The 57671-nt window shown below is 39.5% G+C and carries 51 protein-coding genes and 1 tRNA gene (2 of these 52 running past the window's edge); 29 read left to right on the top strand and 23 right to left on the bottom strand.

Going from position 1 to position 57671, the window contains the following annotated elements; all coding sequences use genetic code 11:
• On the bottom strand, positions 1 to 148 hold the start of the coding sequence (panC, locus tag LI162_RS02395; RefSeq protein WP_155203458.1) for a pantoate--beta-alanine ligase. Its footprint begins 692 nt before the window's first position; 148 of the gene's 840 nt are visible here — the first part of the coding sequence; the start codon lies at positions 146 to 148; its stop codon lies off the left edge, out of view.
• Between the two features lie 94 nt (positions 149 to 242).
• Positions 243 to 635, bottom strand: coding sequence for an aspartate 1-decarboxylase (gene panD / locus LI162_RS02390; RefSeq protein WP_020437124.1), 393 nt, complete (start codon positions 633 to 635; stop codon positions 243 to 245).
• Positions 636 to 1061: 426 nt separating this feature from the next.
• Here panD and LI162_RS02385 point away from each other — a divergent pair, with 426 nt between their 5' ends.
• The 3 genes from LI162_RS02385 to LI162_RS02375 are packed head-to-tail and all read left to right on the top strand — an operon-like array spanning position 1062 to position 5572.
• On the top strand, positions 1062 to 1901 hold the full coding sequence (locus tag LI162_RS02385) for an ABC transporter substrate-binding protein (RefSeq protein ID WP_331470782.1): 840 nt from the start codon (positions 1062 to 1064) through the stop codon (positions 1899 to 1901).
• Positions 1888 to 4080, top strand: a complete 2193-nt coding sequence (locus tag LI162_RS02380) for an ATP-binding protein (protein ID WP_227155659.1) — start codon at positions 1888 to 1890, stop codon at positions 4078 to 4080. The genes LI162_RS02385 and LI162_RS02380 overlap by 14 nt, the downstream gene beginning before the upstream one ends.
• Complete coding sequence (locus LI162_RS02375; protein ID WP_227155653.1) at positions 4073 to 5572, top strand: HD-GYP domain-containing protein; 1500 nt, start codon at positions 4073 to 4075, stop codon at positions 5570 to 5572. The genes LI162_RS02380 and LI162_RS02375 overlap by 8 nt, the downstream gene beginning before the upstream one ends.
• Before the next feature lie 124 nt (positions 5573 to 5696).
• Here the strand turns inward: LI162_RS02375 and LI162_RS02370 are convergent, their stop codons facing one another.
• Positions 5697 to 6569 (bottom strand): YitT family protein, encoded by an 873-nt coding sequence (locus LI162_RS02370; RefSeq protein ID WP_055171305.1) that lies wholly within the window; start codon positions 6567 to 6569, stop codon positions 5697 to 5699.
• Between the two features lie 282 nt (positions 6570 to 6851).
• On the opposite strand from LI162_RS02370, the gene LI162_RS02365 reads away from it, so the two are divergent.
• The 5 genes from LI162_RS02365 to LI162_RS02345 all read left to right on the top strand — a co-directional run bounded on the left by LI162_RS02365 (position 6852) and on the right by LI162_RS02345 (position 14100).
• A complete protein-coding gene (locus LI162_RS02365) occupies positions 6852 to 7859 on the top strand; it encodes a LacI family DNA-binding transcriptional regulator (protein ID WP_227155651.1) in 1008 nt (335 codons plus the stop codon).
• 202 nt (positions 7860 to 8061) lie between these two features.
• On the top strand, positions 8062 to 9750 hold the full coding sequence (locus tag LI162_RS02360) for a glycoside hydrolase family 13 protein (protein ID WP_227155649.1): 1689 nt from the start codon (positions 8062 to 8064) through the stop codon (positions 9748 to 9750).
• Positions 9747 to 11738, top strand: a complete 1992-nt coding sequence (locus tag LI162_RS02355) for a glycoside hydrolase family 31 protein (protein WP_227155647.1) — start codon at positions 9747 to 9749, stop codon at positions 11736 to 11738. The genes LI162_RS02360 and LI162_RS02355 overlap by 4 nt, the downstream gene beginning before the upstream one ends.
• Before the next feature lie 300 nt (positions 11739 to 12038).
• Positions 12039 to 13433, top strand: a complete 1395-nt coding sequence (locus tag LI162_RS02350) for an AAA family ATPase (RefSeq protein ID WP_055157910.1) — start codon at positions 12039 to 12041, stop codon at positions 13431 to 13433.
• Complete coding sequence (locus tag LI162_RS02345; protein WP_330378676.1) at positions 13426 to 14100, top strand: hypothetical protein; 675 nt, start codon at positions 13426 to 13428, stop codon at positions 14098 to 14100. The genes LI162_RS02350 and LI162_RS02345 overlap by 8 nt, the downstream gene beginning before the upstream one ends.
• A gap of 270 nt (positions 14101 to 14370) precedes the next feature.
• Here LI162_RS02345 and LI162_RS02340 read toward each other — a convergent pair whose 3' ends face one another.
• The gene (locus LI162_RS02340) at positions 14371 to 15774 is read right to left on the bottom strand and encodes an alanine/glycine:cation symporter family protein (RefSeq protein ID WP_055157907.1); all 1404 of its coding nucleotides are present in this window, start codon (positions 15772 to 15774) and stop codon (positions 14371 to 14373) included.
• Between the two features lie 227 nt (positions 15775 to 16001).
• Here LI162_RS02340 and LI162_RS02335 point away from each other — a divergent pair, with 227 nt between their 5' ends.
• The 4 genes from LI162_RS02335 (at position 16002) to LI162_RS02320 (ending at position 21424) form a co-directional block, all read left to right on the top strand.
• Positions 16002 to 16919: an AraC family transcriptional regulator gene (locus tag LI162_RS02335; RefSeq protein ID WP_055157905.1), complete on the top strand. Its 918-nt coding sequence runs from the start codon at positions 16002 to 16004 to the stop codon at positions 16917 to 16919.
• Between the two features lie 176 nt (positions 16920 to 17095).
• Positions 17096 to 18514 (top strand): melibiose:sodium transporter MelB, encoded by a 1419-nt coding sequence (melB, locus tag LI162_RS02330; protein WP_055157902.1) that lies wholly within the window; start codon positions 17096 to 17098, stop codon positions 18512 to 18514.
• 33 nt (positions 18515 to 18547) lie between these two features.
• Positions 18548 to 20791, top strand: a complete 2244-nt coding sequence (locus LI162_RS02325; RefSeq protein ID WP_055157900.1) for an alpha-galactosidase — start codon at positions 18548 to 18550, stop codon at positions 20789 to 20791.
• 3 nt (positions 20792 to 20794) lie between these two features.
• A complete protein-coding gene (locus LI162_RS02320) occupies positions 20795 to 21424 on the top strand; it encodes a YczE/YyaS/YitT family protein (protein ID WP_055157898.1) in 630 nt (209 codons plus the stop codon).
• Between the two features lie 154 nt (positions 21425 to 21578).
• On the opposite strand, the gene LI162_RS02315 is transcribed toward LI162_RS02320, so the two are convergent.
• Entirely contained in the window at positions 21579 to 22931 is a 1353-nt protein-coding gene (locus LI162_RS02315) for a sensor histidine kinase (protein WP_055157896.1), read from the bottom strand.
• Positions 22928 to 23602, bottom strand: a complete 675-nt coding sequence (locus tag LI162_RS02310; protein WP_055157894.1) for a response regulator transcription factor — start codon at positions 23600 to 23602, stop codon at positions 22928 to 22930. Before LI162_RS02310 ends, LI162_RS02315 begins: the two co-directional genes overlap by 4 nt.
• Positions 23603 to 23759: 157 nt before the next feature.
• Between LI162_RS02310 and LI162_RS02305 the strand changes: the two genes are divergently transcribed.
• Together LI162_RS02305 and LI162_RS16045 are read left to right on the top strand one after the other, a co-directional pair.
• The gene (locus tag LI162_RS02305; protein WP_055157892.1) at positions 23760 to 24245 is read left to right on the top strand and encodes a hypothetical protein; all 486 of its coding nucleotides are present in this window, start codon (positions 23760 to 23762) and stop codon (positions 24243 to 24245) included.
• A complete protein-coding gene (locus LI162_RS16045) occupies positions 24238 to 24333 on the top strand; it encodes a 4Fe-4S binding protein (protein ID WP_081019643.1) in 96 nt (31 codons plus the stop codon). The genes LI162_RS02305 and LI162_RS16045 overlap by 8 nt, the downstream gene beginning before the upstream one ends.
• Here LI162_RS16045 and LI162_RS02295 read toward each other — a convergent pair.
• From LI162_RS02295 to LI162_RS02280, 4 genes are read right to left on the bottom strand one after another with little or no spacing between them, the layout of a single operon-like run.
• Entirely contained in the window at positions 24327 to 24614 is a 288-nt protein-coding gene (locus tag LI162_RS02295) for a DUF1016 N-terminal domain-containing protein (RefSeq protein ID WP_227155645.1), read from the bottom strand. The genes LI162_RS16045 and LI162_RS02295 overlap by 7 nt on opposite strands.
• A gap of 41 nt (positions 24615 to 24655) precedes the next feature.
• Positions 24656 to 25288 (bottom strand): GyrI-like domain-containing protein, encoded by a 633-nt coding sequence (locus LI162_RS02290; protein ID WP_055157888.1) that lies wholly within the window; start codon positions 25286 to 25288, stop codon positions 24656 to 24658.
• A 23-nt stretch (positions 25289 to 25311) separates the two neighbouring features.
• Positions 25312 to 25962 carry a hypothetical protein gene (locus LI162_RS02285; RefSeq protein WP_055157886.1) on the bottom strand — a complete coding sequence of 217 codons (651 nt, stop codon included), beginning with the start codon at positions 25960 to 25962 and terminating at the stop codon, positions 25312 to 25314.
• 27 nt (positions 25963 to 25989) lie between these two features.
• Positions 25990 to 26415 carry a GNAT family N-acetyltransferase gene (locus tag LI162_RS02280; protein ID WP_015527705.1) on the bottom strand — a complete coding sequence of 142 codons (426 nt, stop codon included), beginning with the start codon at positions 26413 to 26415 and terminating at the stop codon, positions 25990 to 25992.
• Positions 26416 to 26727: 312 nt separating this feature from the next.
• Between LI162_RS02280 and LI162_RS02275 the strand changes: the two genes are divergently transcribed.
• Complete coding sequence (locus LI162_RS02275; protein WP_227155643.1) at positions 26728 to 27192, top strand: hypothetical protein; 465 nt, start codon at positions 26728 to 26730, stop codon at positions 27190 to 27192.
• Between the two features lie 58 nt (positions 27193 to 27250).
• On the opposite strand, the gene LI162_RS02270 is transcribed toward LI162_RS02275, so the two are convergent.
• The gene (locus LI162_RS02270) at positions 27251 to 28339 is read right to left on the bottom strand and encodes a DUF917 domain-containing protein (RefSeq protein WP_020436878.1); all 1089 of its coding nucleotides are present in this window, start codon (positions 28337 to 28339) and stop codon (positions 27251 to 27253) included.
• Positions 28340 to 28368: 29 nt separating this feature from the next.
• Positions 28369 to 29658, bottom strand: a complete 1290-nt coding sequence (locus LI162_RS02265) for a cytosine permease (protein WP_155203469.1) — start codon at positions 29656 to 29658, stop codon at positions 28369 to 28371.
• 168 nt (positions 29659 to 29826) lie between these two features.
• Here LI162_RS02265 and LI162_RS02260 point away from each other — a divergent pair, with 168 nt between their 5' ends.
• On the top strand, positions 29827 to 31395 hold the full coding sequence (locus tag LI162_RS02260) for a PucR family transcriptional regulator (protein WP_020436876.1): 1569 nt from the start codon (positions 29827 to 29829) through the stop codon (positions 31393 to 31395).
• A 678-nt stretch (positions 31396 to 32073) separates the two neighbouring features.
• Here the strand turns inward: LI162_RS02260 and LI162_RS02255 are convergent.
• Both LI162_RS02255 and LI162_RS02250 read right to left on the bottom strand, forming a co-directional pair.
• Positions 32074 to 32145: transfer RNA gene (locus tag LI162_RS02255), tRNA-Arg, on the bottom strand.
• A gap of 418 nt (positions 32146 to 32563) precedes the next feature.
• Positions 32564 to 33169, bottom strand: a complete 606-nt coding sequence (locus LI162_RS02250; RefSeq protein WP_196020216.1) for a TetR/AcrR family transcriptional regulator — start codon at positions 33167 to 33169, stop codon at positions 32564 to 32566.
• 226 nt (positions 33170 to 33395) lie between these two features.
• Here LI162_RS02250 and LI162_RS02245 point away from each other — a divergent pair, with 226 nt between their 5' ends.
• The 4 genes from LI162_RS02245 (at position 33396) to LI162_RS02230 (ending at position 40581) form a co-directional block, all read left to right on the top strand.
• Positions 33396 to 36158: an FAD-dependent oxidoreductase gene (locus LI162_RS02245; protein WP_196020218.1), complete on the top strand. Its 2763-nt coding sequence runs from the start codon at positions 33396 to 33398 to the stop codon at positions 36156 to 36158.
• A gap of 114 nt (positions 36159 to 36272) precedes the next feature.
• On the top strand, positions 36273 to 37208 hold the full coding sequence (locus tag LI162_RS02240; RefSeq protein ID WP_020437107.1) for a DUF5692 family protein: 936 nt from the start codon (positions 36273 to 36275) through the stop codon (positions 37206 to 37208).
• Between the two features lie 893 nt (positions 37209 to 38101).
• Entirely contained in the window at positions 38102 to 39391 is a 1290-nt protein-coding gene (locus LI162_RS02235) for an L-cysteine desulfidase family protein (RefSeq protein ID WP_015527730.1), read from the top strand.
• 2 nt (positions 39392 to 39393) lie between these two features.
• Positions 39394 to 40581 (top strand): iron-containing alcohol dehydrogenase, encoded by a 1188-nt coding sequence (locus tag LI162_RS02230; protein WP_196020220.1) that lies wholly within the window; start codon positions 39394 to 39396, stop codon positions 40579 to 40581.
• Positions 40582 to 40606: 25 nt separating this feature from the next.
• Here LI162_RS02230 and LI162_RS02225 read toward each other — a convergent pair whose 3' ends face one another.
• The 7 genes from LI162_RS02225 to LI162_RS02195 all read right to left on the bottom strand — a co-directional run bounded on the left by LI162_RS02225 (position 40607) and on the right by LI162_RS02195 (position 46396).
• A complete protein-coding gene (locus LI162_RS02225; protein ID WP_196020221.1) occupies positions 40607 to 41398 on the bottom strand; it encodes a helix-turn-helix transcriptional regulator in 792 nt (263 codons plus the stop codon).
• 51 nt (positions 41399 to 41449) lie between these two features.
• Entirely contained in the window at positions 41450 to 42319 is an 870-nt protein-coding gene (gene sdaAA, locus LI162_RS02220; protein ID WP_196020222.1) for an L-serine ammonia-lyase, iron-sulfur-dependent, subunit alpha, read from the bottom strand.
• Positions 42320 to 42342: 23 nt separating this feature from the next.
• Positions 42343 to 43011, bottom strand: coding sequence for an L-serine ammonia-lyase, iron-sulfur-dependent subunit beta (sdaAB, locus tag LI162_RS02215; RefSeq protein ID WP_020437103.1), 669 nt, complete (start codon positions 43009 to 43011; stop codon positions 42343 to 42345).
• A gap of 108 nt (positions 43012 to 43119) precedes the next feature.
• Entirely contained in the window at positions 43120 to 44250 is a 1131-nt protein-coding gene (locus LI162_RS02210; RefSeq protein WP_196020223.1) for a glycosyltransferase family 2 protein, read from the bottom strand.
• Positions 44251 to 44398: 148 nt separating this feature from the next.
• Positions 44399 to 45334: a TlpA disulfide reductase family protein gene (locus LI162_RS02205; RefSeq protein WP_015527735.1), complete on the bottom strand. Its 936-nt coding sequence runs from the start codon at positions 45332 to 45334 to the stop codon at positions 44399 to 44401.
• Between the two features lie 41 nt (positions 45335 to 45375).
• Positions 45376 to 46263: a 4Fe-4S binding protein gene (locus LI162_RS02200; RefSeq protein ID WP_227155641.1), complete on the bottom strand. Its 888-nt coding sequence runs from the start codon at positions 46261 to 46263 to the stop codon at positions 45376 to 45378.
• On the bottom strand, positions 46256 to 46396 hold the full coding sequence (locus LI162_RS02195) for a CD1871A family CXXC motif-containing protein (protein WP_020435933.1): 141 nt from the start codon (positions 46394 to 46396) through the stop codon (positions 46256 to 46258). Before LI162_RS02195 ends, LI162_RS02200 begins: the two co-directional genes overlap by 8 nt.
• Before the next feature lie 195 nt (positions 46397 to 46591).
• Between LI162_RS02195 and LI162_RS02190 the strand changes: the two genes are divergently transcribed.
• From LI162_RS02190 to LI162_RS02155, 8 genes are all read left to right on the top strand, one after another.
• Complete coding sequence (locus tag LI162_RS02190; protein WP_055171397.1) at positions 46592 to 47329, top strand: response regulator transcription factor; 738 nt, start codon at positions 46592 to 46594, stop codon at positions 47327 to 47329.
• The gene (locus LI162_RS02185; RefSeq protein WP_020435935.1) at positions 47326 to 48567 is read left to right on the top strand and encodes a sensor histidine kinase; all 1242 of its coding nucleotides are present in this window, start codon (positions 47326 to 47328) and stop codon (positions 48565 to 48567) included. The genes LI162_RS02190 and LI162_RS02185 overlap by 4 nt, the downstream gene beginning before the upstream one ends.
• Before the next feature lie 142 nt (positions 48568 to 48709).
• Complete coding sequence (locus LI162_RS16040) at positions 48710 to 48805, top strand: JAB domain-containing protein (protein ID WP_081016868.1); 96 nt, start codon at positions 48710 to 48712, stop codon at positions 48803 to 48805.
• Positions 48806 to 49195: 390 nt separating this feature from the next.
• Positions 49196 to 50209 (top strand): LacI family DNA-binding transcriptional regulator, encoded by a 1014-nt coding sequence (locus LI162_RS02175; RefSeq protein WP_020435936.1) that lies wholly within the window; start codon positions 49196 to 49198, stop codon positions 50207 to 50209.
• A gap of 18 nt (positions 50210 to 50227) precedes the next feature.
• A complete protein-coding gene (locus tag LI162_RS02170; RefSeq protein WP_015527740.1) occupies positions 50228 to 51583 on the top strand; it encodes an ABC transporter substrate-binding protein in 1356 nt (451 codons plus the stop codon).
• A 196-nt stretch (positions 51584 to 51779) separates the two neighbouring features.
• Entirely contained in the window at positions 51780 to 52622 is an 843-nt protein-coding gene (locus LI162_RS02165) for a carbohydrate ABC transporter permease (protein ID WP_020435938.1), read from the top strand.
• Complete coding sequence (locus LI162_RS02160; protein ID WP_020435939.1) at positions 52622 to 53452, top strand: carbohydrate ABC transporter permease; 831 nt, start codon at positions 52622 to 52624, stop codon at positions 53450 to 53452. The genes LI162_RS02165 and LI162_RS02160 overlap by 1 nt, the downstream gene beginning before the upstream one ends.
• Before the next feature lie 10 nt (positions 53453 to 53462).
• The gene (locus tag LI162_RS02155) at positions 53463 to 54206 is read left to right on the top strand and encodes a creatininase family protein (RefSeq protein WP_020435940.1); all 744 of its coding nucleotides are present in this window, start codon (positions 53463 to 53465) and stop codon (positions 54204 to 54206) included.
• Positions 54207 to 54610: 404 nt separating this feature from the next.
• Here LI162_RS02155 and LI162_RS02150 read toward each other — a convergent pair whose 3' ends face one another.
• Both LI162_RS02150 and LI162_RS02145 read right to left on the bottom strand, forming a co-directional pair.
• Positions 54611 to 55951, bottom strand: a complete 1341-nt coding sequence (locus LI162_RS02150) for a sodium-dependent transporter (protein WP_227155639.1) — start codon at positions 55949 to 55951, stop codon at positions 54611 to 54613.
• A gap of 194 nt (positions 55952 to 56145) precedes the next feature.
• Positions 56146 to 57153, bottom strand: a complete 1008-nt coding sequence (locus tag LI162_RS02145) for a helix-turn-helix domain-containing protein (protein ID WP_227155637.1) — start codon at positions 57151 to 57153, stop codon at positions 56146 to 56148.
• 287 nt (positions 57154 to 57440) lie between these two features.
• Here LI162_RS02145 and baiCD point away from each other — a divergent pair, with 287 nt between their 5' ends.
• Positions 57441 to 57671 carry the beginning of a bile acid Fe-S flavoenzyme BaiCD gene (gene baiCD, locus LI162_RS02140; RefSeq protein ID WP_227155635.1) on the top strand. The gene runs 3234 nt beyond the window's last position, so only the first 231 of its 3465 coding nucleotides appear in the window; its start codon is at positions 57441 to 57443; its stop codon lies beyond the right edge, outside the window.

The following is a 57671-nucleotide window of genomic DNA, read 5'->3' as shown; positions in this document are numbered from 1 at the left end:
TGTCATTTTCTTCGCGACATCTCTTGATCAGACTTGCGTGTCCTTCGTGCAGGAATCCCATTGTCGGTACTAGACCGATTGTTTTTCCTTCTCTTTTCCAGTTTTTAATTAAATCTCTTGTTTCCTTTACTGTTTTTGTTACCTGCATGGTGTTCTCCTTTTAAAACTAAATTAGGAGATAGCCTCTTGTTCTGAATTCAACAAATTTCATTTTCATTTATAGGTTACAATCACTTTTGCAGTTATGCCATATCTTTCAGCAATCCGTGTTTCTCATAGTTTGTAACACGGCTGATCTTATTCTCATCATCTACAAAAACAACCTGTGGTTTATGTTCTTTGGCTTCTTCAGAATCATAATGTGCATAACACATGATAATAATCTTGTCACCAGTACTTACGCATCTTGCCGCAGCACCATTTAAGCAGATCATTCCGCTTCCGCGCTTGCCGCAGATCGTATAAGTTTCAAATCGGCTTCCGTTATTTACGTCCACGATCTGAACTTTCTCATATTCCATAATTCCTGCCGCTTCCAGCAGGTCTTCATCAACAGTAATACTTCCAACATAGTCAAGTTCGGCCTGTACTACTGTAGCACGATGAATCTTTCCTTTTAACATCTCAACTGTCATTTCTTATTGGTCTCCTTACAAAAAAAGCATTCGTCAAGGCATACTGGTCCCTGCAAATGCTTTTGCTATTCTTCGTATTCCCTGAGTCTTATTTTATGTCTTAAATAAATATAAGCTCGCTTTCCGCCATTTCCGGCGGGGTAACTGTTCAATATGAAATTGTTGTGATTCAGTCAGAGTATAGTTTTGTAGTATTCCAAATACTATCTCCGCAAGTATTATGACACCCTGTGAAAGGAATGTCAATATGGTTGCGCAATATGCGTTGTTGGTCGCACATCGTGTGAACAGTAACAGGTTTTTCTTGTGTACAGAATAATATCAAGATATAATAGAATCATATTTTGCAACTGTTCAGAGCCAAGCAAAATTTCATAAAACAGGTGTAAAATGTTTGCATTTTTGATTTCAAAAGGAAAAAAGTATATGACAATAAAGAAAGTGATAAATACAGGTCTTTTTCTGACTTGCCTGGTAATGTGTCTTTCCGGATGTGGAAAAACAGATCGAATATCTGACACAGCGGAACGCTCGGTTATAAAGCTTGGAAGCGACAGTTATCCCCCATATAATTATCTGAATGAAGACGGTGTACCGACGGGAATTGATGTTGAACTGGCAACGGAAGCGTTCGGGCGAATGGGTTATGACGTGGAAATTGTCAATATTGACTGGGAGAAGAAGCAAGAGCTGGTAGAGAACGGTGATATTGATTGTATTATGGGCTGCTTCTCCATGAAAGGACGATTGGATGATTATAAATGGGCCGGTCCGTATATGGTCAGTAACCAGGTGGTTGCAGTCAATGAGAACAGTGATATCTATACCCTGAGTGATTTGGAAGGAAAGACACTTGCCGTACAATCTACAACAAAACCGGAAGGAATTTTTCTGAAAAGAACAGACAGCAGGATTCCAAAGCTTGGTAATCTGATTAGCCTGGAACACAGGGAACTGATCTATACATTCCTTGGAAAGGGATATGCAGATGCAATAGGTGCACATGAGGAATCGGTTATACAGTATATGAAAGATTATGATGCGAAATTCCGAATTCTGGATGAACCACTTATGACAGTCGGAATCGGAGTCGCCTTCTCAAAAAATGAAACTCGGGATCTGCCGGAGAAACTGGAGCAGACTCTGGATGAAATGAGAGAGGACGGAACTTCCGCAAAAATCATAGGAAAATATCTTGATGACCCAGAAAAATATCTGGATGACCCAGAAAAATATCTGGAGGTGGACCAGCTTGAAGAAGAATAAAAAATCTGTCCCAACAGAAAAGAAATTCTGGATCATCAGTATAGCTGTTGGGATATGTCTTGTCGTGCTGTCTGTATGTTTTTTCAGCAATGTAGACAAAGAAAAGAAAGAGGCTGATCTTTTAGACACGGTAAATTATGTAAAAGTACAATGTTCCACATATACACATTATAATGAATCATCAGAATCCAAAAGTCTGCTTCGTGCCATTGAGGGAACCCGGCAGGTCAGCAAAAATATAGCCGCAGAAACAGAGAATGAAAAAACACTGGATGATCAGCTATTGAAAGAAAGTGCAGAGCAGTTATGGCTGACGGGAATCGTGGTTCTGGATACAGATGGAACTATAGTATGTGAATACAGTACGAACGAAAGTTTATTGCCGGAAATAAAAGAATGTGCAGAGAAAGAAATCGTACTGGATACAGCAATTTACGATGAAAAAGTGTATGCCAAGAGAATCAATCATAATGACGGGGCTTATATTGATATGGCTGCCTGCACAAGAAAGGATGCACCGGGAGTTGTAGTGACTTACTATTATACTTCCGCAGAGTATGCAACGAATTATACACTTACGATACAAAGTTTGTTGAATGGCTATCGGAAGGACCGGGATGGGACAATTATCGTAGCAGATGAAGGCGTGATCATTGCTTCAAACAATACCGGGCTGATCGGACAAAGCACAACAGACTATGAAGCAATCCAGAAGTTAAAAGATCATGCAGACAGTAAGCATATGATGGGCTTAACGATCAATGGAGTCCGGTATCACGGTGTTATGCTGAAGCAGAGAGACCATTACATCTATGCTTACGTTCCGGATTCAATCATATTTCAGACACTTCTGCAAAATGTGATCATGTGCCTGTTCATTTATCTGATTGTTGTAGCACTAATCTGGATGATTTATAGAAAATCACAGGAAAACATTCTCAAAATAGAAAAGGAAAAAGAACAGAAGTATCAAAAAAGCCTTCTGGAAGCAGCGGAAAAGGCTGATGCGGCGAACCGGGCGAAGACAGAATTCTTGCAGAGGATGAGCCATGATATCCGGACACCGATCAATGGAATCTGTGGAATGCTTGATGTGGGCGATTATTATCGTGATGATCTGTCGAGACAGACCGAATGTAGAGGAAAAATCCGTGAGGCTTCCAATATTCTCCAGGAACTGGTCAATGAAGTTCTTGATATGAGCAAACTGGAGTCAGGAGAAATTTATCTGGAAGAGAAACCATTTGATATTTATAAAGTTATTTCAGAAGTGGTGGATGTAGTTGGAAAAATGGCTGATGAAAGAGAAATCAAGGTGGAATATAAAACACCAGAGATCATTCATAAAGATCTTATAGGCAGCCCAATCCATCTGAAGCGTCTTCTGATGAATATCCTGAGTAATGCCGTAAAGTATAATAAAGATTATGGGAAGATTTATTTGAGTGCCAGAGAGATTCCTTCTGAACAGGACAAAATTGTAACTTTGGAGTTTAAGTGCCAGGATACGGGAATTGGTATGAGCGAGGAATTCCAAAAACATCTGTTTGAGCCATTTGCGCAGGAGCAGAAAGGCGGAGCATCCAAGTTTGGCGGTACCGGTCTGGGAATGCCGATCACAAAGAGTCTTGTGGAAAAAATGGGTGGAACAATCACCTTTATAAGTGAGCAGGGCGTAGGTACTACTTTTGTGATCACAATTCCATTTAAAATAAATGAAGATGTAGCGAGAGACGAAGAGAAGCAGGAGGAAGTAACGGCTTCCATCAGAGGATTAAACATTCTGCTCGTAGAAGACAATGAATTGAACATGGAGATCGCAGAATTCGTCATTCAAAGCGAAGGAGCTTCTGTGGTAAAGGCATGGAACGGTCAGGAGGCAGTGGAAGCTTTTGAGAAAAGTGCTTCCGGTGAATTCGACGCAATCCTCATGGATGTCATGATGCCGGTTATGAACGGATATGAGGCAACAAAGATGATCCGTTCAATGGACAGAAGTGATGCAAAGAAAATTCCGATCATCGCAATGACTGCGAACGCCTTTGTTGAGGACCGGATAAAGTCAAAAGAAGCGGGAATGAATGAGCATGTCTCAAAACCGATCGATATGAAACTATTATTGAAGATTATTGCTGAATTAGCAGGAAAAATAAAAATCGTGAGGATAAAGGATGAGTGAGAAACAAAAACTACTTATTGTAGATGATTCAGAACTTAACAGAGATATATTAAAGGAGATTCTTGGAATCAGATATGACTACATGGAAGCTGAAAATGGAACTCAGGCGATCCAGATTCTGGAAGTGCATCCGGAGATCGACCTGATACTTCTGGATATCAATATGCCGCAGATGAATGGATTCCAGGTGTTGGAACATATGAGGGAGTTACAGTGGATTGATGAAGTCCCGGTTGTCATGATTTCATCAGAAGAATCTGTCGAAATTATGCGAAAAGCGTATGATCTGGGGATCACAGACTATATCAGCCGACCGTTTGATGCAGTTATCGTAAAGAAAAGAGTCCAGAATACATTGGGACTTTATGCAAACCAGAAACGACTGATCAATGTGGTTGTAGATCAGGTCTATCAGAAAGAAGAAAACAACACGATTATGATTGGAATCCTGAGCAATGTATTGGGTTCTCATAACAGTGAAAGCAGCGAACATATATTACACATCCGTGTCGCAACGGAGATGCTGTTGAGAGAATTGATCAGGAAAACAGATGCGTATCATCTGACAGAAGCGGAGATTGCTCTGATCATAACAGCATCTTCCCTTCATGACATTGGAAAGGTCAGCATTCCGGAAGAAATCCTCAATAAACCAGGCAGACTGACAGATGAAGAATTCAAGATCATGAAAAGCCACAGTGAGATCGGAGCGTCTATGATCCGGAATATGGATTTTCCACAGGACAAGCCACTGGTACGCACTGCATGGGAAATCTGCCGGTGGCACCATGAACGATGGGACGGAAGAGGATATCCGGATGGACTAAAAGGGGAAGAAATACCAATCTCTGCGCAGATCGTGTCAATTGCTGATGTGTATGATGCGCTTACAAGTGTACGGTGCTATAAGAATGCATATGATCATGATACGGCAATCCAGATGATTCTGGAAGGTCAGTGCGGACAGTTTAATCCGCTTCTTCTGGAATGCCTGAAAGAGATCAGTCCTCAGTTGTCCAGAACATTTAAGAAAGAAAAGGATGATAACAGAGAGTATTATGAAGCGCAGAGGATCTCAGAAGAAATACTGAGGCAAAATGCATTGCCACGCAAGGATCATTCCCAGCGTGTTATTGAGATCATGCAGGAAAAGATAAAGTTCTTTAAGGAGAATAGCGGTAAGATTTCAATGGAGTATAATGCGATCTCAGGAAACCTGGTTTTGACAGACGGAGAATCGCAGAAAGAATATCAGAGAGATAATCTGGAATTTGATTTATATAGAGCATATGATATAAGCGAAGAGGATATTCAGCGCGTAAAAGATTCGCTGGATTCAGTATCAAGTAAAAACAAAGAAGTTTCAATAAAAGTAATGTTAAAAGTAAGAGGTAAAAGGCAGATGTGTGATCTGAAACTGCACACATTATGGTCATCACTGAAAACAGATGGATATATCGGAATTGTCGGGCAGTTGGATATTGTGAAGTAATGTCACAAAAATGGAAGACAAAATAAAAAGAGTCACAGTTATTCCCTGATGGAACAGGCTGCGACTCTTTTCTGTTCAGATATTCAAGCAGCTGCGTAAAGTGTTCTGTAGAGCTTCTTCCCGCCTAAAAGGATCTTACCTTTGGACGGTATCTCATATCAGACACTGTATACACTGTCACGAATGCTTCCGGATCCTTCTTGATAATATAATTCATCAGTTTCTGATATTCACTTTTGTCCACGATCGTAATGATCTCTCTGTGTTTCTGCATATTATATGCGCCTGTCGCCTCGTAGAATGTTGCTCCGCTATGCAGTTCATGCAAGATAAACTGACGGACTTCTTCTTCGTATTTTGTAATAATACATACACGCCGTTTCAGATTCTGGCCAAAGATAAAATGATCCAGCACAATACCATTAAAATAAGTTCCAAGCACACTTAAAACGACAGCTTTCTTGTCATAAATCAGAGCGGAAGAAAGTGCCACACACATGCCAGAGATGGACATTGCTTTTCCTAATTCTATGTGCAGATATTTATTCATGATCTTCGCTACGATATCCAGTCCGCCGGAAGATGCGTTCATGTTAAATAAAATACTGAGCCCGATACTTACGACCAGGATATAGCATATTACATCCAGTTCACTGCTGTTTGTCAGCGAGGTAAAATCCGGAAATATGTGTTCAAATACTGCAAGATACAACGGCAGCAGGATGCTGGTGTAAACCGTCTTTGCTCCGAACTCCTTTCCGCATGTCACAAAGCCTATCAGCAGTAGGACAACGTTCAATATCATTGTGATCGTTGATACATGCAACGGTATATAATGCGACATAACAATTGCCAGCGCGGATATACTGCTGATCGAGGTCATACTTGGAATCAAAAAGAAATATACGGCCGCGGCGATAATGCCCACTGCTATCGTCATGATGGCTGTTTCTTTCAACTTGTCGGATGTGAAAATCTGTTTCTCTTGTTTGTTCATTTATCATTCCCCATTTTTAGATACTTAGTATTCAGAAAAATCAGATACCAGTATTTATATTATATCTCTAATATATTCATGGAGACAATGGTTAATTTTATCAGTCGCAATTACAGTGGTCTTGCAGTTTGAAATTGCAAACCTTTATGTGACAAACCTAACTGCCTATGATATTATAAATTTGATATAAGCGAAAATGACTTTTGCAGAAACGAAAGTATCTGAGTACAAATAAGCAGGAAACAGTATTGTAAGAAAACAAGAACACAGGAGGAAGGTTTTATGATTCGGCTTCAGGATATTGCAGATATGGCAGGCGTCAGCCGCACCACGGTATCCAATGTTATAAATGGCAATACGAAAAGAGTTTCCCAGAAAACGATCGATAAAATCACGACTATTCTTAAAGAACAGAACTATGTTCCGAATATGGGGTCCATGATGCTTTCCGGACGTGGTTCCAGAATCATAGGTGTAGTACTCGGATTTACTTACGCTCATGGTATGCAGTCACTTCAGGATCCATTCGTGGGAGAACTGGTCGGAACGATTCAGATGGAAATGGAAGAAAATGGATATTATGTTATGCTTATTGGCGGTGAAAGCATTCAGAATGTAGTGGATATTGCCTCAAAATGGAATGTAGAGGGATTGATTATCCTGGGATACAATGAAGAGCAGTATCATAACCTTTCGCACAGATTAAACAAAAAAATGATTTTGATCGATGCTTATCCGAAGGGTGCTTATACATTCCAGAATGTTGGTATAGATGATTATTCAGGCGGGTATCAGATCGGAGAATACCTGTATTCCTGTGGATATAAGAAAGCATTGTTTGTTGCAGAAACAGAGCAGGACAGCGATTACTATCGGTGGATGGGATTCAAACAGGCGATGGAAAAACAAGGGGGATTCTGCAGTTGTTCCAGATATATAGTTATTCCGGGTAAAAGAAATCTTCGTCTCAGGAAATACAGAGAACTTCTTCCACGCTTTCTTGAAGCAAAAGCGCTGGCCTTTTCTTCAGATTATAATGCGATAGAAGCAATAAATTTCTTTTTTGACGAAGGAATCATGGTTCCGGAGCAGATTTCTGTTACAGGATATGATGACAGTGTTTACGCGAGCATGATTCGACCGAAACTGACAACAGTTCATCAGGATATTCCACAAAAAGCACATGTGGCGTTGGAACGTCTGATGAAATTGATTCAGGGAGAGACGCTGAACGAATTAAATATAAAAAACCCAGTCTATCTGGTAAAGAGGGATTCTGTCAAGGAATGACAGGATCCTTTTTTTTTGCATATATAGGCGAGCAGGTGCAATGACCTGTTTTTCTTTGTATAAACTGTATAAAAGCAGGAAATAAACTTTGTTACCTTTTGTAGTTTCACGAGAAACCTCTTGATACTGCAAGGATGAGGTGAGTATAATGAATGGTGTGGTTGCAGGAGCGGTCAAATAATTAGAAATGAGGAGACTTGGCATGGAGAAAAAATGGTGGAAAGAAAGTGTAGTATATCAGATATATCCTAAGAGTTTTAAAGACAGTAACGGTGATGGCGTGGGAGATATCAGAGGAATCATACAGAAACTCGATTACCTTAAAGAACTTGGGGTAAATGTGTTATGGATTTCTCCGATGCTGGAATCACCTCAGGACGATAATGGTTATGATATTTCTGATTACCGTAGAATTTATGAAGAATATGGAACTATGGAGGATTATGAAGAATTGTTGTGTGAAGCACACAAAAGATCCATCAGGATTCTGATGGATCTTGTAGTCAATCATACATCGGATGAACATAACTGGTTTATTGAAAGCCGCAAGTCAAAAGATAATCCATATCGTGATTATTATATCTGGAAAGACCCGGTAAACGGAAAAGAACCTAATAACTGGGGCGGAGCATTCGGCGGTTCTGCATGGGAATATGATCCGCAGACACAGATGTATTATCTGCATCTGTTTTCAAAAAAACAGCCGGATCTCAATTGGGAAAATGAAAAAGTACGCCAGGAAGTTTACGATATGATGAAATTCTGGTGTGAAAAAGGAATTGATGGTTTCCGTATGGATGTTATCAGTATGATTTCCAAAGATCAGAGATTTCCGGATGGAGAAATGAATAACGGACTTTATGGCGATTTTGGACCATATAGCGTACATGGTCCAAGAGTCCATGAATTTCTTCAGGAAATGAATCATGAAGTCCTTTCAAAATATGATATCATGACAGTTGGTGAAACAGCTGGAGTTACAATTGAAGAAGCACAGAAATATGCGGGTGAAGACAGAAATGAACTGAATATGGTATTCCAATTTGAGCATGTGGAGAGTGGATGCGGAGATTATGGAAAGTGGACAACTCAAAAATATGATTTTAAAGAGTTTAAAAACATCATGATCAAATGGCAGGAGAGACTCCAGGGTAAAGCATGGAACAGTTTGTTTTTAGGTAATCATGATCAACCGAGAAGCGTCAGCCGTTTTGGAAATGACAATCCGGTATACAGAGAAACATCCGCAAAAATGCTGGCTACCTGTATTCACATGATGCAGGGAACGCCATATGTATACCAGGGGGAAGAGCTTGGTATGACAAATGTTTATTTTGACAAACTGGAAGATTACCGTGATATTGAAAGTATTAATTACTTTGAAGAGTTTACGGAATCAGGTCTTATGACTCCGGAACACATGATGAAATGTCTGATGCTGAGAAGCCGCGACAATGCGAGAACTCCGATGCAGTGGGATGACAGCAAACAGGCCGGATTCACAGATGGTGAGCCGTGGATCAAAGTAAACCAAAACTACAAAAAGATCAATGCAGCACAGCAGCTTGAAGATCCGGATTCTATTTTCCATTACTATCAGAAACTGATCAGCTTGCGCAAAGAGAAAGACATTATTGTTTATGGCGAATTTGAACCGCTTTATCGTGAAGACGAGCAGATTTTTGCTTACACAAGAAAACAGGATCAGGAAAAACTTCTGACTGTCTGCAACTTCAGCGACAAGAATGCAGAAGTAGAAGTGCCGGAAGAATTCAAAGGCGCAGAGTGTCTGATCACAAACCTTGGAAGAAAAGAATTCGACGGAAAAATTATTCTGAACCCATATGAAGCATTTGTATTATATTATAAACACCAGGTGACAGAGAAATGATTAGAAAATATAGATATGGAACTCCATTTAATACGGAGGCACTGACTGAAAAAATTGAAACAACTGAGGGCGTTCTCCCATATGGAGAGGTCAGTCAGGAGGAAGGATTTGTTTTTACTTATATCATGGATGAAGATGACATTGTCTATGGTCTGGGTGAAGCCAATCGTGGAATCAACAAGAGAGGGTATTGTTATATCAGTAATTGCACAGATGATCCGGTACATACAGAGGACAAGCGTTCTTTATACGGAGCCCACAACTTTATTATTGTGAGTGGAAAGACTACGTTTGGATTGTTTTTTGACTATCCGTCGAAACTGACCTTTGATATCGGATATGACAGAGAGGATACACTCAGGGTATCCTGCGAAAATGCTGATCTGGATATCTACGTGCTTGAAGGTGAGAATGCTTATGATATCGTAAAACAGTTCCGTCACGTAATCGGACGCAGCTATATCCCGCCGAAGTTTGCTTTTGGTTTCGGACAGAGCCGCTGGGGGTATACGACGAAAGAAGATTTCCGTACTGTTGCAAAAGGATATCGGGAGAATCATATCCCAATCGACATGATTTACATGGATATTGACTATATGCAGTCATTCAAAGATTTCACAGTGAATGAAGAAAATTTCCCGGATTTTCCAGAATTTGTGCAGGAAATGGATGACCAGGATATTCGCCTGATTCCGATCATTGATGCCGGTGTCAAGGTTGAGCCGGGATATGAGATTTACGAGGAAGGTGTCAAAAACAACTATTTCTGCAAGAGAGAAGACGGAAGTGATTTTGTTGCAGCTGTATGGCCGGGAGATACCCATTTTCCGGATATGCTGAATCCGGAAGCCAGAAAATGGTTCGGGGACAAATATCGTTTTCTGATCGAACAGGGAATAGAAGGTTTCTGGAATGATATGAACGAGCCTGCGATCTTTTATTCTTCCGAAGGCCTTGCAGAGGCAAGAGAACTTGCCGGAGAGTTTGCAAAGGATACCGAAGGCAAGACCCATCCCTGGGAAATGCAGGACAAGATGCTCAGTATTGCAAATAATCCGGAAGATTACAAAAGATTTTATCACAATGTCGATGGCAAAAAGATCCGTCATGACAAAGTACATAATCTTTTTGGCTACAATATGACAAGAGCAGCAGGAGAAGCTTTTGAACGCATTGACCCGGAAAAACGTTTTCTGATGTTTTCCAGATCTTCTTATATCGGAATGCACCGTTATGGCGGAATCTGGACAGGCGATAATAAATCCTGGTGGTCGCATATCCTTCTTAACCTGAAGATGCTGCCGTCTCTGAATATGTGCGGTTTCCTGTATACAGGTGCTGACCTTGGAGGATTTGGCAGTGATACGACAAGAGAACTGTTGCTTCGTTTTCTTGCACTTGGTGTATTCACACCACTGATGCGTAATCATTCAGCAACGGGAACAAGAGAGCAGGAATGTTATCAATTTGAAAAAATCGAGGATTTCCGCGCTGTCATTAATACAAGATATCGTCTTGTGCCGTATCTGTACAGTGAGTACATGAAAGCTGTGCTGAATGATGACATGTATTTCAAACCACTTGGGTTTGTTTATCCGGATGACAAGAGAGCAATCAGGATAGAGGATCAGCTGATGCTTGGAAACGAGATCATGATCGCTCCGGTCTACGAGCAGAACGCAAGAGGCCGTTATGTTTATCTGCCGGAAGAAATGAAATTTATCAAGTTCCTGCCGGACGGAAGCATTTCTGAAGAGGTTCTCGCAAAAGGTATTCATTATGTAGATGTGGCACTAAATGAAGTACCGCTCTTCATTCGAAGTGGTAAATGCATCCCGGTTGCAGAAGCAGCAGAGTGTGTGAAAGATATTGATACCGAACATCTGCAGCTTATCGGATATAAAAACAGCAGTTATACGATGTATGAGGATGATGGAATCCACAAGGATTACGATAAGGAAGAGAATTATCGGGTATTCACAAATTAACTTTTGACAAAGATTAGCAAGAAAAAATATGTAAACGGTAGGGTAGAATATAAGTACCGTGATGAAAAAGGATGGTCAAATAAGTGGCCATCCTTTAAAATTGCACTGTTTTCTCATTATCATTGAACGAAAAATAACTAAAAGAAAAACACTATTAACGATCGATATAACAAATAAAATCGCGGAAAACGAATAAAAAATTCGGAAACGAAGAAAAATATTGAAGAAATTAATGATTTATGATATCGTTATAGTCATAACGTATAGTGTGGCAGGATAGTTGTAAGGAGAAGAATAAAGATGAAAAGACCGATTGTTCGTTTGTCATCATTACAATTGACAAATATTAAAAATGTAAAAAATGGAACTATATATATGCCGAATACCGTAAACAAAATATTATCAGCGGACAAAGCAGAAATACTGGGGATTTACGGACAAAATGGTTCAGGAAAAACAGCGATCGTGGATGCCTTATATTTTTTACAAAAAGTAATGGTGGGAGCCGATTTGGATCAGTCATTAGAAGATTACATGACTATAGATTCTGATACTGCTGAAATTTTTGCAGATTTCAATATTTTTATGGATGGTATTGTGTTTGAAATAGGGTACACATTAAGCCTTAGCAGAGAAGAAAAAGAGATTGTTATTAATCGGGAAATATTGAGATCCGCAAAGAATGAAAATGGAATCAGAACAAATAAGACTATATTCATGGATTATCAAAGAGATCAAACGGATGTTATTTTTAAACCACAGAAAAGACTGGATGAAATTCTGGAAGCCAATAAAGAAATAAAAACAGATTTAATTGTAGCACGCAAAATGGCAGAGAAAAGTAACTGTTCTTATATTTTTGGTGAAAGCAGTCGGGAAATATTCTGTAGAGAATATAAAAATGGATTTCAACAGTTTTCAGTTATTATATCTTCTTTGTTTGAATTTGCTTTGAAAGATCTATTTGTGATTCGCAATACACATTCAGGAGTGATTTCTGCTAATTTTGTTTTGCCGATGGCTTTTCGGATTGAAAATGATAATATCGGAGCAAAAGGAGATTTTGCAGTTCCTTTGACAGAACCAATCCTGGTGGATGAAGAAAGAAAAAATCTGTTAGAGACAATTGTTGAACAGATTAATATTGTGTTATACACAATCATTCCGGGATTGCAGGTAACGATTAAAAATTATGGGAAACAATCATTGGATAATGGAGAAGAAGGATGGAAACTGGAATTAATGTCAAAGAGAGAGGGCATGAAAGAGATTCCAATCAGAATGGAATCTGAGGGAATTATTAAAATTATTTCCATTCTAAATGCACTCATACAGGCATTTGGAAATCCTTCGATTTGTTTGGTGATTGATGAACTTGATTCCGGAATTTTTGAATACATGTTGGGGGAGTTGCTTGATATTTTCAAAAAGAGTGCAAAAGGACAATTGCTCTTTACTTCCCATAATCTTAGGGCACTTGAAATGATTGATAAAGAAAGCATTATGTTCTCTACTACGAATCCAGATAATCGTTATATCCATATGAAGAACGTAAGAGAAAGCAACAACCTTCGCAATATGTATATCAGAAGCATTACATTGGGCGGTCAATCAGAACAAATTTATGAAGAAACCGATAGTTTGAAAATTGCCAGAGCATTTAGAAAAGCAGGACGGGGTGTTCGTAGTGAATGAGAAAAAAGTAATTGCGGTTATTGTAGAAGGACCGAGTGACGAGGCCGCATTGGGATCCATTTTAAAAGAATATTTTTCGAGTGAAGAGATTCAGTTTGTAGTAGTTCATGGAGATATCACGACAAAGGATTATACATCAGCTGACAATATACTTTCCAAGATTAACAACTTAATTGAATCAGTAAAACAAAAATATGGATACAGGATAGAGGACTTTTTAAAAATCATACACATTGTTGATATGGATGGAGCTTTTTGCAATGATGTAATTGTGAAAAAGGATATTGAGGGAGTCAGATATTATTTGGACCATATAGAAACGAAATATCCAGATTATTTAATCCGAAAGCATACTCAAAAAGCAGAGATATTATCAAAACTATATTCTTCCGGGAAAATCAATGGTGTCAGCTATAGAATCTATTTTAATTCTTGCAATTTGGAGCATGTTCTTTTCGATGAATTGAAAGATTTTACAGATGAAGAAAAAGCAGATATGGCTGATGATTTTGCGGAAAAGTATGAAGGTAAGGTAGAGGATTTTGTTGAATTTATTTCTCAAGAGGATTTAATTGCACCAGGAACCTTTAAACAAACCTGGCGATTTATAGAAAAGGAAAAACATTCTTTAGAAAGATTCACGAATATGCATTTGATGTTTAAGTAATAACATCTATCTGTATGTTCCTGCTTTTTATCTGGTAGCATGAGCATAGCAAGAGCCACTAATTGTTTACAAGTCTAACAAGAGATGGAAGTAGAACAGCGTTTAGAACGAATGATTTATTTGGCGGATGAACGAGAAGTCTCGCAAGAGGCAGAACCCCAATCTGCCTCTTGTGAGAAAATACCCGTTTCACCTCTTGGATTAGTATTTAATTAATGCAAATCCAAGAGGTTTATTTATGCTTTTGGAGAGTGTAAACTCATACAATCTTTATCTCCAGAAATCTGTTTTTTGACGAAGATCGATGTCTGCACTTTTAAAAACCGGGTTGATTCCCTGTTTTAACTGTGCTTCATAATCTTGAATCGCTTTAAATGCAATCCCTGATAAAATCAGGATAACCGGAATGTTAATGAGCGCCATAACCCCCATCAGTACATCGGAAAGATCCCACAAAAGAGACATCTCCATTCCTGCGCCCAGAAAGATTACAAGTGCCGATACCAGTCTGAAGCCTTTCATAAAAGCTTTTTCCGGCTGTTTTTTGTGAATGTAGATTAAAAGATTGTCACAATAGAAACAGTTTCCGAGCAGAGTTGTAAATGCAAAAAATACCATTGCAACTGTGATAAAGATCGGCCCGAAAGAACCAAGTGATTCCTGAAGAGATGCCTGCACCCATGGTGCTCCCTGCAATTCTTTTGCCGGATCGATCCCGGATGACATACACATCATTGCTGTTGCTGTACAAAGCAACAAAGTATCAATAAATACGGATAACATCTGTACCAGCCCCTGTTTTACCGGATGGCTGACATTTGCCGAAGCCGATGCATTCGGAGCGGAACCGATACCTGCCTCATTGGAATAGAGTCCCCGGCGGATTCCCTGCATCATGGCTGAACCGGAAAATGCTCCGAAAATTGCTTTGAAATCAAATGCTTCTTCAAAAATGCGCACGAACATTGCCGGCACGTTCTGAATATTGATAATTACTACCAGAAGTGAAATTCCGATATACGCAATCCCCATTACCGGCACAACCATTGAAGTTACTTTTACGATACGTGATCCGCCGCCAAGCAGACACCATCCTGTCAGCACTGCCAAAATCCCACCGATAATCCAGGGACTCATCTTTGCCTCATAAAAAGAAAATACTGAAAATGTAGACTGCAGATTATAAGATGCCAGCATATTAAATCCAAATGCGTAGGTTAAAATCATTGCAACGCAGAAAACAATTGCCAGCGGGCGACAATGAAGTGCCGCTTCAATATAGTAAGCCGGTCCTCCATAACAGCTTCCGTCTTTTCCTTTTTTCTTATAAATCTGTGCCAATGTACTCTCGATCAGTGCAGATGCACTTCCGATGATCGCAATCACCCACATCCAGAATACAGAACCAAATCCACCTATACAAATCGCCGATGAAACCCCGACAATATTTCCCGTTCCCACACGGGATGCTGTTGAAACCATAAGTGCCTGAAAAGAGGAAATTGCCCCTTTATCCTCCGGCTTTTCCATCACGGATCCACAAGCATTCTTAAATAATCTTACCTGCGGAAATCTTGTGCGGACTGTAAAATAGACTCCCGCACCAATCAGTAGAATGACCAGCAGCTTGCTGTACATAAAAGAACTGATTGTACCAATAATTGTTTGAAACATACCTTCTTTCCTTTCCCTGTTTGTTGTCAATATATTAACGGAAAGAAGATGGATTTGCAAGTTTTTTTACATTTTAGTACTTGGTTTGAAAACTGATGGAAGAATAACACGATACTGTGATAGAATAAGAAAAATGGTTAAACGAACTATTGTTGAATGAGTAACAGCAAAAGTAAGCATGACTGGAAAGTGCTTGTGATCTTAGGGATTAAGAGAGGATACAGATTATGGAAGATTCTTACGTATTACAACTATTAAAACCAAAGTTTAAAGATTTTCATTTGTGTTTCTGCGGATTTGCAGAATGTAAGCCATTACATAGCTATGGACCGGCCGCAAGACCCAATTATATTTTGCATTATGTAATGAAGGGCAAAGGTATCTATCAGGTTGGTGAAACGAAGTATCAGCTGAAAGAAGGGCAGGCCTTTCTGATCGAGCCGGAAAGCCTTACCTTTTATCAGGCAGATAAAACGGACCCATGGTCTTACCTTTGGGTAGGATTTGGTGGTACGGAGGCACAGAGATTTGTCAGAGATCTCGGACTGAACAGTCGTCAGCTTACATGCGAGTGTGAATATGGAGAAGAACTGAAAGAAATTGTATTTGAAATGCTTCATCATACGAGTTCAACTGCAGAAAATCTTTATTATCTCCAGGGAAAGCTCTATCAGTTTTTCTCAGTACTGGCTCGTGGGATTGAAATTCAGCAATATTCGAATGATACAAAAGAAAGCATACATGTGCAGGAAGCAATTGCCTATATAAAGAATTACTATTCACAGAAAATCACAGTGGAAGATATAGCAAATTATTTGGCACTAAATCGAAGCTATTTATATACAATATTTATGAACAGTCTTGGAATCTCTCCGAAAGATTTTTTGACGGAATTTCGAATTTCCAGAGGAAAGGAGCAGCTCGCACTTACAGATCTGTCTGTGGAGGAGATTGCAGTTTCCTGTGGCTATCGTAACTCCCTTGCTTTCGGTAAAATATTCAAGCAGAAAGTGGGAATAACGCCGACCCAATATCGTAATGACAACAGAAAGGATGCCCGAGAACGATTGATCCGTGCACAAAATGAACTGAAAGAATATAAGAAGCATAAAACAATTTATGTAGGAAACATCGAAAAAGAATAGATAAAATGTTAAAAAAAGCATCTGATACCTAACATTTGAGATATAACTCTTAACAAAAAGGTATAACGGATGCTTTTTTTGTACGCTATACTTGTATCAACAGACATAAGGAACAAGTGCACAGGTTTCTTCACTTAAACAACAAATAAACAAATGAGTGTTAGAGGAGGAGAATCATGGGAAATCAAAAAGAAACTCAGAAAAATCCGCAATATAAATATGCGTCTACAAGAGAAAAATTATGTTTTGGAATTGGGGCAATCGGTAAAGATGCAATTTGCAATTTAGTAGGAGCATTTTTAATGCTTTATTTTACAGATACATTGTATCTGGCACCGGCATTTGTCGGCGTACTGTTTTTTGTGGCAAGAATATGGGATGCGATCAATGACCCGATGATGGGAATGATTGTTGACAATACACATACACGTTTTGGTAAATTCAGAATCTGGCTTGTAATCGGAACATTGGTAAATTCAGTTGTATTTGTTTTGTTATTCCACAGTTTTAATCTGTCAGGAACAGCATTGTACGTATATGTATCCGTTATGTATATCTTATATGGAATGACTTATACGATCATGGATGTCCCTTACTGGTCATGGCTTCCGAACTTGACAAATGACCCGCACGAACGTGAGAAAGTATCCGTAATTCCAAGATTTTTCGCAAGTCTTGCAGGATTTTCAGTAGCAACATTTGGGCTTTATATTATCAACTACCTGAACAAAGTTGCAGGCGAGAGCAATCTCTACGCAGAAAAAGGATATACACTTTTCGCAATCATTATCGCAGTTATTTTCATCGTTACAATCGGCATTACTGTATTTAATGTAAAAGAGGAATCAACATTAGGTATATCAGCAGAAAAGACAAGTCTGAAACAGGCATTTCAGGTAATTGTAAAAAATGATCAGCTGCTTGCATTTATCGGATTACTTTTGACATTTAACCTTTGTACACAGATTGCAAAAAGCTTTGCTGTATATTATTTCAAATGTGTATGCCATGATGAATATCTGTATTCTATTTTTGGACTTGCGATTATTGCTGAGATGGCAGGACTTTTATGCTTCCCGAAAATCGCAGAAAAAATTAGCCGTGAAAAAGTATACGCATTTGCATGCGGACTTCCGATTGTTGGATTTGTACTGCTCGGTGCAGCAGGATATGTAGTACCACAGAGCAAGGTGTTAGTTATTGTATGTTGTGCATTACTTTTCTTCGGCTCAGGTCTTTCACTTGGAGTAACAACATGCTGTATGGCAGATGTTATCGACTATGGAGAAGTGAAATTTGGTGTACGAAATGAAAGTGTAACATGCTCTGCACAGACATTCCTTATGAAGGCAGCTATGGCAGCAGCAGGTGGATTAACAGGAATTGGTCTTCAGATTGTAGGATACAACGCAAAAGCGGTAACGCAGAGCGCAGCAACAGTAATGGGGATTCGCGTGTTAATGATTGTAATTCCAATCATTCTTGCATTTGCCAGCTTTGGTATTTACAAAAAATACTACACTTTAAAAGGTGAGAAGATGGAAGAAATCACAAGAAAAGTAAATGAAATGCATGCGAAAAAGCAGACAGCTTAAGAGTCAACAATTCAATTATAAAAGGGGTAGTATATGAGACAGATTATTTTTCACGAGGAAACGAAAACTTTCCATTTATACAATGAAAAAATCAGTTATATCTTATGTGTATTAGAAAATGGACATCTGGGACAATTATATTTTGGAAAACGACTTCATGATAAAGCAGATTTTTCTTATCTGGTTGAAAAATGTGGACGCCCAATGACATCATATATATATGAATGGGATCGTACTTTTTCATTGGAACATATCCGACAGGAATATCCGGTTTACGGTACGACAGATTACAGACATCCGGCAATTGAATTGTTGCAGGAAAATGGCAGCAGAATCAGTGAGTTCCAATATGAAAGCTATGAGATTATTGCCGGAAAACCGAAACTCTCCGGATTGCCGGCAACTTACACAGAGTCCGAGGAGGAAGCGCAGACATTGCGCATCTTCCTGAAAGACGCTTTGACTGGTGCAAAACTGGCGCTTTTATATACGATTTTTGATGAATATAGTGCAATTGCAAGAAGTGCTTATATTGAAAATGCCGGTGAGAAAAATCTGCATGTATTAAATATGATGAGCTTAAGCCTGGATCTTCCGGATAAGGATTATGAATGGATGCAGTTGTCCGGTGCGTGGTCCAGAGAGCGCTATATAAAGAATCGAACATTGGAGCAGGGCATAACAGCTATCGACAGCATGCGCGGAAATTCTTCTCACGAACATAATCCGTTCCTTGCTTTAAAACGTCACAACACAGATGAAAATGCAGGAGAAGCAATTGGAATAAGCCTTGTATACAGTGGAAATTTCCGTATGCAGGCAGAGGTAGATACACATGATGTGACACGAATTACAGCCGGGATCAATCCGGAAGGATTCGATTGGAAATTAGAACCGGGAGAAAGCTTTCAGACACCGGAAGCAGTTCTGGTTTACAGTGAAAATGGATTAAATGGCATGAGTCAGACGTTCCAGAAGTTGTATGCTAAGAGACTCGCAAGAGGGTACTGGCGTGATAAGGCAAGACCGATTTTAAATAACAACTGGGAAGCAACTTATTTTGACTTTACAGAAGATCGCCTTGTAGAGATTGCAAGGAAAGCAAAAGAATGTGGAGTAGAACTGTTTGTTTTAGATGACGGATGGTTTGGCGCAAGAAGAAATGACAGAGCTGGTCTTGGTGATTGGGTGGAAAATGAAGAGCTTCTGCCAAATGGCATCAAAGGCCTGTCAGAAAGAATTGAAGCACTTGGATTAAAATTCGGTCTTTGGTTTGAGCCGGAGATGGTAAATAAAGACTCTGATCTTTATCGAGCACATCCGGACTGGATCTTACAGACACCGGGAAGAAATACATCACACGGCAGATACCAGTATGTACTCGATTTTGCAAGAAAAGAAGTAGTAGATCATATTTACGGAATGATGGCAAAGTTATTATCGGAGTCGAAAATCTCATATATTAAATGGGATATGAACCGAAGCATTACAGAATGCTACAGCAGCAAACTTCCTTCAGACAGACAGGGAGAAGTGTTCCATCGTTATATTTTAGGTGTATATGATCTGTATGAACGTTTGACAAATGAGTTTCCAGAAGTATTATTCGAATCCTGCGCCAGCGGTGGCGGAAGATTTGACCCGGGAATGCTGTATTATGCACCACAGGGATGGACAAGTGATGATTCGGATGCAATTGAGCGTCTGAAGATTCAGTATGGAACTTCTATGTGTTATCCGCTCAGCAGTATGGGAAGCCATGTGTCTGTTGTCCCGAATCACCAGGTATTTCGCAATACCCCATTACATACAAGGGCGAATGTAGCATACTTTGGAACTTTTGGATATGAACTGGATCTCAACAAACTGACAGAAGAAGAGATCAAAGAAGTAAAAGAACAGATCACATTTATGAAAGAATACCGAGAAGTGTTACAGTTTGGAACATTTTATCGTCTGAAAAGTCCATTCGAAGGAAATGAGACGGTATGGATGGTGACAAATGAAGACCGCACGCTTGCAATCGTAGGATACTATCGTGTTTTAAATGGAGTGAATCAGCCGTATAGCCGTGTCAGATTACAGGGATTGAACCCGGATATGGTTTATGAAAATGTATGGAACCATACAGAAAATTACGGAGATGAATTAATGAATTATGGATTGATCACATCCGATGTGACAGCTGGTGAAGTGCCTGGGAATGTGACTCCTTGTACCGATTTTGAATCTAGAATATATATGCTGAAAGGCAAAAAAGTTCAGGAGGGAAGATAGAGCATGACGAAGACAAAAAGAATCAGCGGAATGGTACTGGGAATATTGTTTATTGGATTATGTGTATCTTTCTTACGACTTTCACAATTTGGCGTGGATCCATTCAGTGCAATGAATCTTGGAATCAGCGGATTTATCGGATGGAGCTTTGGAACGTGGCAGTTGCTTGTCAATGCGATCATTCTTGTAGTTGTATTCTTTCAGGCAAGATCCTGTATTGGTTTGGGGACCATTATCAATATGGTATTTGTCGGATATATTGCAGATTTTATCTGTTATGTAGCGAATGATGTAGTGCAGATTCAGATGAATCTGCCACTGCGTATCCTTGCATTGCTGCTTGCTCAGCTGATGGCATCTATGGGAGTGGCATTATATATGGTCGCAGATATGGGAATCGCTCCATATGACAGCGTCGCAATTATAATCGAGAAACTGACACATCAAAAAATCCCATTTCATAAAGCAAGGATTCTTTCGGATGTTGTTGTTGTGATTATCGGAATCATATTTGCCACTGCATCTGGGGCGGGTATCTGGTCGGTAGTAGGGATTGGTACAATTATAAATGCCTGCTTCAACGGTCCATTAATTCAATTTTTTAAAACAAAACTGGAGAGATTTTACTTGTAAAATCTAAGGATTACAATTCTCCAATTCTTGCAAGGCTCATATCCAGAACGGATACGGGCCTTTCTTTTTCACCAGTAGCTTCATCCAAACCTTCATATTGAATAATGAACCCTTCTCTTTGGTAAAAAGAAATTGGATATATAGCGATAGCCCCTTATATTTTCGGAAATCGGAAAATAAAACTCGTTCCGATATCTTTGATACTTTCGACGTGAATGGTTCCATTGTGGAGGTTTACAATCCAGCGCACCATAGAAAGGCCGAGACCGGTACCGCCATTTTCTCTGGAACGGCTTTTGTCTATGCGATAGAAACGCTCCCAGATTTTGTCCAGGTGTTCCTCACTTATTCCAATACCATCATCTTTCACTTCACCGACAATCTGGTCATTTTCGACCTTCAGGATAACATGAATATGTCCATTTGTTTTTCCGTAATTGATGGCATTGGTTATTAAATTCATCATCATACGCAAAAGCAATGTCTGGTCGCCGTTCATAAATAAGTCGTCCTGCTTTTGCAGGGTGATCTCAATATTTTTTTCCTGTGCTTTTGTCTGCAGTTCTTCTATTACAAGTTCGCTTAATAATCCAAAATCCAGTTTTTCCATCAGATGCTGCTCATCCTGTTCGTTTCTGGCGATCATTAACATTTCGCTTGTCAGCTTTGACATTCGTTTTGCCTGCCTTAAGATGACTGCAATCTCTTCCTTATCTTCCGCAGATAAGTTATCATTTTCCAATAAGTACTCACACTGGGAAATAATAACAGCAACGGGAGTCCGTAGTTCATGGGATACGTCTGATGTGAATTGACGTTCCTTCTCAAACGAAAATTCCAAGCGCTCAAACATTTCGTTAAATTTCTCCGACAATTCGTATAATTCATCTTTTGCTTTTGGCAGAGACAATCGTTTGGAAAGATCTTTTCCATTGCTGATGTTTTCAACTTCATCGCAGATAAGATCCACCTGTTTCAATGCCCGCTTGATCATAAAATATCCGATGGCCCCGATCAGAATAATGAGTAATGGGAATACAACCAACAGCATTTTCTCGGATGTCTGCATGAAAAGTTCTATAGAATGTACGGAGGTAATTCCTCGTACCCACATTTCCTCATCATTACCGTAAGTGTAAATGCTGTCATATATCATCCATTTTCGATTTGATCCGGTTATCATTCGCGGTGTATTCGACTTGAGGATAGTTTCTTCTGGAAATTGGGTTGGAATCGTTCCATAAAGTAAGCGTCCGTTTTTGTCATAAATACAAAACATAATACCGTCATCGTAAAATTCGGTATCGCCGTCAAGATAAAAGGAATCATCCTGAAAATTAATATTTGAAGAGAAACCAGTCACTGCGGCACTGATTTCTTCTTCTGTCGCAGAAATTCCAACCTTATCCACAAAAAGAAGGACGAGAACTAAAATAGTCCCAAGAACTACGGCAATGATTCCGGTGTACCATAGCGTAATTTTTTTCTTGATCGTCAGCTGTTTCATTCGTTTTCCCTCATTACATATCCGACACCGCGAACAGTGTGGATGAGTTTTTGTTCATATTGTGCATCGATTTTTTTTCGTAAATAGCGAATGTATACGTCGATCACATTGGAACCACCTTCAAAATCAAAGTCCCACGCATTCTGTTCAATCTGCTGTCTTGTCATTACGATATTTTTGTTGCGCATAAGACATTCCAGAACCATAAATTCTTTTGCAGAAAGATCAATTTCATTTCCGGCTCTTGTAACCTTTCTTGTGTCACGATCCAGAATAAGATCTGCTATTTTTAGTTGATTGGATGTAAATTGTGGCTTTCTACGCATCATGACACGGATTCTTGCAAGTAGTTCTTCAAATGCAAATGGTTTGATCAGGTAATCATCGGCACCAAGATCCAGTCCTTTGACACGGTCTTCAATGCTGTCTTTTGCTGTCAGTAACAGAACCGGTGTATCATCTTCTCGTTGCCTTAATTCTCTTAAGATTTCATATCCGTCCTTTCCCGGCAACATGATATCAAGAATAATACCATCGTAGGAAGTCATATCGATATAAGCCATCGCTTCCAGACCATCCCCACAGGCATCTACACTGTAATGTTCCTTGACAAGCCTTTTTTTGACAATGTTTCTTAAATCATTCTCGTCTTCTACAATCAGTAATCTCATAATGTAATTATTATAATACCAATCATTTTCGTCTGCTAGAGTCCTTTTTTTCATTTTTTGAAATTACTATTTGTTTTAATCTTTTTTTAATCTTCCCCCTATATGATACATATAACAGCAAAAACAAAACATCCAAGAGACGGAAGGAGAACACGTTATGAAAAAAATATTAGTAGTTTTATTATCTCTCACATTAATATTTGCTTTTACAGGATGCACTTCATCCAATAATGGAGCAGCAGAAGATATAGAAATTAAGACACAGGAAGTTGTAACATCAAATACAGATGACAATGATGATAATATCAGTAACACAGAAAACGCAGTAGAGAATGCGAACGAAAAGGATTATGATTTCTCTTCTTATGAAAACGATATCCGTAATATAACAAAAAGTGTAAACAATGCAAAAACATCTACAAATGCATCTGAGAATCACGAACAATTCTACGCTTTGAAAAAACAGGTAGACGCAGTCGATGACGAACTGGATAAGCTTGACGATGAATTTGAGTATGCTTATCAGATGAAAGAGATTAGCTTCGAGACATACAAAGCGAGAGAACGCACGATTGAAAAACTGGAAGATGAACTGGAATTAGCAGAAGAAGCACTGGAAAATAAATACGGCATTGATGATTAATTCCATATCGACTTCTTCAGAAACCGACAAAAGCAAATGTACCTTCTGTATGAGGTGCGTGTCCATATGCCCAGTTCATAGTTATTGATAAGAGAGACATTTGCCCTGGCGTTCATATAAATCCGTTCCTAAGAAGTTTAGTAAAACATCTCTTGACCAATTGTTTTCAATAGTCTTTCTGATATAAAACAATGCCTTTGCAGAATTTCCTTTGCATTTATCAAGTATTATTTTGTTATGTCCCCATGGTATTCTAAAAATGATTTTTAAATCATCCCCAACTTGGGGACGATTTGCATCTGTAATCAATTCGTCTTCAACTTGAGGACAAATTACTGCGTCAGAATACATCTCATAAAAGTATCTCATATATAATCCTTTCTACTGTGTCAGTTCGACAATTGCCGAGTTTACAGTTTCTTTATAGGATGTCTAATGACCGTTTTCCATTTTTCTGGGGCAACCTTTCTTGCATCAGACAGATATATTTCATGATGTAATCTTTCCATATTCATATCATTAACATATCCATTCTGCTCCAAATACGCATCCATAAGTGCAACAGTTGCCGGTTCATCATCAAATGCTCCCAAGTGCATTATTTGAACACACAATCCCTCGTCAATGGTCACAAACTCTGCAGATGAACAATCTATTTTTTTCTTTTTGGTTGCTGTTTCAACAGCCCATTCAAAATCCTTTTGATTTACAAAATCAGGCAGGCGTATAACTGAAATCCAATTAAAAGAATCTTTATCTGCATAATTTACACCATGTATATTTTCCTGCCACCAGAATCCTTCAAGTGGTGGAACTACATATTCAAAAAATCCTGCAATTTTATGATCTGTCTTATAACTCATTCTCAAAGTATATGCAACCGCATATAATACACTAATTGCCTGCTGATATGCTCCACCTTCTTCGTTTGGATTACCCTTTCCTCTGACCGCAATATAATTTGCTTTAGGGACAGTCACGATCTCCGGTTTATTTTTAGGCATATAAAACTCTTTATATTCTTTCTTAAAATCAAAAGCCATAACTAACTCCTTAAATTTATAATTTATGAACTCAAATTCGTTACCAGTGACGAATATCTTTTTGTCTTGTTTTTAATATCTTTCTCAGTAACACCATAATAACTGTATAAATCTCTGGATATTTTCTTAAATTTTTTCATTACCGCCTTATTTCCTGAATAAGACATTCTAAATATATTCCAAGTATAATCTATCTCCATTTCAAGAAAATCATCATCGATTCTTATTTTATACAAATGAAAATCCATAGGAATTATACTATCGGGCATTTCAGCAATCATTTCACTTCGAGTCTTTATTTTACCCAAATACTCTTTGACGGATGCTTCATTAGAAAAATCCGGTACCGGAATATCCTTCATTTCACCCAAAAGTTCTGGTTCATACTGCAAAATCAAACTCTCTTTTAGACATTTTATTTGTTCAATATATTCTCTATCAGCGGGAGCAGTTTCGGTCAATTCGTATTTATCTTTTGCATACTGCACTGTTTCAGAAAGAGAATGAGGATTTGCAACTATTGTCTTCTCTACTTTTTTTCTCTTATATCTATATATGCTATTTTTGATTCTAATCTTTAAGGGTTGCTTTTTTGAATGTCCTGCTATAAAAATGCTTGTAGGACCATCTGCACCACCTATGATTGAAATCGCATTTTTACTTTTTTGTTTCATTCGCCTTTTCCTCACAAATCCCGATTTCTATTTTTGTTTCCATAGCATGGTGTACTCTTTTTCACCAGTAGCTTCATCTAAATCTTCACATTGAATAATGAACCCTTCTCTTTGGTAAAAAGAAATTGCTCTGGCATTTTTCTGGTATACATTTAATCGTAAGCTAACTTTTTTATCCTTAATATAATCCAATAAAAGTTTACCTATGCCACATGACTGCATTTCATCAGAGACAAAAACACCTTCGATATATTCATCATTTAGTCCTACAAATCCTTGTATCTTTTTATCCGCTTCAAACACATAGATTTCGGATTGTAACATCATTTCTTTTACTAGTTCATAATTACTTTTCCAGTATTGATTGGAAATAAAATAATGTGCTTTCAGATTTGTCTTTAACCATATGTCAGCAACTCTATCAATATCTCCGTTCAGCAACTTTCTAATCATAACCAATATTCTCCCCAACTACATCCTTTATGTTTTTCTCTTTTTTTCATTCTATCACAAGCTTACCATTAATCATTATTTTTTTGATATTTTTTATTTCCTATCGTAAGTACAAGATATTTTCTTGTTTATAACTATTCTTTTCTAATAAAAAGTGAAAATGCAAAGTAAGCGATATCTGTAACCTATTTTGTGAAAGTGAACTATAATCAATTAACGTTAGTGAGTTTTTTAAATATAAAGGAGTCAAATCAGTGTGATTTGGCTCCTTCCCTTATCTGTATATCTATGCCTCTTGCCTTCTTGTTTTTCATGATATTTTCATATACAACGTGTGAGACAACTCCCGATTTGATTTTTTATATTATATCAATTACATTTGAACAATCAGAAGTGCTGGCAAGTGTATATCAACCGTATTTATATTTACCAAGACCGGTTTCCAGAAGGCATCCGATGGATATAGGACGCAGGGCAAAACAGTTTGCACCTTTTGCAGCACTTCGGGGACTGGATGAAACCGTTCGACAACAAGAGATTCTTTATGAACCTAGAAAGATTCTATCGGAGGAAAAGCAAAATGAGTTGGATATGAAATTGAATATCTTAACTTGTGACCGGAAGATACAAGTAACATATTTCGTAAGGTCACAGAAGAATCCATTAATCGGTCAATACCATACGATAATGGGAACTGTAAAATTCTTTGATTCATCGTCATATTTACGGATTGATGATATCACTCCCTTACTTCTTCGCGATAGTTCCTCGCAATAATTTCTAAAACAAAAGCCGATCATATATTATTATACAACCGGCCTTTGTACATCTTCAATTATTTTTCAAATGGTTTGTATTCAACATCAAATCCAAAGTGCTTAGGTCCGAAGCATTCCAAACCTTCTGGAGTAGTCCAGATTTCAGGGGATGGAAGTGCAATTACTGTCATCTTATCACCAACTTCAAAATTAGGTGTAGTCATTGGATTTCCTTCTCCGTTAATCATGCAGATTAGGTCTGGAGCAATTACATCAACTTCGCCATTGCGGTATGAGATGATGTTTTCGTTCTTAAACCAGATGCGATATGCTTCGTCCGTATAATCTCTTTCGCCCTTTAGATGAATTTCACCAAAGTTGAAGCCATCTCTTGTTTCACAAGTGTAATCTGAAATGTGGCCTCTGAATAATACTTTACCTTCTTTATCATCACAGATAGCAGAAGCAACATCTCCGCCAGCTTCCTTTGTTTCTCTAAGAACTCTACCGATTTCCTGAGCGTAAGTAATTGCACCAGGAATTAGAGAATTCTTGATAACCTTACCAACGTTTGCGTGATCAGCTACACCTACAAGGTTGTCACTTACAACAGCAATAGCTCTAACGATATCTTCAGCTCTTAGGTCATCCGCTACATTCTGAATTACAATTTTTTCACCAAATTTTGTAGCTACGCCCATAGGGAAAATAGGAACGTTCTTTACATAGTATGTAGAATGCTGCAGTTCAGGAACTGAACGTCCGGCTGGGTCAGCGTCAATAAGAGGTAAATCCATTAACAGTGCAACGTGAAGAGCCTCAGCTGTATTTTCTCCACCTAATTCAGTTGAGCCAATTGCATACATTTTCTTACCTAAAGATTCCTCTAGAGCCTGTACAGCTAAAACTGCGGGAGCTGTTTCGCTATGCTTCAGATGAGCTAATCTAGGATCAGGTTTAGCTGATGGAGCACCGCAACCATAAGGAGTAACAACATACTCGTCATCTGGAAGTTCATCTAAAGTGATTAATTTTAGAGTTTTTCCCTTTTCGAAATGTTCTTCTAAAAGAGCCAAACCGTCAGCAAGTGGACCGCCACCACCGGTACCAAGCACTGCACATCCGTACAATAGATCGATCATGTCCTGTTTGTTTAATTCTCTCATTTTTCTGTCTCCTCTTTTTTTGTGATAATTTATGCTATATTTTCGGCGTTATCTCTTGATGCAGATGGAATAAAGTGCTCTGCAATAAGATAGATAACAAAACCTATAATGATACCAACGAATTCAATTTTAACTAGTGTATAAGAAATAATTGCACCTAATGCCCAAGCAATTACACCAGCCCAGTTTACACCGTCCTGTGGTCTAAAGTTCTTAGCTTTACCTTTTCCTACAACCCAGTAGTCAGCAAGAATTACTCCGCCAACAGGACAAACAACGTATGATAGTAAGCTTAACACTCCCTCAACGTGTCCCAAGATACCCAGGTCGCATAATACAATACCAACAATTCCTGAAATTAAAGTAGCTTCTCTTCTTCGGTTATCTTTAAGCTTAAGTGCCATAACAATGTTAAGACCTGCGCTGTAAGCATTTGTTGAGTTAGTTGTCCATGTTGAAATAACAAGTGCAATGATGCCCAGGAGTGGAAGTCCTACTTCAATTAGAACCATACTGATATCATACTGTCCTGATAGCTTTGTAAGAACGATTCCCATAATCAGAGTTATTACACCCATTGGGAATACACCGTAGAATACAGATTTAACAGTGTCTTTTCTGCTTTTCTGGAATCTAGTATAGTCAGGACCAGTGATTGTACCTACAGCAGTGAAGTTAAATGATAGTGCTACACCTGACATGAAGCTCATGGATTGTACAGTTCCTTCATCGTTAAGGTTTCCTGTTCCGTAAACCTTAAATGCTAGGAATATTCCGTAGCACATAATGATCATTAGTAATGGAATAGAAATCTTGTCTAGTTTTTCTAGCGCATGCACTCCATATACTGCAGTCAGAAGCATTATGATTCCCCAAATTGTGTTTGAAACTACAACTGGAATATCCCATCCGGTCATAGCTAGCATTGCGTTACTGAAGGCTTCTCCACATACTCCATTCTGGATTCCAAACCAGCCAATCATGTTAACAGCAAAGATTGTACTTACGATAAATCTAGCTCCGCTTTTTCCAAAGCCGGCCTGACAGCATGTGCAGGATGCTAGTCCAAGGTCACAGCCTATCATTCCCGTTGCAACCATACCTACTACTACAATTAAGTAGCCTAGTGACCCTGAAATAATTGCTGGCCATATAGGCATTGCTTCCGCTAATAACGCTCCCAATAGGAATGCAGGAACGCATACACATATGCCGGCCTGAACGAAGGCTAACGAAATCCAGTCTTTTCTGTCTTCAGCAGAAATCGCCTGCAGAGCTGTGACTTCTGCTTTCTTACCTTTATTTTCATTTGTACTCATAATGGGTACCTCCTTTTGAATCTTCTCTATGATAGCACACACTATTATAAATGATAATTATGCAGATGACAGAATTATTTATCAATCATATTGTGCTTTTGCACAAAAGCCTTGTTTATGACTGTGAGTTTTGATATCATAAAGGAAAAAATTATACTAGGAGGAGCCATGAGTGTTACTGTTCAAGATTGTTTAAGACTACCCTCTTTTCATTCTGCGAGAGTGATTGCAGGCAAGAATGGACTGGGTAGAATAGTATCATCAGTATCTGTAATAGAAATACCTGCAAAGTCTGTAGAGGCAATTAGTGTATTCAATCCCAATGAGTTGTTAGTCACGTCATTTTATTCAATTAAAGATGATCCTACTAGACAATGCGAGGAAATGAGAAACTTATATGATGCTGGAGGCGTTGCACTAGTGCTGTTTTACGTGGGTGACGTCATCCCTCAGGTGTCTGACGAGTTGTTGCAGACTGCAGACGTTATGAACATACCTTTAATTCTTATTGAAGACGAAGCAGAATATAGTGTTAGTTATAGTGATGTAATTAAAGATGTAATGGGGGCTGTTTTCTACGATCAGGCATCTACGGATTCCTTTTCAGACACTGTGGAGAATAGATTGAAGCAGATTCCTTACAATAAAAGAAGCATGGAAACCCTGCTAAATGTAATAGCTGAAACTTATAACTGTAACCTTGTGCTTTATAACAAAAACGGTTTATATTTCACATCTATATATAAGCCGTCCTTTGGACAATTTGGTCCAGAATTCTTTTTTAATGCCTTCGCTGATGGCTCAACGGACCTTTTCTGTAAAAGCATAATGTTGCAGGATAAGTCATTTTATTTGTATAGAAAAGAGTTCCCCCACGCAGGAAATACCTGGCTTACATTATATGCTTCAAGCAACGAAAACAGCATTAGTGAACACAAGCTAGATGAAATTTGTGCATGCACAAATTTCTTCTCAACCTTATGGGGCTACACCCTCGATATGCAGAATTATAATACTGTTATTACTTTGATCTTGAAATCATCGCGCGTAATAGGAGAAAAATTCCTTGAAGCTAGTGGTGTGCCTTTTTCTAAGCTTTCAACTATTCTTGTAGTAGAATCGGAAAAAGACAATTTAACAGACATTCTTCGGCAGATTGAAGGCATATTGAAGGAAAGTGAAAGATTCTACGTTAAGGATATTATTGACGACAGACTTGTAATTCTAAGTTCTATAATGGTTTCCCAAAAGGATGATGGCATTATAGCTACGGAAATAGAGAAATGCATAAACGAGTATGAGGGAGCCTTGTTTTTCTTGGAGTCTAGCAAAAATCTAACTTCAATGAGGAAAATATACTCAGACTTTTGTGCAAATTCAGCAGCAATGAGCAAAATTTTCATCCACCGAAAATTTCGCGACATGTATGATGTTATATTTTCGCAGGAAATCACAAATCTAGCTATAAATAGAGGCAATCGAAACGATCAAATCAAATCCATAATAGAAGCCTTAAAGGACGACAGTAACAACCTGATGGAAACCCTTGCAGTGTACCTAATCGACTGCGACTCCCAGTTGAGCACCACTGCAGCCACCTTGTTTTTGCATAGAAATACTGTGACGTACAGGCTTAATAAGATAAAGCAGATAACAAACACTGATTTCACCCTTATGCCGGCCACCTATGATTTTTATCTAGCAGCTGCGCTGTGGCGGTTAAACGAAAATTCCTAATGTGAGAATTTCAAATCAAAGTCTATCACTCGTGATTGACAAAATATGACGAGGGCTTTATTGCAGTGGTGCGCTCGGTGAGCACACCCTTACATACAAAATTAGGAGAATCTTCCATTTTGTATGTAGGGGTGTTTCAGCCCTCCTTTAGTACTGCGATTCGTGTTGTGATCAGTTGTTTAGTCTGTTCTATATATTTCTCCGGTAAATAGGAATCTTCACATGCACATAAAAGTTTGTCTTCTAGAGAACACATTTTAGGCACAGTTTTGATTCCAGCAATTTTGGCGGCTACCATGGCGAAGTTTTCGAATTCTGGCAAATTATCATATTCCTCAGTCTGTGGTTTCTATTTCAATTTCTACTATGGTTTCGCCTTTCCAATTACTTTTTTCTTTTACTTTCTGCATGATTTACCTCCTTATCTTAGGACGACAAAAAACCCGTCCAAACTAGAATTTTTTATAAATCTAGTCTGAACGGGCATGCCATTCGTTCGTTAGCAGGACTGTAAATTTTTCTTGTTAGCAAATGACTGCTTTTTATTAGCTGTCAGCTAACATTTTTATGGATTTGTTAGCAGAAACAGCTGATTTTCAAAGCAATTATTTTTCGAAAAAAAGAAAAAAGCGGATAACGATTTTGCTAATCAGCTAATCATTTCCGCCTCTTATCAAGCGTTCCCTGTAGGAATCGAACCTACAATAAAGTCTTAGGAGGACCTCGTTATATCCATTTAACTAAGGGAACAATTGTATCTGTATTCCAGACACAGTTAATATCTTATCATAGAACCTACAAATTCTCAACCGTTTTTCATCTATTTGGAAATGAACCGTGTTGATGGAAATACGAGAGAAACTTGATGCAATCGGGATATCGTCTGAACAGGTAGACAAGAATCAAGTAGTTGTTAAGCATGTTAAAATAGATGGGAAACACTGTAGATGTATGACGAGACGGGACGATAGTTATATTGTTGCCGTAACAGTGGAGGATTCTGTTTATTTACAGGGAACTCTTTTAGCAATACTGATAGTGGGCACTTATCTGGTATTGGCGACATGCTGGATGATATGTATATGCTCTCGAAAGTTATAAAAGAAAGGGATAGAAGAAAATAAAGCCGGTGCAGGATTCATTTCCTGTATCGGCTTTACTGCTCCTATCAAGACTCTCTATGTTTCTCAATATAATACGGAACGCAGGTTGTGAAGAAATCAAGAATCGTATCTGCATAAGAAGTATCATCTTTTGGAATCGCATGAAGTACCTGTTGAATCGCGAATCCATCAAGTGTAGCCATAAAGATAGAAGCGAATTGTTCTGCAAGCTTACGATCATCAAGTGCAAATGCAGAAGCAAAAAGCGTAGCAGCCTGATCCAGGATCGACTTCAATCCGGAGGTATATTTCTGGGAAAATTCTGAATCACATTTCATCGCATCTGATAATAGAAGTAAGTATAGCTTTTCTTCCTGAAGGCGTTTGAAACGAATCCGAGCTTCTTTTTCTACATCAGAAAAGAGAGAATCTACGGTGATTTTCTCGTTTTTATTTTCATGAAAAATACGATGTGCGAAATGAATCGAATCTGTGACGATTTCGTCAAATAAATCCTGTTTGTTCTTATAATAATAATAAATCGCGCCGGTTGTCATATTGGCTTCGGCAGCAATCGAACGCATACTTGTCTTATCAATTCCGAACTTTTCAATCTGTCGGATCGCGGCTTGTTTGATCTGTGTTTTGGTTGTGTTTTTTTGTTCATTCATGTTCTTTACACCTCGAAATGAATTGTGTTATTACTCACAAAATCTGCATTATCCGTGTCTCTTGGCAGTGTGGTTGACACGGGAGTAAACAGTAACATGATTATAGCATAAAAAAAGATAAATGTAACATCGATATTTGTTTGACAAAGTACATAACAAGTGTTATGTTGGTCTTATAGGAAATTATTATAATTTATGAAAAGATTTATGAAAAAGGAGAGGGAATATGACAGACAAATTTAAAGGCTGGTATCCGGATTATATCGAGAACGAAAAAGAACGTGAACCAATCTTAAAACTTGCCAAGATGATGACAGGGCGTGCAAAGAAAAAACTCGGATTAGAGAAGATGACAAAGTACGATCCGGAGTATTGGGGATTAGCGCTTTTGTGTACGGACGAGCAGGCTGAGATCGCAATGAAGATGGGGGTGCGCCAGCCGAAAACATTAGACCAGATGGTGAAGGTTACTGGTAAGGATAGAGATTATCTGGAGAAGCAGTTAGAGGAAATGGCAGAGGTTGCGCTGGTGGAGTATAACTGGGAAAATCCACAGCATGAGAAGCAGTATGTACTGCCAATCTTCGTACCCGGAAGTGCAGAGTTCTCTTGTATGAATGCGAAGATGTTAGAGAAGCATCCGGAGCTTGGACTTTTCTTTGAGAGAATGAGTCGTATTGCATTGGAAGGACTTGCACCATTTATGCCAGAGGGCGGTGTTGGAATGCATGTTATTCCGGTAGAGAAGGCGATTTCAACAGAGAATCAGTCTCTGCCAATCGAGCACATTTCACATTGGCTTGAAAAGTATGAGGGAAAATATGCAGCGAGTCCATGTTCTTGTAGAAGATCTCGTAAAACATTCGATGAGGGATGTGCGGATGATCCGGAAGAATGGTGTATTGCGGTGGGCGATATGGCAGATTATATCGTTGAGACAAATAAAGGTGGACACTATATTACAAAGGAACGTGCGTTAGAGATTCTGAAACAGGCAGAGGACAATGGTTTCGTACATCAGATTACAAATATTGACGGTGAGAATAAGATTTTCGCCATCTGTAACTGTAATGTAAATGTCTGTTATGCACTTCGTACTTCACAGTTATTTAATACACCGAATATGGACAGATCTGCATATGTTGCAAAAGTTGAGACAGAGAACTGTGTGGCTTGCGGACGTTGTGTAGAGTACTGCCCGGCAGGTGCTGTTAAGCTTGGTCAGAAGCTTTGTAAGAAGGATGGTTCTCAGGTAGAGTATCCGAAGCATGTTCTTCCTACAGAGAAGAAATGGGGACCGGAGATGTGGGACGAAGACTATCGTGATAAGAACCGCATCAACTGTTATGATACAGGTACAGCTCCGTGTAAGACAGCCTGTCCGGCACATATCGCTGTTCAGGGTTATATCAAGATGGCAGCGCAGGGAAGATACAGAGATGCCCTTGCACTGATCAAGAAGAACAACCCACTCCCGGCAGTTTGCGGACATATCTGTAACCGTCGCTGTGAGGACGCATGTACACGTGGAACAATCGATCAGGCAATTGCAATCGATGAAGTTAAGAAGTTTATTGCAGCTCAGGATCTGAATGCTGAGACACGTTTTATTCCGGAGAAAGTAGTTCCGGCAACAAAAGGATATTTCGATGAGAAGATTGCAATCATCGGTGGTGGACCGGCGGGATTATCCTGTGCATTTTACCTTGCCGAAAAAGGATATAAGCCGACTATTTTCGAGAAAAATGAGCGTGCCGGCGGTATGCTCGTATACGGAATCCCATCATTCAAATTAGAGAAGGATGTCGTACAGGCAGAAATCGATATTATCAAAGAGATGGGGGTAGAGATCAAGACTGGTGTAGAAGTTGGAAAAGACATCACATTAGATGAACTTCGTGCACAGGGATACAAAGCATTTTACATTGCAATCGGATGTCAGGGCGGACGTCTCCCGGGAATCCCGAATGATACAGCAAAGGGATGTGCATCTGCGGTTGATCTCTTAAAAGAGGTGAATGCAAATGAAAAATACGACATCAAGGGTGACGTAGTTGTCATCGGTGGTGGTAACGTAGCAATCGACGTAGCAAGAGACTCTAAGAGATGCGCAAGTGACGATACAAAGGTAAATATGTTCTGTCTGGAGTCCAGAGAGACAATGCCGGCTTCCGTAGAAGAGATAGAAGAAGCTGAGTCAGAAGGAATCGTTGTAAATCCGGGCTGGGGACCGAAGGAAGTTCTCGTAGACGAGAATGGTGAGGTTCGCGGTGTTGTATTAAAGAAATGTCTTTCTGTATTTGATGCAGAAGGAAGATTCAATCCGACATATGATGAGAGTGAGCTTATGACAGTAGAATGTAAGCATGTATTTTTCTCTGTTGGTCAGTCAATCGTATGGGGTGATCTGTTAAAGGGAAGCAAGGTAGAACTTGGACGTGGCAATGGAGCAGTTGCAGATGAGCTTACTTACCAGACCGCAGAACCGGATATTTTCGTTGGTGGAGATGTTTATACAGGACCGAAGTTTGCAATCGATGCGATCGCAGCAGGAAAGCAGGGAGCAATCTCAATTCATCGTTTTGTACAGCCACAGTCCAGTCTTACAATCGGACGTAACAGAAATGATTTCATCGAATTAGATAAGAATGACATCAAGGTGGAGAATTATGATAATTCCAGCCGTCAGATTCCAGGACATAATGATGCAATTGATACAAAACATTCCTTCCGTGATGCAAAGCTTTTATTTACAGAAGAGCAGGTGAAAGCGGAGACAGCGCGCTGTCTTGGATGTGGAGCATCTGTTGTTGATCCGAATAAATGTATCGGCTGCGGACTTTGTACAACAAAATGTGAATTTGATGCAATCAAGTTACATAGAGAACTTCCGGAATGTAGCAGAATGGTTCCTTACGAGGATCGTCTGAAATTTGTTCTTCCGAACATGGTAAAACAGTCCATCAAACTAAAATTTAAGAAGAAATAAATTTGAAAGAAATTAAAGTAACTGTTCAGAGCCAACCTCCAAAATGCTACGCATTTCGTCGGTGTGGCGTATCCGCTAAGGAAAATTTTAAAAGGAAACAAGGGGGAAAAGTAAATGGGAATACTTTATAATGTACCTGACTTAAAAACCTGGGGAATTATGTTCTTTATCCTCGTAGTCCTGATCGCACTGAATGAATTAGGACGTGAAACAAAATGGGGTGGAATCTTACTGTTTGTGATTGTTCCGGTTGTGCTGACAATCTTTGTATGGCCGACAACCTGTGCGCCGGGAAATGAGTACGGAACCGGAAACTGGTTCAACTGGGCAAAGACTTACTCTGCACTTGCAGGCTGTGTTGGTTTCATGCTAATGCGTTATATTCCGAATGCAACAAAGCATAAATGGGTAATCTGCTTCCCGCCACTGATTCTTGCAATTAATATTTGTGAGGCAGTTTTCCGTGATTTCGAGGCATACAGCTTCCATGCATTTGCAGGCGAGAAGATAAACAATCTCTGGGTTATGTCAGGACCGTGGAACATCATGAACGGAATCGCAGGTATTTTAAATATCCTGCTGATCTGCGGATGGACAGGTATCTACATTTCTAAAGAGAAGAGTAAAGATATGATGTGGCCGGATATGGACTGGATCTATATCCTTGGATATGACCTCTGGAACTTTGCATATACATATAACTGTATTTCAGACCATTCTGTATACTGTGGTGTGATTTTGCTGTTATCCTGTACTATCCCTGCATTCTTTATCAAGAAGGGATGCTGGTTACAGCACAGAGCACACACACTGGCACTTTGGATTATGTTTATCATGACAGTTCCACAGTTTGCAGACAGACTGGCGCCTGTTCCGACAACACATAATCCGAAAGCATTCTTTGCTGTAAGCTTTCTTTCTTTAGTTGTGAATGCGGCGGCAGTTATTTACCAGTTCAGCGTGATCCGCAAGAATAAGTTGAATCCATTTAAGGATGAAATTTATACAGACAAAGCATTTTACAAGAAAATAAATGCAGAGAATAAATAAATTGATAATAAAAAATCCAAACAAGGATTTTTTGCGGCAAAAACAGAAAGTATTTATCAAAATAAAAATATCCTGAACAAGTTGCAGAGCCAGAAAGCCTTGTAACTGTCAGGATATTTTTGTTTGGTGCTGTCAGCTTTAAAAAACGTTATTTACCGACAGCCCCTTCTTTATATGAGAAGCATATCTTATGGGGAAATGTCTTAAAAAATCAAGAAAAACATTTAATATATGATATATTTGCAGATTTTGGCTACTTTTCATCTGGATTTGGCAAGAAATGCACCTTCTTTTCGCCTATAATGCAATTGTAAACGAAAAGGAGGTGTTTAGAGATGATGAAGAGAATTAAAAGATGGCTGCATGAGATTTATGAAGAAGATATCAAGTTCTTCGGACAGATGAACGGAATGTATTTTCGATAAGCACTAGAAAAAGAAAATAAAAGAAAAAAGGAGAAAGAAAATTATGAGAAAATTAGCAAAATGGTTTGAAGAAGCACTTGAAAGTTATGTAAAATTAATGGGTAATACTTACGGATGGGGCGGAAGATTGTAAGCCATGGAATATACAGAAAAATCAAATCAAATAAACAATAAAAAATAAGGGTAGATGTCTTGAGAGAAGATATCTACCCTTATTTTTTATATATTAGGAAAGTCCTTTCCTAATATATAAAAAACGCTCCGCTCAGGATGCGCACTGCGGCGTACAAGGTAGGTGTCGCAAGCGACCGCCGCAGGCGCAAGAATGTGCCAAGGCACATTCTTTGTTCTATATAGCAATTCTTCACAAATGTGATTCTATCCGTAAATGATTGTTTTATTTTCTCAAAAAGTATATACTTGTTTCATATATATTTTACGTTATTTTGAGAAAGGAGCACCTTTTAAATGGACTCTATATTATACGAAAACTATCTGAATATCCTAAGGCAGGAACTGGTACCTGCTCTTGGATGCACAGAACCGATTGCAATTGCCTATACAGCGGCAAAAGCACGTCAGATTCTTGGAGAATTTCCAGATTCTGTAGAAATGGAACTCAGTGGAAATATTATCAAGAATGTTAAGGGCGTTACAGTTCCGAATTCCGGAGGAATGAAAGGAATGGAAGTGGCAGCAGTTCTTGGTATCGTAGGGGGAAATGCGGATAAGGCACTGGAAGTGTTGAGTGAAGTGACTTGTGAAGATATTGCGAAAACGAAAGAACTGATCAATCAGAAAATCTGTTCCTGTTCTTTAGTTGAAGGAGTTGATAACCTCTATATTACAGCTAAAGTAAGAAAAGGAGAGCATTTTGCTTCTGTAACAATCGAACATCAGCACACGAATATTACAAGAATTGAAAAGGATGGTGAAGTGCTGTTGGATAATCCTTATAAATCAGAGGTTAAGACTACCGTAGATAAATCAAAACTTACGGTTAAAGATATCCTTGATTTTGCGGATCAGGTTCGTATGGAAGATGTGCAGCCGATCATTGATCGACAGATTAAACTGAATTCTGCGATTGCTCAGGAAGGACTTGATAATAACTATGGAGCGCAGATTGGTAAAACACTGATGCATGTATGGGGAAAGAGTGTTACTACGAGAGCCTGTGCAAGGGCAGCAGCCGGAAGTGATGCGCGTATGGGCGGATGTTCTATGCCGGTTGTTATCAATTCAGGAAGTGGTAATCAAGGCATGACGGTGTCGCTTCCGGTTATTGTGTTTGCAGATGAATGGGAAGTATCTCATGAGAAGCTTTGCCGTTCTCTTGTTGTCAGCAATCTGATTGCGATCCATCAGAAATATTATATTGGAAGTCTTTCGGCGTACTGTGGTGCAGTCAGTGCTGCCTGTGGCGCCGGTGCAGGTATTACCTATATGTATGGTGGAACCTATCAACAGGTTTCCCTGACAATCATCAATACACTTGGAAATATCGGAGGAATCGTTTGCGATGGAGCGAAACCTTCCTGCGCAGCGAAGATAGCGACATCTGTTGATGCTGCACTTATGGCTTTTCAGCTTAGTATTCAGAACAAAAGTTTCCTGCCGGGAGAAGGTATCATCAAAGATGATATTGAAGAAACAATTAAGAGCATGGGTTACATTGGAAGAGTTGGTATGCGTGCCACGGATACAGAGATTCTGAATGTAATGATAGACCGTGCGGATATCAATGAGGAGTGCTAGAAATGAATAATTTTATCTATGAAACACCAACAAAAGTGTATTTCGGAAAAGACGAGGAATTAAAGGTCGGTAAGATCATTGCAGAGTTTCATCCAAAGAAAGTCCTGATACATTTCGGTGGAAATTCCGCAAGAAAGAGTGGACTGCTTGATAAGGTGGAGAATTGTCTGAGGGAAGAAAACATCAGTTTTGTAGAGCTTGGCGGAGTAGTTGCGAATCCGGAACTTCCGCTTGTAAGAGAAGGGATTGAGCTTGGCAAAAAAGAAGGCGTAGACTTTGTTCTTGCAGTAGGAGGTGGATCCGTTCTGGATTCATCTAAGGCGATTGCAAATGGACTGGCGAATCCTGAAGTGGATGTCTGGGATTTTCATTGTGGTAAAGCTGTTCCACAGAAGACGCTTCCGAAGGGAGCAATCCTGACATTGGCAGCAGCCGGTTCCGAGATGAGTTCTTCCTGTGTGATCAGTAATCCGGAAACAGGAGAGAAACGTGGCTGTAACGGACTCTTTAACCGTATGAACTTTGCAATTGAGGATCCGGTTCTTACTTATACAGTAAGTCCTTATCAGACAGCATGCGGAGCAGTAGATATTGCAATGCATACGATTGAAAGATATTTCTGTCCGGGTGAGGATACCTATCTGACAGATTCAATTGCAGAGGCTGTAATCAAAAGTGTACGCAAAGCGGCAGGAGACTGTCTGAAGAATCCGGAAGATTATGCTGCACGAGCAAATATGATGTGGGCATCTTCACTTGCACATAATGGACTCACACAGTGTGGAAGAGAGTCCCAGCTCGTTGTTCATCAGTTAGAGCATGAAGTATCCGGAATGTACCCGGAAGTAGCGCATGGAGCAGGACTTGCAGCGCTGTGGTGCAGTTGGGCAAGATATGTTTACAAAGCAAATATAAATCGCTGGCTGCAGTATGCATCTAATGTATGGGGGATGGATATTGATTTTGAACATCCGGAGAAAACAATTGAAACTGCAATTGATATGCAGGAGCAGTATTATGCATCAATTGGAATGCCAATCGGACTGAAAGAACTTGGTGTGAAAGAAGACGACCTTGCGAAATTGGCACTTGACTGCTCAAGGAATAAAACCCGTTCATTGATTGGATATAAACCATTGGCATATGAGGATATTCTGGTAATTTATCAGATGGCATATGAGAGAGGTTAATAACAGTTAATATCGAAAGCGCTGCTTAATGCGGCTGCTTTCGATACTCTCTTGGTGACATATGATACCGCTCCTGGAATACTCGGTTGAATGTCCGTTGACTGTCGAATCCTGCCCGGATGCAGATGTCGAGAATCGTATGGTCGCTGTGAAGCAGGAGACTACAGGCGTAATCCAATCTTGCTTCATTCAGATACCGGTTAAAATTAGTATGAAATGTGCCGGAGAAGACACGTGATAAAGAGGACTGACTGATTCCAAGGTCATGAGCCATTTTGGAAAGCGTCAGTTCTTCTGTATAATGTGCAGCAATATAAGAAACAGTCTGGTAGATAATGTCATTACTTCCCACACTGCTCTTATCTATCATTTCAAATAAGGGAAGAGTGCGTGCAAGTATAATCTGAATAAATGCCTGATGCAGAATATGCCCTTGTGAAGCGGCTGGATAGACCAGCATGCTTCGCAGGGCATAATTTACGTCTGGGTGTACTTCTTGAGCCAGAATTACCGGATTTACAGGACAAAATTGCTGTAATTCTTTCGTATAACTAGGAGCAAGAAGCGGTGAAGCAAGTGCATAAATCGCCTTACAGGATTCACTGTTGAATACCTGATAGTGGTGGATCAATTCCGGAAATACAAGTGCAAAATCGCCTTTTTCCATATGGTACAATTCAGTTCCGACTCCGATTTCCAGTGTACCTTCTGTCACGGATACAAGTTCCATTGATTTGTGAAGATGTGGGGGAATATGGCAAGAAATCTGTTCAGCGATTTCCAGTGTTTCTTCATTTTCTTCGTAAATCGGTTTCATTTTTTCCTGCCTCCGGGTTAATTGTTTAGAATAGTTGATCTAATAGTATCATCATGCATGTATATGACATGCTTCACAGGCAGATGGTGTTGTTGCGCATCCGCTTAGTGCTGTCTCACGCAGTTCAACCGGAAGTCGCTTTCCGACTTTGTACATTGCCTCGAGCATTTCATCAAAAGGAATGAGCTGAGAAATGCCGGCAAGGGACATTTCAGCTGCAATCAGTGCATTGGAAACCCCGGCTGCATTACGGTTCTGGCAAGGGTATTCTACCAGACCTCCGACCGGATCACAGACGAGTCCAAGCATGTTCATAAGGACTGTTGAGGCGGCATCCAGACATTGCTTAGGAGTTCCACCCATAAGTTCAACAGCGGCAGACGCTGCCATAGCAGATGCAACACCAACCTCAGCCTGACACCCTCCGACAGCACCGGCAACAGTGGCATTTCGCATGGCGAGGTAACCGACAGCGCCCGCATTGAAGAGAACCTGCTGAATCTCTTTGTCGGAGAAATGGTATACTTCCTGAAAAGCGAGAAGCAATCCCGGAACGATGCCTGCGGAACCGGCGGTAGGTGAAGCAACGATCAGTCCCATGGACGCATTTGTCTCAAGGGTTGCCATAGCATAAGTGATAGCTTTCTCAAGCAGTTCACCGCATAGTCCCTGACCACTGGCAGAATGCTGTGCAAGTTTTTGCGCCTCTCCGCCGATCAGCCCGCCCATGGAACGGATTGGTTTTTCAATCGGAGAGCGGGCAGCTTCTTTCATGATTTCAAGAACACGCGCCATTTTTTGATCCACTTCTTTAGCAGGACATTCTCCGGTTATGATCTCTCGATTACGCATAACTTCAGAGATAGAAATATTCTGTTCCTCACATAGTGTAAGGAGTTCGTTTGCATTTTTAAAATCCATATAAAAAACCTCCTTGAACACAATCACATCTGTACGACCATAACATCCAGAACATGTTCGTTCTGGCGGATAGTGTCGGCAATTTCTTCCGGAAGTTTTCCGTCGGATTCTACAATCGTGTAAGCAGTGTGTCCTTTCGATTCACGAAACAGACGCATAAAAGCAATATTGACCCGGCGGTCGCTGAGACAGCTGGTGATCCAGGCAACAACACCCGGAACATCCTTCTGGACAACAATGATAGCACTGTATTCACCGGTGAAATCTACTTCTACATGATTGATCTGTGTGATGTGGACTTTACCGCCGCCAAGAGATTCTCCACGGATCGTCATCTCCTGACCGGCAGTATTGGTCATAATAATATCGACGGTATTCGGATGAATATCAGTTTCTTCCTCATTCGGAGTAAAAGAGTATTTCAGTCCGTTTTCTGTAGCAATCTCGAAGGAATTCCGGATTCGCATATCATCAGTGGAAAATCCCATGATTCCTCCAAGAAGTGCGCGGTCAGTACCGTGTCCGTGATACGTTCTGGCGAAAGAGCCGTAGAGAATAAATTCTACTTTTGCAAGCGGTCCGTTGATCATCTTCTGTGCAAGATAAGCAATGCGTGCCGCACCGGCAGTGTGAGAACTGGAAGGACCGATCATATTCGGCCCCATAACATCAAAAACGCTGATAAAAGACATTTTAAATAGCCTCCTGATTATATATATGATTTCAGTATAGCAAGCGTGGTGGCGAATGTAAATTAATTCTGATTAAGTATTGCTTGAATCGGTAGTGATCTTTACTGTTTACTCACGTAACCCTGTATCTGAAAGTTTTTCATCAATTCTTAGATCAATTAATAATTTGATACCAAATGCGAGTCCCCAATATAAGTGAAACCACATTGCCATAGAAAATCCTTGAATCATGATTTTCCACAATTTCTGAGACAGTTTTCCTGTATATGTTTTTCGTTTTAGTTGTACAAATGTTTCTTTGGACAAATCATCTGTCTGATACATTTTTATCAATTTTATTACGGCCAAAATCGAATGATTGTGTTCTACATATTCCATCTTAGCGTCAAAGAAAATTGCAAAAAATATTAAATAATAAATAAATCCCCAATATTTTTTTTCAAGACATTCTCTTTCTACATTTTTATCCTTTAAGCAATGAATCTGTTTTATCTCCTTTTCTGTCAGGAGCTTCTGTAATCGATATGCAATTGCCATCCAGCATTCCAGGGAATTCGGCCGATAAGTAAATGAAATGGAGTCATCATTTTTTCGATAAATATATCCTGTCTCCTGGATAAAAGCATATTTCGGATTGCATAAATAGCACTGAATATTAAAAAGTTTATCTTCTGCGTAAGGTAGATTCTCAAAAACAGCTTCGTTTTTCTCTAGAAATTGTTTTCGGTAAAGTTTTCCCCATACATAAGAAAGTGTCCCAACTGAAAAGAATCCCTGAAATCTGAAGTCTTCAGAATCCGGATTCAATTCAGAAAAGGACGTATGACTTGCGGCTGCAAAACGTCGTCCGTTCCACAGCCGTTCATAATTTCCCACCACAATATCTGCTTCTTCATGCTTCATCACATTTACGAATCGGTCGAGTACTGCATTGTCTGCTAAAAAGTCATCTGCATCCAGAAACATTATATAGCCACCGTGGGCAGCCAGCAGACCATGATTTCTGACTGCCGCCGGACCTTTTTCTGTTTCTTGCATAACTCGTATTCGTACATCTTTCTTTTCATATGATTGGCAGATTTCGAAGCTATTATCCATTGAACAATTATCAATCAGAAGTAGTTCCCAGTTGTTATAGTTCTGAAAGATAACGCTCTCTATCATTTCAGGTAAATATGCTTCTGCATTATATACCGGTACAATGATCGAAACCATCTGTTCCTGTTTGTTTTCATCCATATCAGTTCGTCCCTTCTATATATAAAGAGATTTCAGCTCATTACCATTTTAATGTTACAGCTTGTAATATCATTATAAAGCATTTTACTATTTTCGACAATTCGATATTCCAGGCAGATTTCATTGATGGATGAAAAACAAATCTAAATTAGTTCTGATCCAGTACGGACTGGATCTGCTTCATCAGCTGATCGTAGTTTGACTGATCATCGATTCCGCCCATGAAAGGCTCGCCAACGATATTTCCGTCTTTATCTACGAGAACTGTTGTAGGGAATGCCATGATGTTTCCGGCGTATTTTCCAACTGTTGAATTGGAATCGAAAGTCAGGTTCTTGTAGGAAGCACCCTGAGCTTTCAGGATTTCTTTTGCTTCTTTGATTCCAGCCTCATTGTTGTCTAAAGTGTCAGTGTTGATACCTACAACTTCACCGCCCATTTCTTTGAGCTTCTCATTTAATTCATTCAGTTTGGAAAGCTCTCCGACGCACGGCTTGCATCCGCTGAACCAGAAGTTTACAACTGTAACTTTGTTTTTAGCAAAAAGGCTGTCGTCTACATCATTGCCGTCCAGATCTTTTCCTTTGAAACCTTTGAATACACCTGTGGACTCATCTGATTTAGAGGAAGCGTTGTCGGAGGATTCGGATGCAGCGCTCTCTTTCTCGAGTTTTGCAATCTCTTCTTCGATACCGCGAATTGTTTCAATGTCTTTGCTCAAAGTTTCATATTCTTCTTCAGAGAAAGAGTCTTTATTAGATTCAACTGTACTTGCAAGAAAGTCAGCATAGTTTTCGTTCATGGCATCACCGTCAGTGTTCTTATTCATAAGACCAAAGACTTTGTCCCATGCATCTTTGTGATCAGCAAAAAGCTGGTTTTCCTGCTGGTAAAGGTCGTCCAGTTTTTTGTTCAGCTCGTCAGTGCTGCCCGTTTCTGTTGTGGAAGAAGATTCCTGTTTTGTATTGGTTGTTGAGGAAGAATTTCCGCAGCCTGTAAATGCAAAAAGTACAGAAATGGCAAGTGATGCAGCGATTACCTTTTTTAATTTCATTGCGTTTGTTCTAAGTGTTTTGTTTTTCATGATTTTAAATCTCCTTTAAATTACATTTTGTTTGTTTTAGTTTATTTATTGTCAGCCTTTTTCTTGTTTGAAAACCCATAATGATAGCAGATTGCGTCAGTCGGACAGGCTTTCATACATTCTCCGCAGCGGATACACTCCGGATGGTTTGGCGTGTCTACTACGTTGACATCCATCTTGCAGACACGGCTGCATTTCTGGCAGCCAACACATTTCTCATGATCAACCTGGATCTTAAGAAAAGATACCTTGTTAAACAGTGAGTAAATAGCGCCCAGCGGGCAGATCCATTTACAAAATGGACGGTAAAACAAGATGCTCAGGATGATGAAAAGCGCAAGGATCGTGAATTTAAATGTAAATAAATGTCCAAGCGCGGAACGGATTCCTGAGTTGGCAAGTGCCAGTGGGATTGCGCCTTCAAGTACTCCCTGCGGGCAAATGTATTTACAGAAGAAAGGATCTCCCATACCAAGTGAATTGGTTACAAATGCCGGAAGCAGTATAACAAAGACAACCAGAATCACATATTTCAGATACCGCAGAGGCTTCAGCTTTGCGGTGGAAAGTTTCTTGCCCGGAATTTTATGCAGCAGATCCTGGAACCATCCAAATGGACAGAGAAATCCGCAGATAAATCGTCCTAACAAAACACCTAACAGGATGAAAAATCCTGTGATGTAGTAAGTGAACTTAAATTTGGAGGATCCTACTACAGCCTGAAATGCTCCGATCGGACAGGCGCCTGTGGCGGCAGGACAAGAGTAACAGTTTAGTCCCGGGACGCACATCGTCTTTACATTTCCCTGATAAATTTTCCCTTTAAACAGATTCGGGATGTGAATATTGGTCAGCAGCGTTGCAGCCGCCTGGATCCATCCGCGGAAGCGGACCAAAGGGTTTTTGTTTGATTTTATTTTCTTATCCAATTCCGACACACTCCATACATAATTTTATTGCCTTGCTAAGCACAACCGCAGCTTCTCCGCGGAAGATTCCGACAAGGAAAAATACCAGACCGGCTGCAAGTAAAAGAATCTGTGTTGCTTTTTCAGATTTCATTAAAATACTCCTTTCAATGTTCAAAGTCAGTTTATTGTTACTGTTTACTCCCGTGTCAATCACTCCGCTGATTGACACGGAGGATGCATGTTTTGGCTTGAATGCATCTCGCCTCATCGCCAAAGGCGATTTAAAATGGCGAGATGCGTTGCTGGTCGCACATCGTGTGAACAGTAACCGTTTATTGACCTTTCGATGTTTGCATTATACAATAGAGGGTGTAAAATTTCTGTTAAGAAAATGGAGAAAAATAAATTGAGATTATTAGTTGTTGAAGATGAGAAGAAATTATGTGATATGATTGCGAAAAGTCTGCATCAGGCAGGTTATGAGGTAGACACGTGTAATGACGGAGAGGAAGCACTGGATATGATTTATGCGGAAATGTATGATCTGATCGTGCTGGATCTTAACCTTCCGGGGATGGATGGAATGGATATTCTTCGGGAGCTTCGCAAGGAAAATGAAGAGACAAAAGTATTGATCTTATCTGCGAGAAGTCAGATTGCAGATAAGGTTGACGGTCTTGATGCGGGGGCGAATGATTATATGGAAAAACCATTTCATCTGCAAGAGCTGGAAGCCCGTGTGCGAAGCCTGACAAGAAGAAAGTTTGTACAGAAAAATGTCTGTCTTGAATGTGGCAGTCTTCGTTTTGATACAAAAGAAAGGACTGCATATGCAAAAGATAAGCCGGTTGCATTGACAAGAAAAGAGAATGGAATTCTGGAGTATCTTCTTTTGAATCAGGGAAGACCGGTCAGTCAGGAAGAGTTGATCGAGCATGTTTGGGATTCTTCTGTAGATAGTTTCAGCGGTTCGATCCGAGTGCATATGTCTTCTCTGAGAAAGAAACTGAAAGCAGGACTTGGTTATGATCCCATCGTGAATAAGATTGGTGAGGGGTATAAGATAGGAGATGGAAAAGCATGAGAAAAATATCGCTCCAGTGGAGACTGACGATTCTTACAACCGTGCTGATCACAGTATTGTGTGGATGTCTGACATTTTTCTTATATAAGAATGGTGTCTATTATATCGATACGCTTCAGGAGACCGTTACAGATCAGGGCACTACGCCGGAGGCAGTCTACATTGATATTCCGGATAATGAGTGGGATGATTTTGCAGCGCAGTTTGCCACGAAGGTTTATAATTCGAAATCAGATTATAGAAATAGAAGTTTGTTGATCACTGGTGTTGTAGCGCTGATTGGCGGAGCGGTAACTTATTTTGTCAGTGGCCGTGCATTGAAACCACTCAGAGAATTCTCAGAAACAGTAGAAAAGGTTCAGGCGCAGAATCTGACAGAGTATACGATTGAGGAAAATAAAATCGCAGAGTTGGACCGACTTCGTACATCTTATAATAAGATGCTCCTGCGACTTTCGGAATCATTCGAGACACAGCGTCAGTTTACAGGGAATGCAGCACATGAACTCCGAACCCCTTTAGCATTAATACAGGCACAACTAGATCTCTATCATGCGGCGGAGAATTCAGAGAACGAAGCAGCTGCACAAGAGACGATCCAGATGGTAACAGAGCAAAATGAACGCCTTAGCAAGCTTGTCAGAACGCTTTTAGATATGAGTGAGCTGCAGACGGTAGCACGTAATGAAAAGATTGAAATGCAGGGGCTGATAGAGGAGGTGCTGGCAGATTTGGAACCGCTGGCACAGGAAAAGAATATTGAACTGATACAGAAGACACAGAATTCATCGGATGGAAGAACAGATGGAACAGAAGAGTCGTTGCTGGTCGCATGTAGTGTGAACAGTAACGAAAAGCCAGAGGATGAACTGATATTGACAGGAAGTGATATTCTGATTTATCGGATGATTTATAATCTCGTTGAAAATGCAATTAAATATAATCGGGTAGATGGAACCGTTACAGTATCGGCGAAGAGAGAGAAGAATGAAGTTGTCCTGACAGTTGCGGATACTGGGAATGGAATTGATGAGGCATTTCGAGAGCAGATTTTTGAACCATTTTTCCGGGTAGATAAGTCAAGAAGCCGTGAGCTTGGCGGTGTGGGACTTGGACTTGCGTTAGTGCGTGAAATTGTGCGGGTGCATGATGGGAAGATTGAGGTTCGCGGAAATGAGCAGGGCGGAACGACATTTGAAGTTAGAATGGGGATGGGATGGAATAGAAGAATAAAATAGGTAATTGCGAAACAAGTTCGCAATCTCGATAAAAAATGCGGTAAGAATCCTGCATCGCAGGATTCTTAAGATGAAAAGTAGGTGTTTCTAAATTTGGACATGATCAAAAGACTTCCCAGATAAACTGCGAAGAAAAGATCGTATGGATCTGAAAGCAACGAGAAGAGTGACTATCGCAGGAGTCCTGATGAACATAAGCCTATTGGATCACATCATCATAGGTGCGGATGGAAGATAGTGCTGAATTTATCATCACTCTGATTCGTATAAGTAATATTTTGGTCACCGTCTAACATGAAAAAATATGCCTTTTCATCATATCCTTTAAGGTTTAACATTGAATCTAATTTCGCATTGTCATACACAGCTCCAATTTCATACTAAATACACACTCCGTTTCTAACTCAAGTCCATCCATTGCCTGTTGAAATCTAAGCCTAATACCGCCTAAACCAACAAATAAATCATTCGTGGCATGAGTAATCCTCCTTCGTTTTGGTTCCACTAAACTATGAGATGGGGGAGCTCCCTTTTTCAAGGAAACTAATTTTGTGACTATTTCACAATTGAAATGTAAACGTTTTCCCGTATGATAAATGTATAGAATTCTTCCGGAGGAATTTTAAATATGGAAAATATAGACATTAAATTTATCGCGAAAAAAAGCGAGTGTTCGATTGCTACGGTTTCTCGTGTGATCAATCGTTCCAAACCAGTCAGCGAGGAGTTACAGAAAAGAGTAATAGATACGATCAGAAAGTACAATTATAATCCAAGCATTTACGCGCAGAATCTGGCGGGTAAAAAGTCAAGACTACTTGGTTTTATAATGACAAACTACATCAATCAATATCAGCTGCTACTGTTTCGTTATCTGAATGAGTTTGCATGCAAGATGGGGTATGGTTGTATTATTCGTTATTGTAATTCTGGATTTGAGGAAAAACTAGAGGTATTAAGAGAACTGGAAATCAGGGGAATCGAAGTCTGCTTTAGCCTTTTTCTGCTTTCGCAGGAAGAGGAAGCGTACATAAAAGAACATTTCAGAATTAAAGTCTGCCATATGCAGTCACCGGAAATGCACTTGAACATCATAGAAAAAAACGAAAGTTCTGTTTATGAGGCTGTGTGCTATCTTGCTCAGCTTGGTCACAAACGAATTGGAGGCATTTTTTGTATTGACGAAATAGATGATAGTTTCCTCATGGCAAGGAAAAGAGGCTTTTTAAAAGCTATAAGTCAGATAAATCTCGATCAAGATGAATCTCTGATCGGCCAGCTTCATGGAGAATGTGAAAAAGACAGTGTGATTTCTGTGATAGAAAAGATATTTGTACCTCAAAAGCCGCCAACGGCATTGTTTTGTTATAGCGATGAAGTTGCGATCGAGGTAATGTCCTGGATCATGAAGCAGGGTTATAGAATTCCAGAGGATATATCTGTGCTTTCATTTGACGGTATTCCGTTTGCGGGACGCGTAACGCCATCTTTGTCTACAATTAGCCAGCCAGTAGAATATCAGGCAAAATGTATTATAAACGGCATGTTGTATCTACAGGATGGAATAGAAAGACCATGTGATGAAAAGGGAAATGAATATCTTCTGCAGATTCGGGACAGTGTGGGGTTTCCTAGTCATTAAAAAGATTGGAGGAAAAATATGAAAGCGAAAAAATTAATTGCTACTGGTATTGCAACATCAATGTTACTGCTGGCGCTTACCGGATGCGGAGCAGGTGGAAATAGTGGTAAATCCGCAAAAGATACAGATAAAGGATCAGTATATTTTCTGAACTTTAAATCTGAACTTTCTTCTGAATGGGAAGAAGTAGCCGGAACCTTTACCAAGGAAACCGGAATTGATATGAAAGTAGTTACTGCGGGAAGCGGAACCTATGAACAGACATTAAAATCTGAGCTTTCCAAAAAAGAAATGCCGACACTTTTTAACGTTAACGGTCCGATTGGATATCAGACATGGAAAGACTATTGTGCTGATCTGAAAGATTCAAAACTTTATGAATGGCTTACTGACAAAGATATGGCAATTACCGATGGCGATGGTGTGTATGGTATTCCGTATGCAGTAGAAGGATATGGAATCATCTATAATGATGCTATTATGAAGAAATATTTTGCGCTTCCGGATAAAGCAGTTGATATTTCAGATACAAAAGAGATTAAAAATTTCGACACGCTTAAAACAGTGGTGGAAGATATGACAAAACATAAAGATGATCTTGGAATTCAGGGAGTTTTCGGTTCAACTTCATTTGCTCCCGGCGAAGATTGGCGTTGGCAGACTCATCTTATGAATATCCCTGTGTACTATGAATACGAGGCTGACGGAGTGGATAATCTGGATGAGATCAAATTCACATATAATAAAAACTTTAAAAATATTTTTGATCTCTATCTGAATAATTCATGTACAGAACCGTCTATGGTTGGATCTAAAAATGTCGAGGAATCCATGGCAGAATTTGCAACTGGAAATGTAGCTATGATCCAAAACGGAAACTGGGGCTGGGCAATGATCTATGACCTGGATGGAAACGTGGTAAAAAAGGAAGATATTAAGTTCCTTCCAATCTATACAGGAGTAGAAGGCGAAGAAAAACAGGGACTTTGTGTCGGAACAGAAAACTATATCTGTATCAACAGTAAGGTTTCTGAAGCTGACCAGAAAGCATCTGAGAAGTTCTTGGAATGGCTGTTTAACAGCGAGAGTGGAAAAGCTTACTGCAATGGAATCCTTGGAATGATCCCGCCATTCTCCACCTTTGGTGAGGATGAAAGACCCGATAATCCGCTCGTACAGGATATGCTTAGTTATATGAACGATGATTCTTTATATTCTATTCCTTGGGACTTTTCAACCTTCCCGAGCCAGGAATTTAAAAACCAGCTTGGAAGCTATCTCCTTGAATATGCGCAAGGAAATATGACATGGGATGATGTAGTTAAGCAGACAACTGATTGCTGGGCATCAGAAAAAGCTCTGCTTGCACAATAGTAGAGTTTATAGGCTGGCGTTTTCCGAACGGAAAATGCCGCATGATACAGTGAATGTAGCAGATTTCGCTGCTTTGGAATGCAAAGCAGCGGTAAAATCCGTTGCTGTTTGTGCAATGCGTGAAAAGCAACAAAATTTATGGGGCAGAGACAAAAATGTTTCTGCCCTATGTACGAAAAGGGAGGCTGTATAGAAGATGGAAAAAGCTTTTAAAAAGAGATTTGTGATATTAATGTTACCAACGCTGATCGCATTTATTATTGCATTTATTATTCCATTTGTACTGGGAATTTATCTTTCATTCACTAAATTTACAACAGTTACAGATGCCCAGTGGATTGGGCTGAGCAATTATATTGTGGCATTCCGGGATAAAGATTTCCTTGCATCTCTCCTGTTTACTGTTAAATTTGTACTTGTTAATCTTGTGACGATTAACTTAATTGCCTTTATGCTGGCATATGTGTTGTCCAGAAAGCTCCGTGGAACAAATATTTTCCGAACAGTTATATTTATGCCGAACCTTTTGGGCGGAATTGTGCTTGGTTATATCTGGCAGCTAATTATTAATGGATTTCTTTCTTTTTTCAAAACAACGCTTACTGCAGATGCGGCATATGGATTCTGGGGAATGGTGCTTGCTATGAACTGGCAGATGATCGGATATATGATGGTTATTTACATTGCAGCTATCCAAAATATTTCAGAGGAAGTAAAAGAAGCAGCACTTATTGATGGTGTAACGCGAGGACAGATGATTAGAAAGATTATTCTGCCTCTGATCATGCCTGCAATTACAATCTGCTTATTTATGACAACAACAAATGCATTTAAAATGTTTGACTTAAACCTTGCTCTGACCGCGGGACTTCCGGGAAAATCGACTTCTCTGGTTGCACTGGATATCTATAATTCATTCTACAACAGAATGGGTTATGAGGGAGTCGGACAGGCCAAAGCAGTGATGTTTTTACTGATTGTTGCTACAATTTCTGTGACGCAGCTTATTATTACTCGGCGTAAGGAGGTTGAAAACTAATGAAAAATAAGAAGAGTAAAATCATACTGATCTTAATTCTTACTGTAATCTCGGTTTTATTTATCGCTCCGATTGTGATTGTATTTATGAATTCGTTTAAGAGCAAACTGTTTATTAACAGTACGCCGTTTGCGTTTCCTAATGCCGACTCTTTTGTAGGTTTGGCGAATTATGGAGAAGGAATGATCAAAACCGGATTTTTGCAGGCATTTTTTATTACTTTATTTATAACTGTAGCCTCTGTGTTTCTTATTGTTGTCCTGACTTCAATGACAGCATGGTATCTGGTACGTGTAAAAAGTCGTTTTACTAAAGTAATGTACTATCTGTTTGCTTTTGCTATGATCGTACCATTCCAGATGGTAATGTTTACGCTTGTTAAAGTATCAAATATGTTTCATTTGGACAATCTGATTGGTATCATATTTATTTATGTCGGATTTGGTGCTGGATTGTCTGTATTTATGTTTACCGGTTTCATTAAATCAATTCCAGTTTCTCTGGAAGAGGCAGCGATGATTGATGGATGTTCTATTATGCAAATTTACTTTAAAATTGTGTTTCCTGTGATACGCCCGATTATTATGACAGTCGCAATTCTGAATGCCATGTGGATCTGGAACGATTATCTGCTTCCATATCTTGTAATTGGTTCTGAATATAAAACAATTTCTGTGGCAATCCAATATCTCAGAGGTGGATATGGATCAATTGACCTTGGACTTATGATGTCCATGCTAGTACTGGCAATCATACCAATTGTAATTTTCTATATGATCTGCCAGAAATGGATCATACAGGGAGTAATCGCCGGAGCAGTGAAAGGATAAGGAGACTAGAATGAAAAAAGTATTATATGAGGAATTACTTCCGGAAGAATGCGTGCAGAGAATACAGGAGATGCCGGTTGCTTATCTCCCGCTTGGCACATTGGAATGGCATGGTCCACATATGCCTCTTGGGGCTGACGGAATCCAGTCAAAAGAGTTGTTTGTCCGAGTGGCAGAAAAAGTAGGCGGCGTAGTACTTCCGATGTTGTTTATGGGACCTGATCGTGTGTTTTATGACAGGGGGACTGAGTTTTATGGAATGGATATTAATACCGAAGGCGCACTGAATACATATTGCGTCCAGCAGATGAAAGGCAGTGCCTATTGGATGGAAAAAGGTCAGTTTCAGGACAATCTGCGCAGTATCTTTGCCCAACTGTCCAGAGCAGGTATACGTATCGTAGTCGGACATGGACATGGTCCATCAACAAATGCATTTCAGGAACTAAAGGAAGAAGCAGCAGAAAAATATGGCCTGCGCATTTTGACTGCTTGGACATTTGCAGATGATGATCGGTTGAAATATCAGAATGACCATGCCGGAGCGAATGAAACATCTATCGTAATGGCTGTACGTCCGGAGTTGGTAGACTTTGGACAGGTGAAAGAAAATGAAAGTAATCTGATCGGAATCGCAGGACGTCATCCAGTCAGAGAATCATCCGTAGCATACGGAAATGAGATCCTTGAGTATACAATGAAAACACTTATTTCAGGTATTGAAAAGGAGTACAAAATACTCAAAGAAAGCTAGATGCAAATGAGTTTGAACTGTTTTATGAAAAAAGAATCCTGCTCGCAGGATTCTTTTTTCAGCATTTGTTGATTTTTTTACAAATTCAATTTTCTTCTCGTAGCAAAGCTACGATATCTGAGTCATTATCCATTGCCGATTTGTCGGTAATTTCTGTTTTCTCCAATTCTTCAACTGAAATTTGAGATTCAGTACTATTGTCTATTATTTTCAAATGAAACACTTCTTTTTTCTCTGCAGCCTACACGTACATTCTATTGTGTTTGTCAACCCTTAAAAAATGGTTAGACCACTTATTGAAAATCTAACCATTTAAGATACGCAATGCTAATCAAATGACATTGGGCTCTGAACAGTTACGCATAAAAAAGGCTGCGCACCTATAGTTCAATATTATTGTTTCATCAACCGATTCCGCCCAGCACTGCGCCAGCAATCAGTGCAACAAGTGCGAGTGGAACAAGGACATATTTTCCAAGTGGCAAGAACCAAGTTCCGATTTTTTTCTCACGTCCAGTATTTACAGCTTTCAGTGCGAATTCTTTATCTGCGATCCAGAAGAACATGATCGCTGCAAGCATTGCTCCAAGTGGGCAGATATAGATAGAAACTGCGTCCATCCATCCGGAGACGATGCCCTGGATGAGAAGTGCGATACAGCAGCCGAATGCTGTAATGATTCCAACAGCTGAGACACGCTTTAATCCGAAACGTTCCTGTAATGTAGCAACCGGAGCTTCGTATAGATTTACAAGTGAACTCATTCCGGCAAAAAGTACGCAGATGTAGAAAATGATGCCTACAATCTTGCCGCCGGGCATTCCGTTGAATACATTGACCAGATAGATAAACATCAGTCCCGGGCCGCCAGAAGATAATTCAGCACCGCCGACTGCCATTCCCGGAATGATCACGAAAGCAGCGAGTAAGGCAGCGATTGTATCGAAGATGGCAACATTTTTTGCAGAATTTACCAGGTCTTCAGAATCCTTTAAGTAGGAACCATAAATAACAGTTCCATTTCCGGCAATGGACAGAGAGAAGAATGCCTGCCCAAAAGCATAGATCCAAAGTCTTGGATCTAAAAGTCCCTTTGGATTGATTGTGAAGATGTAACGATATCCGGTCGATGAACCAGGAAGGGAGAAAATATATACCCCGAGTCCAAGAAACAGTACGAACAATAACGGCATCATTACGCCGTTGGCACGCTCGATTCCACCGGCAATCCCCATTGCCATGATCACAGCAGTCACAAGAACTGCGATTACAAGCCAGAGATTATTACCAAAAGCAGAAGCAGTACTGTCGAACATACCTCCAATTTGATTCATATCTTGTTTCATGCCGGCAATCTGTCCGGTCAGCGCAAGGAAAGTGTATTTGAAAATCCATCCGACAACAACGGTATATCCGATCGCAAGTGCGAGGGAGCCGAGAACCGGAAGCAGTCCGACCAATTCACCTGTTTTCTTATTGCCAGTTCGCATTTCTGTACAGACACCAAAGGCTTTGATTGGTCCACCTTTGGCGGCGCGTCCGAGCGCCATCTCTTCGATCACTCCGGTAGAAGCAATCAATATTACAAATAAAATATAAGGAATCAGAAAAGTCATACCACCCCAGTCTGATACCATGTAAGGAAATCGCCAGATATTCCCCATACCGACGGCAGAGCCGATGCAGGCAAGGATAAATCCTGTCCGGCTTTTGAATCCGTCACGTTCTTTCTCATGTTTTCCCATGTGTAGTCCTCCTGTAAAAGTGCGCATACTTTTGTACACGAACGTATTGATGTATTATAGCATATTTACATAAAGAAAAGAAGCACCGAGATGATGCTTCTTTTGGTGTAATATTTTTTTCAGTACAATGTGAGTGGCGATTTTATGATAAAATCAAATTTTTTTATCTAACCATTTTTTAACAGTAGTTGTATCTACCAGTCGGCTCCAAGGATTAATTGTGGAAAATTTGCTAAAAGTTCTAACTCGCCGTGCTGACTGTGTATTAAATCAATTTTGTCATCAAATAAATCAAGAAGCTGTTTTTCAAGAGCTTTTCCTTCTAAAGTCTGTTGCAGCCAAACGTAGACTCTTTCGCAGGTGAGATGAATGTTCGTGCAATAATCAACAAAAAGAGGACTGATTTCTAACATGATAGAACAAATCTCACTGTCGTAGATTTGGATTTCCGGATAAATATACAGAGAGTAATATCGTTTCCAGGCATCAATATTTTCTTTATCTTTCATAAACGCACGGATTCTGTTTTTCATTTCTTCGGCATATTGCAAACAGCCGTCGTGATCTAAAGATGCTACATAGTTGATATGCTTGTCTTTCTTTTTGAAAAGTCTGTCAATGTCAGTAATGTCAAGTGTATGAAGAAACTGACGAATCTTGCGACAGTTTTCATTATACTGAATGTTTGTAAGATGATTTAATTTCTGCCACAAAAATTCCTGGTACTCGGTCAACGGTGGTTCGGGAAGGAAATGAATCCACAAAATCCGGTTAACCTGAAGCTTATCATTTGCATCAAAAGAATCACTTTCCGGATAAGAGCATATTTCAGGAATATGGATCTGAGTTCCTAAGGCATATAGTTTATCAATATCTGTGTTAACCGGAAGGCGTTCGAAAAGATCATTCATAGCAGATAAAATTCCTTCTAAACGTTCCTTTTCTTTATGGAGCTCTTTGATATGCTGATTTAAATATAGTCCGGTGCTGTCAGGCGTATTCAGAATAGATCTGATCACGGAAATAGAAAGGCCGGCATTACGAAACAGACGTATTAAAGATAGTCGCTTCACTTCTTCCTCTGAAAAATCATAATAACCGTTCTGAACATCAGAAGCAGGAGAAAGTAATCCTTCCTTAATATAATAGTGAATATTTCTTTTTGTAAATCCGCTGATTTTACAGATTTCCTGCATTCTCATAACGTATCCTCCTTGTCACGTTATCTGTATAATTTCAGTATACTTATTCTAAAGCGTACAGTCAACTGTACAGAGGAAATGGCCCTGTTTTCCGATAAAAGATTTCTCATGGGGATTTTAACTAATGTAGTTTGGAAAAAAGTAAAAAGTGGGGCATGAAGTTTGGCAATAATGTGTCATTGACGTTCATTCATCTGTACAGTGTAAACTATAGGTAACGCAAAACTCGTAGCAAGAATGATGGAGCATTCTTGGAAAATGAAATAAGAAAAAGGAGGCTGATTTTTGTGTTTGAGAAGTTATTTAGTCCTATAAAAATAAAAGATATGGAATTAAAGAACCGTATTATTCTTCCGGCTATGGGAACGAAATTTTCAGGTGACGGAAGTGAAGTTACAGACAAACTGATCGATTATCATGTGGCTCGTGTAAAAGGTGGAAGCGGATTAAACATTGTCGAAGTTACAAGTGTTTACACACCAGCAGCACCAAAACGTTTCTTATCCCTTAGTGAAGAC

The organism is Mediterraneibacter sp. 210702-DFI.3.120 (assembly GCF_020561005.1).
In the GTDB taxonomy this organism is placed as follows: Bacteria; Bacillota; Clostridia; order Lachnospirales; family Lachnospiraceae; genus Mediterraneibacter; species Mediterraneibacter faecis.
Note: the sequence above shows the minus strand (reverse complement) of the source record. Positions and strands in the feature narration are given on the sequence as shown.

Coding starts and splice junctions, on each gene's coding strand:
- panD (WP_020437124.1), bottom strand. CDS start 635: ATGACAGTTGAGATGTTAAAAGGAAAGATTCATCGTGCTACAGTAGTA.
- LI162_RS02385 (WP_331470782.1), top strand. CDS start 1,062: ATGACAATAAAGAAAGTGATAAATACAGGTCTTTTTCTGACTTGCCTG.
- LI162_RS02375 (WP_227155653.1), top strand. CDS start 4,073: ATGAGTGAGAAACAAAAACTACTTATTGTAGATGATTCAGAACTTAAC.
- LI162_RS02370 (WP_055171305.1), bottom strand. CDS start 6,569: ATGAACAAACAAGAGAAACAGATTTTCACATCCGACAAGTTGAAAGAA.
- LI162_RS02365 (WP_227155651.1), top strand. CDS start 6,852: ATGATTCGGCTTCAGGATATTGCAGATATGGCAGGCGTCAGCCGCACC.
- LI162_RS02360 (WP_227155649.1), top strand. CDS start 8,062: ATGGAGAAAAAATGGTGGAAAGAAAGTGTAGTATATCAGATATATCCT.
- LI162_RS02355 (WP_227155647.1), top strand. CDS start 9,747: ATGATTAGAAAATATAGATATGGAACTCCATTTAATACGGAGGCACTG.
- LI162_RS02350 (WP_055157910.1), top strand. CDS start 12,039: ATGAAAAGACCGATTGTTCGTTTGTCATCATTACAATTGACAAATATT.
- LI162_RS02340 (WP_055157907.1), bottom strand. CDS start 15,774: ATGTTTCAAACAATTATTGGTACAATCAGTTCTTTTATGTACAGCAAG.
- LI162_RS02335 (WP_055157905.1), top strand. CDS start 16,002: ATGGAAGATTCTTACGTATTACAACTATTAAAACCAAAGTTTAAAGAT.
- melB (WP_055157902.1), top strand. CDS start 17,096: ATGGGAAATCAAAAAGAAACTCAGAAAAATCCGCAATATAAATATGCG.
- LI162_RS02325 (WP_055157900.1), top strand. CDS start 18,548: ATGAGACAGATTATTTTTCACGAGGAAACGAAAACTTTCCATTTATAC.
- LI162_RS02320 (WP_055157898.1), top strand. CDS start 20,795: ATGACGAAGACAAAAAGAATCAGCGGAATGGTACTGGGAATATTGTTT.
- LI162_RS02315 (WP_055157896.1), bottom strand. CDS start 22,931: ATGAAACAGCTGACGATCAAGAAAAAAATTACGCTATGGTACACCGGA.
- LI162_RS02310 (WP_055157894.1), bottom strand. CDS start 23,602: ATGAGATTACTGATTGTAGAAGACGAGAATGATTTAAGAAACATTGTC.
- LI162_RS02305 (WP_055157892.1), top strand. CDS start 23,760: ATGAAAAAAATATTAGTAGTTTTATTATCTCTCACATTAATATTTGCT.
- LI162_RS16045 (WP_081019643.1), top strand. CDS start 24,238: ATGATTAATTCCATATCGACTTCTTCAGAAACCGACAAAAGCAAATGT.
- LI162_RS02295 (WP_227155645.1), bottom strand. CDS start 24,614: ATGAGATACTTTTATGAGATGTATTCTGACGCAGTAATTTGTCCTCAA.
- LI162_RS02290 (WP_055157888.1), bottom strand. CDS start 25,288: ATGGCTTTTGATTTTAAGAAAGAATATAAAGAGTTTTATATGCCTAAA.
- LI162_RS02285 (WP_055157886.1), bottom strand. CDS start 25,962: ATGAAACAAAAAAGTAAAAATGCGATTTCAATCATAGGTGGTGCAGAT.
- LI162_RS02280 (WP_015527705.1), bottom strand. CDS start 26,415: ATGATTAGAAAGTTGCTGAACGGAGATATTGATAGAGTTGCTGACATA.
- LI162_RS02275 (WP_227155643.1), top strand. CDS start 26,728: ATGATATTTTCATATACAACGTGTGAGACAACTCCCGATTTGATTTTT.
- LI162_RS02270 (WP_020436878.1), bottom strand. CDS start 28,339: ATGAGAGAATTAAACAAACAGGACATGATCGATCTATTGTACGGATGT.
- LI162_RS02265 (WP_155203469.1), bottom strand. CDS start 29,658: ATGAGTACAAATGAAAATAAAGGTAAGAAAGCAGAAGTCACAGCTCTG.
- LI162_RS02260 (WP_020436876.1), top strand. CDS start 29,827: ATGAGTGTTACTGTTCAAGATTGTTTAAGACTACCCTCTTTTCATTCT.
- LI162_RS02250 (WP_196020216.1), bottom strand. CDS start 33,169: ATGAATGAACAAAAAAACACAACCAAAACACAGATCAAACAAGCCGCG.
- LI162_RS02245 (WP_196020218.1), top strand. CDS start 33,396: ATGACAGACAAATTTAAAGGCTGGTATCCGGATTATATCGAGAACGAA.
- LI162_RS02240 (WP_020437107.1), top strand. CDS start 36,273: ATGGGAATACTTTATAATGTACCTGACTTAAAAACCTGGGGAATTATG.
- LI162_RS02235 (WP_015527730.1), top strand. CDS start 38,102: ATGGACTCTATATTATACGAAAACTATCTGAATATCCTAAGGCAGGAA.
- LI162_RS02230 (WP_196020220.1), top strand. CDS start 39,394: ATGAATAATTTTATCTATGAAACACCAACAAAAGTGTATTTCGGAAAA.
- LI162_RS02225 (WP_196020221.1), bottom strand. CDS start 41,398: ATGAAACCGATTTACGAAGAAAATGAAGAAACACTGGAAATCGCTGAA.
- sdaAA (WP_196020222.1), bottom strand. CDS start 42,319: ATGGATTTTAAAAATGCAAACGAACTCCTTACACTATGTGAGGAACAG.
- sdaAB (WP_020437103.1), bottom strand. CDS start 43,011: ATGTCTTTTATCAGCGTTTTTGATGTTATGGGGCCGAATATGATCGGT.
- LI162_RS02210 (WP_196020223.1), bottom strand. CDS start 44,250: ATGGATGAAAACAAACAGGAACAGATGGTTTCGATCATTGTACCGGTA.
- LI162_RS02205 (WP_015527735.1), bottom strand. CDS start 45,334: ATGAAAAACAAAACACTTAGAACAAACGCAATGAAATTAAAAAAGGTA.
- LI162_RS02195 (WP_020435933.1), bottom strand. CDS start 46,396: ATGAAATCTGAAAAAGCAACACAGATTCTTTTACTTGCAGCCGGTCTG.
- LI162_RS02190 (WP_055171397.1), top strand. CDS start 46,592: ATGTTTGCATTATACAATAGAGGGTGTAAAATTTCTGTTAAGAAAATG.
- LI162_RS02185 (WP_020435935.1), top strand. CDS start 47,326: ATGAGAAAAATATCGCTCCAGTGGAGACTGACGATTCTTACAACCGTG.
- LI162_RS16040 (WP_081016868.1), top strand. CDS start 48,710: ATGGATCTGAAAGCAACGAGAAGAGTGACTATCGCAGGAGTCCTGATG.
- LI162_RS02175 (WP_020435936.1), top strand. CDS start 49,196: ATGGAAAATATAGACATTAAATTTATCGCGAAAAAAAGCGAGTGTTCG.
- LI162_RS02170 (WP_015527740.1), top strand. CDS start 50,228: ATGAAAGCGAAAAAATTAATTGCTACTGGTATTGCAACATCAATGTTA.
- LI162_RS02165 (WP_020435938.1), top strand. CDS start 51,780: ATGGAAAAAGCTTTTAAAAAGAGATTTGTGATATTAATGTTACCAACG.
- LI162_RS02160 (WP_020435939.1), top strand. CDS start 52,622: ATGAAAAATAAGAAGAGTAAAATCATACTGATCTTAATTCTTACTGTA.
- LI162_RS02155 (WP_020435940.1), top strand. CDS start 53,463: ATGAAAAAAGTATTATATGAGGAATTACTTCCGGAAGAATGCGTGCAG.
- LI162_RS02150 (WP_227155639.1), bottom strand. CDS start 55,951: ATGGGAAAACATGAGAAAGAACGTGACGGATTCAAAAGCCGGACAGGA.
- LI162_RS02145 (WP_227155637.1), bottom strand. CDS start 57,153: ATGAGAATGCAGGAAATCTGTAAAATCAGCGGATTTACAAAAAGAAAT.